The following is a 57,671-nucleotide window of genomic DNA, read 5'->3' as shown; positions in this document are numbered from 1 at the left end:
AACAGTGGAGACTTGTATCAAGATATTGAGCAGGCCACAAAATGTGTCTCTGGGTTACAAATTATGTCAATGGTGAACAGATACAAAAAATCCCGCGCAAGGCGGGATTCTTTAAGTGTCGATCAGTGAACCATAGGCTCAATTAGTCGACGATGCGCAGTAGCTCGTTAATGCCGACTTTGCCGCGAGTCTTGGCATCGACTTTTTTAACTATGATTGCAGCATAGAGGTTGTACTTGCCACATTTAGAGGGCAAGGTACCAGAAACAACAACTGAGCCCGCAGGTACGCGGCCGTAATGTGTCTCACCTGTTTCACGATCGTAGATCCGAGTGCTTTGTCCTAAGTATACGCCCATAGAGATAACGCTACCTTCTTCAACAATAACACCTTCAACCACTTCTGAACGCGCGCCAATAAAGCAGTTATCTTCAATGATTGTTGGGCCCGCTTGTAGTGGCTCTAATACGCCACCAATGCCAACACCGCCAGACAAGTGAACGTTCTTACCAATTTGAGCACAAGAGCCCACAGTCGCCCATGTGTCGACCATAGAGCCTTCGTCAACATACGCGCCAAGGTTGACGTAAGATGGCATTAGAACGGTGTTCTTGCCAATAAATGACCCTTTACGCACTGCAGCAGGTGGCACAACGCGGATCGCTTCTTTACGGAAGCGAGCTTCATCGTAGTCTGCAAACTTCATTGGTACTTTATCGAAGTATTTGGTTTCGCCGCCATCGATAACTTGGTTATCAAAAATGCGGAACGAAAGCAAAACCGCTTTTTTTAGCCACTGGTGTACATGCCACTCACCATTAATTTTTTCGGCAACTCTGGCTTCACCAGTGTCAAGCATAGCAATCACTTTTTCAACATCAGCACGAACGCTTGGTTCAACTGTCGCTGGAGTGATTTCTGCGCGCGCTTCAAAAGCCGCCTCAATACGTTGGCGTAAAGCCTCCATTAATTTCTCCCAATATCTTATTTAATGTAAAAATCTATAAAGCACTCTTGAGTGCTTCACGTAATCTATTCTGTTGAATGTCATCGAGCTGCTGACCGTCAGCGGTCTGCAATAAAAAGAAATCTTCCGCTCGTTCACCAATGGTGGTGATCTTAGCGGCGAGTAAGATGACTTCACAGCGATATAGCACTTCACCGACTCTGGCTAACAGCCCCGGCGAATCAAGTGCTATTAGCTCCATCATACTTTTACCATGACTGCGTGTCGTAGGGAAACTCACTTGAGTAGTAACTTTAAAAGGTTTCATCTTTCTTGAAAGATTTCTAAATTTTGGTAACTTAGGTGTTTCATTACTCAAGGCTTTTATTAACGTCTTTTTGATCCCTTGGATCCGCGATAGCTGGGTCACCGGCTGGCCATCTTGTTCCAAAATAACAAAAGAGTCTAGCGCGTAGTAGTCCTTAGACGTCATGATGTTCGCATCATGAACGGTAATGTTTTTATTGTCTAAAATGGCCATTACACTAGCAAATAGCTTGGGCTTATCTTTGCCATAGACAAATAGCTCTGTACCGCCACGAGTGGCGTGCTTGGAGATTAACACCAAGGGGTCATCTTGCTTATGTTTGATAATCGCTTCTGCGTGCCAAGCTATTTGATTGGGCTGGTTTCGCAAAAAATAGTCAGCCTTAAAGCGTTGCCACAGGCTGTCCAAGTCTTTTTCTTTGATCCCACGGCGCAGTAATTCTTTTTTTGCCTTAGCTTGATGTTCACGTACCCGGGCGCGTATATCGACCGGCTTCTCTTTACCTCTGGCGAGCACTCTTTGAGTTGAGAAGTATAAATCGCGCAGCAGTGAGCCCTTCCAGTTGTTCCATGTTCGCTCGTTGGTGGCGCAGATATCGGCCACCGTTAAGCAATACAGGTAACTTAAGTGCACGGCGTCGCGAACTCGTTCAGCAAAGTCAGCAACAACATCAGGATCTGATATGTCACGGCGCTGAGCGGTAACCGACATCACCAGGTGATTTTCAACTAACCAGCTCACCAAGCGGCCGTCGTGGTCATTCATGCCGTGTAACTTACAAAAATCAAGCGCATCGGTCGCGCCAAGTTTACTGTGATCGCCGCCGCGGCCCTTGGCAATATCATGGAAGATAGCTGCCAATACTAATAAGCCTTTTTTAGGCAGTTGGTTAATGAGTACTGAGCCTAATGGAAACTCTTCTTTTTGCTCAGGTTGTGAAAAACGCTCAATGTTGAGCAGTAACCTATGAGTATGCTCATCAACGGTGTAGGCATGGAACAAGTCGAATTGCATCTGCCCTTCAATGACTCGCCAAGCGGGTAGGTAAGCTGAAAGTACACCGTGCTTATGCATTAGTGACAGTGCGACAATTCCGCGAGGGTGACGCAATATTTGCATGAAGAGCTTACGACACGACTCGTGGTACATCAGCGGTTGTAGCTGAGCACGTCTGGCGCGGCGTAAACTGCGCAGAGTGACGGCATATATCGATTGAATATTGGAGTTTTTAGCCACCCATAAAAACAGCTTTATGATGTTTTCTGGACTATCGAATAGGTCGTAGCTTAAGCTCTCAATAAATTGACCTCTGCGCTGAAACTGTTCATCTATTGGCACCACTTCTAAGGCTTTTATATGGCCAAGAGTTGCCCGTTTGAACAGCTGAAGTAGCATCTGATTGAGCTCCATTACACGTCTAACCGTACGGTAATAGCGCTTCATCATCTGTTCAACCGCAAGCTGAGTGCTATCTTCATAACCCATTAGCTTGGCGACTTGCGGCTGCAAATCAAATAAAAGTCGGTTTTCATCGCGGCCAGAAATTAAGTGCAATGAACAGCGTAGTTGCCACAAAAAGTCCTGTGCTTCCAGCAGTTCATCGAGTTCAATTGGTTCTAAAAAACCATGATAAACAAGCTCTTCAAATTTCTCAGCGTTAAAATGGCGCATGGCAACCCAAGCGACAGTTTGAATATCGCGTAACCCTCCGGGGCAGCTTTTTAAATTGGGTTCTAAGTCAAATGCGCTGGCACGGCTATGGCGGGCTATTTGCTCGTCACGCTTAGACACATAAAATTCGCTACTTGGCCAAAAGTCGTGTTGGCGAATATTGCGATAAAGTAGGGTAAATAATGCCTGCGGACCACACAGTAAACGCGACTCAAGTAAATTGGTTGCTACCGTGATGTCTGCACGGCCTTGCTCAAGGGTTTCTTCAATGCTGCGCACACTATGACCGACCTCTAGGCCTGCATCCCAAATAAACGCGATAAATGCGCTTAATGCTTGTTTTGCATCCTCAGAGAGTTCGCCTTCGGTGAGGAATAATAGGTCGACGTCTGAATGCGGGTGCAGCTCACCACGGCCATAACCACCAACGGCGATTAATGCGATAGCAAACTGTTCGAGATGATGGGCGTGCCACTGCTTTTGCAATAGCTTATCAACGTGTTGACAGCGAGTACTCACTATCGAGCGAATATTAGAATTTGCATTGAAGGTTTCTAATAACTCTTGATTTTGGTCGATTAACGCACTTTTTGCAGTTTGAGCACTATTCATCAAATCTCTTTTTCGAGAACGGATCCGTTGCAAACGATTATCTATGCAATAAAAGCTAATTTAAAGGGCTTTATTATGATTAATCATCAGTTAGCTGCGATAAAGCGATCTTGCTTTATTTTGGTGCAGATATTTGGCTGTTGACGCACCAATTCGTGCAAATTTTAGATATAAAAAAAGCGTGCTTAACACGCTTAATTGGCTGAAGCTGTAAATTAGTGATTAATCACTCGAGGTAACTCATTCTCTTCTTCACGCAAGGTCAATACTTCAACACCTGTTTGTGTAACCAGTAATGTATGTTCCCATTGGGCCGAGTTTTTGCCATCTGAGGTGGTGACTGTCCAGTTGTCTTTCTTATCTAACACACTGGTGTGACGACCCGCGTTGATCATTGGCTCGATAGTGAAACACATGCCAGCCTTAAGTACGGTTTTGTCGTTATTTTTATAATGCATAACTTGTGGCTCTTCATGGAAGCCTGCACCAATACCATGGCCGCAGTAATCGGTCACAATGCTGTACTTCTCAAGACCGGTTTTCTTTGATTTGATGAACTTTTCAATCAAGGTGCCAATTTCACCTAGCTTCATACCCGGGCGAACTTTTTTAATGCTAAGGTATAAGGCTTCTTGCGCGATACGGCATAGGCGAGCGTTCTTTGGGCTGACTTCGCCAATAAGAAACATCTTTGAGGTATCACCGTGGTAACCATCAACAATTACTGTGATATCAATATTGATGATATCGCCATCCATAAGCGGACGGTCACTCGGAATGCCGTGACAGATCACATCGTTAATAGATGTACAAATTGATTTTGGGAAACCATGATAATCAAGAGGTGCAGAGATAGCGCCATTATCTTCAGTGAACTTAGCGCAGATAGCGTTTAATTCATTGGTCGTCGCGCCCGCTTTTACATGCGGTGCAATCATTTCGAGTACCTGTGCCGCCAGTTTACCCGCGGCACGCATCTTTTCAATCTCTTCAGCTGTCTTAATTACTATACTCATTCTAGTATCTCTTCGTCTTTAAATTGTCGTCTTTCAATATGACGATTATGCCTGAAAAACGACGTAAATATTTGTGCTTTTTTTCATATTATGGTATAAAGCGCGCCGTTATGTTTGACTCTTGTCGTTCTCACCTTAAGGTGGTTCGTCCGAGTTAAGATGGCTGCCATTATACATGGCTATTGTTAAATACTAAATCACACACATATCGACACGTTCTTCGGGGTGCCCTAAATAGGGTCGAAGATATGGGATATGTGGAGGTCTAACCCCTAATATTTTAAGGTAAATAAAATGACTACAGTTTCAATGCGCGACATGCTACAAGCCGGTGTTCACTTCGGTCACCAGACTCGTTACTGGAACCCAAAGATGAAGCCATTCATCTTCGGCGCTCGTAACGGTGTACACATCATCAACCTAGAGCACACTGTACCAATGTTCAACGAAGCACTTGCTTTCATCAGCAACGTTGCATCTAAGAAAGGTAAAGTTCTTTTTGTTGGTACTAAGCGTGCTGCAAGCGAAGCTATCAAAGAAGCTGCTGTTTCTTGTGATCAGTACTATGTTGATCACCGTTGGTTAGGTGGCATGTTGACTAACTGGAAAACAGTACGTCAATCAATCAAGCGTCTAAAAGACCTTGAAAGCCAGTCTGTAGACGGTACTTTCGACAAGCTGACTAAGAAAGAAGCGCTAATGCGTACTCGTGAACTTGATAAGCTAGAGAAGTCTCTAGGTGGTATCAAGAACATGGCTGGTCTACCAGACGTGATTTTCGTAATTGGTGCTGATCACGAGCATATCGCTATTAAAGAAGCTAACAACCTAGGTATTCCAGTTGTTGCTGTTGTTGATACAAACTCTTCTCCAGACGGTATCAACTACATCGTTCCTGGTAACGATGATGCTATGCGTTCTATCCGTCTTTACACTGGTGCTGTTGCTGCTGCTGCGAAAGCTGGCCGTGGTCAAGACCTAGCTGTACAAGCTGAGCAAGACGGTTTCGTAGAAGCTGAATAATAAGGTCGGATGATTTTCATCTCCCTTATTAACCTAGATACATGATTGGTAAACAGGGGCGCTATCATCAAACTGACTGGCCCCTGTTTTACTATCTATTGAATTTGAAGAATTATCTGTAGAGGATTTAGCAATGGCAATTACTGCTGCCCAAGTTAAAGAACTTCGTGACCGCACTGGCGCTGGCATGATGGACTGTAAAAAAGCACTGACTGAAACTAACGGTGACATCGAACTAGCGATTGATAACATGCGTAAGAGCGGTGCTGCTAAGGCTGCTAAAAAAGCAGGTAACATCGCTGCTGAAGGTGCTATCCTAATCAAGAATGGCGAAGGTTACGCTGCGCTTCTTGAAGTTAACTGTCAAACTGACTTCGTAGCAAAAGATAGCAACTTCCTTGCATTTGCTAACGAAGTACTAGATGTTGCTGCAGCATCTAAAGTGACTATCGAAGACTTGAAAGCACAGTTCGAAGACATTCGTGTTGCTCTAGTGACTAAAATCGGTGAGAACATCAACGTTCGTCGCGTTGAGTACATCGATGGTGCAAACCTAGCACAATACCGTCACGGCGAGCGTATCGGTGTTGTTGTTACTGGTGAAGCTGATGAAGAGACGCTAAAGCACATTGCAATGCATGTTGCTGCTTCTAAGCCTGAGTATGTAAACCCTTCTGACGTTCCAGCTGAAGTTGTTGAGAAAGAAAAAGCTCTTCAAATCGAAATCGCTATGAACGAAGGCAAGCCTGCTGAAATCGCTGAGAAAATGGTTATCGGTCGTATGAAGAAGTTCACTGGTGAGGTTTCTCTTACTGGTCAAGCTTTCATCATGGAACCAAAGAAAACTGTTGGCGAAATTCTTAAAGAGAAAGGCGCTTCAGTAACTAACTTCATTCGTTTAGAAGTTGGTGAAGGTATCGAAAGAAAAACAGAAGATTTTGCTGCTGAAGTAGCTGCACAAATCGCTGCTACAAATAAGGCTTAATCTCCTTATTTAGCAAACATAAGACCGTAGCAATTGCTGCGGTCTTATCGTATATACTCAACTCATTTTTTGTTTGGTTATGTTAAAACCAACAAACGTGTTAAGTGTACACCCCTATCGCCATAATCAGGACTAATAAATATGAGTACCAATCCTAAACCTGCATTTCGTCGTGTTCTTTTAAAACTAAGTGGTGAAGCCCTAATGGGTGAAGAAGGCTTCGGCATTGATCCTAAAGTGCTTGATCGTATGGGGCAGGAGATCAAAGAGCTTGTAGAGCTAGGTATTCAAGTGGGTGTTGTCATTGGCGGTGGTAACTTGTTCAGAGGTGAAGGTCTGGCTAACGCGGGTATGAACCGTGTAGTGGGCGATCACATGGGCATGTTGGCAACAGTGATGAACGGCTTAGCAATGCGTGATTCGTTGCACCGTGCATATGTTAATGCGCGTTTAATGTCAGCCATTCCGCTAAAAGGCGTGTGTGATGACTACAACTGGGCTGAAGCAATTAGTTTGCTTAAATCAGGCCGTGTTGTTATTTTTGCTGCAGGTACAGGTAATCCATTCTGTACGACTGACTCTGCTGCGTGTTTACGCGGTATCGAGATTGAAGCAGAAGTTGTGATTAAAGGTACAAAAGTTGACGGCGTTTATTCAGATGATCCAGTTAAAAATCCCGATGCCGTCAAGTATGATGTAATGGGGTACAATGAAGTACTCGAAAAAGAATTGAAAATAATGGATTTGGCTGCATTCACTATGGCCAGAGACCATAATATGCCATTGCTTGTATTTAACATGAATAAACCAGGTGCACTGCGCCGCGTTATCATGGGCGAGCAAGAAGGCACAATGATTAAAGCTGATTAAGCTATATTTAGTGACTTAAAAGGACATATAACGTGATAAACGAAATTAAGAGCGATGCGCAAACTCGCATGGACAAGTGTGTTGAGTCGACAAAATCTCAAATGGCTAAAGTTCGTACTGGCCGTGCACACCCAAGCTTATTGGATACTATCCAAGTACCTTACTACGGTTCGCTGACTCCGCTTAAGCAAGTTGCAAGTGTATCTATTGGTGATGCGCGTACATTAACAGTATCAGTTTTTGACCGTACTATGATTGCAGCTGTTGAAAAAGCAATCATGAGTTCTGATCTTGGTTTAAACCCAATGTCAGCAGGTGCAACGATTCGAATTCCTCTACCAGCACTGACTGAAGAGCGTCGTAAAGACCTTATCAAAGTGGTTCGTGCTGAAGCTGAAAATGGCCGTATTGCTATTCGTAATGTGCGCCGTGATGCTAACTCTAATGTGAAAGAATTAGAGAAAGAAAAAGAATGCACTGAAGATGACGTTCGTCGTAGTGAAGATGATGTGCAGAAGCTTACTGATGTACACATTAAGCTAGTCGATGAGATCTTGGCTGCAAAAGAAAAGGAGCTGATGGAGTTCTAAATAGCACTCCTCAGCTGGGCAATGTTCACTATTTAGGTTGGTTTTTAATTAAGCTTTAGGCGAATTTCTTGCATTTTTTAGTGAGAGATAACGAACTTTTCGTGTTACGCATTAAGCTTCACAGCTCACGGCTTGTAATTAAAGTGTAGAGCTTGGACAAAAATTAAACTTGAATGGACGACATGACCTAGAGTTCAGACGCCGTGTAGAGTTATACTACACGGCGTTTGTCTATTTTTAAGGGTTGTAATAGATGTCAATCAATTCCCAGTCTGGCACTGAAGTGACAGAGGCATTACCAAGTGAGATATCCACTTTGGTAAAACAGTCTATCCCTAAACACGTTGCTATCATTATGGATGGTAATGGTCGTTGGGCGCAGGCACAGGGAAAGCCAAGAGTTATCGGTCATAAGGCCGGTGTAAAGGCAGTTAGGCGAGCGGTGAGTACGGCCCGTAATTTAGGCGTTGAGTCATTAACTTTGTTTGCGTTTTCCAGTGAGAACTGGCGTAGACCTGACAAAGAAGTCAGCTTGTTAATGGAACTATTTTTTACTGTGCTGCAGCGTGAACTTAAGCTGTTACACAACAATGGGGTTCGCCTCAATATTATCGGCGATGTCAGTCGATTTTCTCCCCGTTTGCAAAAGCAAATTGCAGCAGCAGAAGAGAAAACGGCAGACAATCATGATTTAGTGCTTAATGTTGCAGCCAACTATGGTGGGCGATGGGACATTATGCAAGCGGCGCAAAAACTGGCAGCTAAGGTCGAATCTGGTGAAATTAGCAGCACTCAGTTTACCGAAGAGGCGATTAGTGAACATTTATGCATGCAAAATCAAGCCGAAGTTGATTTAATGATCCGCACAGGTGGTGACTATCGCATCAGTAACTTTGTCTTGTGGCAAGCCGCTTACGCTGAGTTAGTCTTTACTGACACCTTGTGGCCGGATTTTGATGAGGATGCGTTTAAAGATGCGATTGCTATTTTTGTTAATCGTCAGCGTCGATTCGGTTTGACAGGAACTCAAATCGATACCATCCGCTCTTTGTAATAATTTTTGAGGGAAGTTTTTTTGCTAAAACAACGAATAATAACAGCAATATGGTTAATCCCCTTAGTTTTAGGTGCCATATTCGGTTTACCGACTGAGTATTTTTCTTGGGCACTATTGGGAGTCTTTTTAATTGCCGCCAAGGAATGGGGACGTATAATCGATAGTCGCTGTGAAATGACGCAATGGAGTTTCACCGTAACCATTGGCGTCTTATTAACCGCGCTCAATCTTATGGTGTCAGCTGATGAAATTTGGCATCGCGGCATGCTACATCCAATATTCCTTGCAGTGATCCTGATTGGTGGATTCTGGTGGTTTATGTCGTTCATCATGGTGTTATCTTTCCCGAAAAGCGCGCGCTTCTGGGAAAAGAGCCATATGCTCAAGTCCATGTTCGGCCAGTTGACTCTGATCCCATGTTTCGTTTCTTTACTCACCCTAAAAGCGCTAAGTACTCAAGCATCGCCTTATTATGGCGGTACCTTAGTATTTTTGGTCATGCTGGTTGTATGGGCGACAGATTCCGGCGCTTACTTTGCGGGTAAAAAGTTCGGTAAACGTAAACTTATGCCAAATGTGAGTCCGGCTAAAACCATTGAGGGTTTATTAGGTGGGCTATTAACCACTATGCTCGTGGTCGCAGGTGTGATGTATTTCTCTCCTGAGCAAGAGGTCGGTTTACTTATTGCGGTGACCTTGTTTACAGCACTGGCTTCTGCGGTGGGCGATTTGTCTGAAAGTATGTTTAAGCGTGTCGCAAAAATTAAAGATTCAGGCACTATCCTACCGGGGCACGGTGGAGTATTGGATAGAATCGATAGTCTGACGGCTGCGCTACCTGTATTCACATTAATCTATATAGCTTTTTGGATGTAACTAAATGCAAAATATGGTGATTTTAGGCGCGACCGGCTCTATCGGTGCCAGCACCTTGAGTGTTGTTGCGTGTAATCCAGAGCAGTACAAGGTATTTGCATTGGTGGCAAATACCAATGTCGAAAAGATGTTGCAGATCTGCATTCAGTATCAGCCTAAGATTGCCCATATGGTAGACGCTCAAGCTGCGAAGGCATTAAGAGAGCAGTTACCAAGCACATTAAAGATTGAAGTAACAAGCGGAGAAGACGAACTGTTATCACTCGTTAGTAGTGATGAGGTTGATACGGTTATGGCAGCCATTGTTGGCGCCGCGGGTTTACCATCGACACTCGCTGCCGTTAATGCGGGTAAACGTGTGTTGCTGGCCAATAAAGAGTCACTGGTGATGTCCGGCCAGCTATTTATTGAAGCGATGCAACAATCGGGTGCACAAGTGCTGCCCGTTGATAGCGAGCATAATGCAATTTTTCAGTGTTTGTCAGAGCGTTCGCAACTTGAAATAGGTCGCTGCGATCTACACGCTGCGGGTGTATCGCATATTTTGCTGACAGGTTCTGGCGGGCCGTTTTTGACATCTGATCTGTCGTCACTGGCTAACATGACACCTCAGCAGGCTTGTAAGCACCCTAACTGGTCTATGGGACGTAAGATCTCAGTTGATTCTGCGACCATGATGAATAAAGGGCTTGAGTACATTGAAGCGCGCTGGCTGTTTAATGCAAGCAGCGAGCAATTGAAGGTCGTTATCCATCCTCAGAGCGTTATTCACTCTATGGTGCAGTATCGTGATGGGTCCGTTTTAGCGCAGCTTGGTAATCCAGATATGCGTACCCCGATTGCTCATTGCATGTCTTTTCCAAAGAGAATTAACTCAGGAGTTGAACCTTTAGACTTTTTCAAAGTCGGACAGTTAAGCTTCTTAGAACCTGATTTTAATCGTTTCCCCTGTTTAGCGCTGGCGATTGAAGCATGTAACCAAGGGCAGGAAGCAACAACGGTATTAAATGCAGCCAACGAAATTTCCGTACAAGCATTTTTAGATGGCAAGATCCGCTTTACCGACATAGCAAGAATAAACGAACAAAGCTTAATGAATACGGCAACGCATCCATTAAACAATATTGATGATATTTTGGCGTTAGATTCTCAAAGCCGCCAATATACGTTAAATGCCATCACGAAGCTGAATTAGTTCAGAGGAAAGGAATGATCGATTTTTTATGGAACTTAGGTTCCTTTATTGTTGCTTTAGGGATTTTAATCGCAGCCCATGAATATGGGCACTTTTGGGTCGCTCGTCGTTGTGGCGTTAAGGTTGAACGCTTCTCTATTGGTTTTGGTAGGGCTATTTGGCGCAAGACTGGCAAAGACGGTACCGAATATGTGCTGGCGATGATTCCCTTGGGTGGTTATGTCAAAATGCTCGATGAGCGCGTTGATGATGTACCTGAAGAGTTAAAAGACCAAGCCTTTAACCGTAAATCTGTTTGGCAGCGCATCGCGATTGTCAGTGCCGGCCCCATCGCCAACTTCATATTTGCGATTATTGCATTATACGCGATGTATCTTATTGGCGTTCCAGCCATTAAACCCGTTATCGATTCTACCCTTGCAGGCACGCCAGCGGCTCAAATCGTAGTCAAAGAGCCAATGCAAATTATGGCTGTGGGTAACCAAAAGGTGAGAGACTGGGAGGAAGTTAATCTTGCTCTTGCAGGCCATATTGGTGATAGCCAGGTTGACTTGACCTTAGCACCGTTATCTCGCTTAGAAGGCGGTTCGGGCGACGAGCAAACGTATTCATTAAATACCCAAGAGTGGAAAGTTAATCCAGAAAAAGAACTGCCGATCACCGCTATTGGTCTTGGCATGTATCGTCCTGCGATATTACCAACACTAGCACTGGTCAGCGATGACGGCGCAGCTGGACTTGCCGGTATCAAAGTGGGCGACACCTTAGTTGCGATTGATGGTGAAAAATACCAAGATTGGCCGCGTTTCGTAGAGATTATTCAGGGCTCAGCCAATAAGCCTGTCAGCATTACCATACGCCGCGATGGAGAGCAGTTCACGGTTAAGGTAACGCCTAAATCACGTGAGAATGCCGAAGGTCAACTTGAAGGCGTGATTGGCGTGGCACCAACATCTGAACCATGGCCAGAAAACATGAAGATACAATTGGAATACGGATTTTTAGATTCTTTTCCAGTTGCAGTCGATAAAACATGGCAACTTGTCTCCGTCAGCATTAAGATGATTGGCAAGTTACTTACCGGTGACATTTCAGTTAAGAATTTGAGTGGTCCTATCTCTATTGCACAAGGTGCAGGAAATAGTGCTAACGTCGGACTGGTATATTTTTTAGGTTTTCTTGCATTGATTAGCGTGAACTTAGGCATTATTAATTTATTGCCTTTGCCAGTGTTAGATGGAGGACACCTTTTGTATTACTTCGTTGAGGTAATTACAGGCAGGCCTGTACCGGAGAAGGTACAGGAAATTGGATTCAGAATTGGGGCAGCTATGCTGCTGATGTTGATGAGTGTTGCGCTTTTCAATGACTTTTCCCGACTCTGAGCAAGGACAGACAAATAATTAGAAGTGCTCTATGAGATTGAATAAACTTTTTGCCTCGATGTTATTAGTCGGAGCGTCTTTTTCAGGGAACGGTTGGGCCGAGACATTCCAACCTTTTGAAGTAGCTGATATCCAAGTTGAAGGTTTACAGCGAGTGGCACTCGGTGCGGCTTTGCTTAACCTACCTGTGAAGGTTGGGGATACTGTTGATCAATTAAAATTGCAGCAAGCGATAAAAAGCTTATATGCATCAACTAACTTCGAAAAAATCGAAGTGCTACGTGATGGTAATGTGCTCGTCGTTAAAGTGACTGAGCGGCCAACGATTAGCTCTGTTACCTTCGAAGGTAATAAAGATATTAAAGATGAGCAGCTACAAGAGAGCCTCGATGGCTCTGGTGTTAAAGTCGGCGAGTCTCTCGACCGTACTATGCTCTCTGGTATCGAAAAAGGTCTACAAGATTTCTATTACGGTGTAGGTAAGTACGGCGCTAAAGTTAAAGCCGAAATTATCAACCTACCGCGTAACCGAGTTGAGCTTAAGTTTACCTTTACCGAAGGTTTAGCTGCTGAAATTCGTCAGATTAATGTCGTGGGTAATACAGAATTCAGTGATGCTGAACTTATCGGCATGCTTGAGTTAAAAGATTATGTCGCTTGGTGGGATCTGTTTGGCGAGCGCCGCTATCAGAAACAAAAGCTGCAAGCTGACCTTGAAACGATTAAGACTTACTACCAAAACCGCGGCTATATTCGTTTTGATGTAACCTCTACACAGGTAGCAATGACACCTGACCGTAAAGGTCTTTACATTACGATTAACGTTGACGAAGGTGAGCAGTACAAAGTCAAAGACGTTAATCTAACCGGTGACTTAATGGGTAAAGAAGATGTGCTAGAAGCCATCTTGCCATTAAAGGCTGGTGATATGTATAACGGCGGCGATGTGACGTTTACCGAAGAGATGTACGGTAAATACTTAGGTCGTTTCGGTTACGCCTATCCAGAAGTGAAGACCTATCCAGAAATTGATGATGAAACGAAAGAGGTTAACCTCAACATCAACATCAATCCTGGCAAGCGCGTTTACGTACGTAATATCAGCTTCACGGGTAACACGGTTACTAAAGATGAAGTGATGCGTCGTCAGCTACGTCAGATGGAAGGTGCTTGGTTAAACTCGGCGCAAGTAGAGCTATCCAAGTCTAACCTGAACCGTCTGGGTTACTTTGAAACGGTTGATACTGAAACGGTACAAGTGCCAGGTACCGACGATTTAGTCGATGTTGCATTTAGTGTTAAAGAGCAGCCATCAGGCTCATTTAACGCGGGTGTCGGTTATGGTACTGAATCAGGTCTTAGCTTACAGTTTGGTGTTCAGCAAAGTAACTTCTTAGGTACAGGTAACCAAGCGGGTATTAACTTAAATACCAACAAGTACTCGAAAAACGTCAATATTAACTATACCGATCCATACTTCACCAAAGATGGCGTGAGCCTTGGTGGTAGTATTTATTGGAGTGAGTTTGATGCTGATGAGGCAAACCTAGAAGCCTATAAGAACAGCTCTTATGGTATTTCGTTAAACTCAGGTTTCCCTATTAACGAATATAACCGGATTAACGGTGGTATCGGATACCGTCATAACGAAATCTCTGAGATTTCTGCTTATGAGCAAGCGATCCGTTTCTATGATATTTATCGTGATAGTGATGACCCTAATGCAGGTTTAGCTTTCGATAACTTCGAATTAAGTCTAGGTTGGTCTCGCAGTAACTTAAACCGTGGTACTTTCCCGTCGGATGGTTCATCACAGCGTTTAAACGGTAAGATGACGGTACCAGGCTCAGATCTACAGTATTTTAAAGCTGACTTTGATACTAACTTCTATTTCCCACTCAACCGTAATCAAACATTTGTCGTGTTAACACGTGCACGCTTGGGTTACGGCAACGGTTATGGTCAGTTTAACGACAATGATCAGATCCTGCCTTTCTGGGAAAACTATTACTCAGGCGGTAGTAGCTCGCTGCGTGGCTTTAAGTCTAACTCAGTGGGGCCACGTTCATTCTACTTGTATCGTGGCAGTGAGCCATGTGCGCCCGACCCATCAGGTGAAGGCTGTAGCTTGCCTGGCGATCCTAGCCAAATTCAGGTTAGTTCAGGCCGGTCAATTGGTGGTAATGCCATTGCGACAGCAAGTTTAGAGCTTATTGTGCCAACACCATTCTTGGATGAGGCTTATACAAATTCTGTACGTACTAGTTTCTTTGTGGATGCTGGTAATGTGTGGGACACTGAGTTTGACTACGATTCGTATCGTTATCTTCCAGTTGAAGAGTTTGATAGACTAGAAGATTATAGCGATCCGAGCCGTATTCGTGCCTCTTGGGGTATGAGCGTGCAGTGGTTGTCACCGATGGGACCTATGGTATTTAGCCTTGCATGGCCAATCAAGGAATACGAGGATGATGAAACAGAGATCTTCTCGTTTAATATTGGTAAAACTTTCTAAAATCAATTTTAAAAGAATCGGCAAGTTTTGCTGAGATAAAGGAGTTTGTTTTGAATAAGATGTTGAATCGCGCAATGATGGTCTTGGTTCTTTTAGGCGCGCCGCTAGCGGCTCATGCTGAAAAGATCGCAGTAGTTGATATGCAAGCAGTTTTTGAGCAGTTGCCACAGCGCGAGCAAGTGAACGAAACATTAAAAGCTGAGTTTGGCGATCGGGTTGCAGCTGTACAAAAGATGCAAGAAGAGCTACGTGGTTTGCTAGAAAAGCAGCAACGTGACGCAGCGCTAATGAGCGAGTCGCAGAAGACTGACATGATGCGCAAAATGGAATCTATGAAAGCTGAGCTACAATTGAAAGGCAAAGCGTTAGATGAAGATATGCGTCGTCGTAACGGTGAAGAGCAAAACAAGCTACTTCTTGAAGTTCAAAAGACAATTAACACTATTGCTGAAAAAGAGCAGTATGACATGGTGCTTCAACGTGGCGCAGTTATCTATGTTAAGCCAAGTGCTGACATCAGTAACAAAGTGGTTGAAGCTTTAGGTAAAGGCAAGTAAATAGATGAAAAGCTATACTTTAAGAGTATTGGCTGACCATTTAAATGCAGACGTTCAAGGTGATGACTCAGTTGAAATTTCAGCTGTAGGCACCTTGGACGGTGCAGGTTCAGGTCAAATCTCTTTTCTGGCAAATTCTAAGTATCGTTCGCAGCTGGCTAGTTCAGCTGCGTCTGCGATCTTAATGATGCCAAAAGATGCAGAAGGTTTTGCTGGTAATGCGATTGTATTAAACGATCCTTATGTTGGTTTTGCGCGCATTGCACAGTTTCTCGATACCACCCCAAAAGCGGCCGAGGGTATCCATCCATCGGCACAAATAGCGGCTTCAGCGATGCTGGGCGAAGGCGTGGCAGTTGGCGCAAATGCGGTTATCGGTGAAAATGTTATTCTAGGTAATAACGTTCAAATCGGTGCTGGTAGTGTTGTCGGCCAAGATAGCGTGATTGGTTCAAACACGCGATTGTGGGCCAATGTCACGGTTTATCATAATGTGCATTTAGGTCAAGACTGTATCATCCACTCAGGAGCGATATTAGGTTCTGATGGTTTTGGATATGCCAATGAACGTGGCCAGTGGATTAAAATTCCACAAACAGGCGGCGTGCGAATTGGTGATCGCGTTGAGATTGGTGCCAATACTACGGTTGATCGCGGCGCTATAGATCATACTGAAATTCATGACGGGGTTATTTTAGATAACCAAGTCCAGATAGCGCATAACGATATTATTGGTGCTAATACGGCTATTGCTGGTAGTACGGTTGTTGCAGGCAGCGTAACGATTGGCAAGTATTGTATTATCGGTGGTAATTGTGCGATTTCTGGCCATTTAAGCATTGCCGATGGCGTGCATGTTTCTGGTGGTACTAATGTCACCAGCATCATCCGCGAGAAAGGTGTTTATTCATCAGCCACCGTTGCGATGGATAACAAGCTATGGCGTAAAAATACCGTTCGTTTTAGACAGCTTGATACGTTATTTCAACGGGTAAAAGCCTTGGAAAATAACGTAAAGTAAATGACTGCTTTAAGCAGATAAAGGAAAGTTTCGTGTCAAATCAATTGAATACAATGGATATCAAAGAGATCCTAAAATTTTTACCTCATAGGTATCCATTTTTATTGATCGATAGAGTATTGGACTTCACCCCAGGTGAAACCTTACACGCCATTAAGAACGTTACGATTAATGAACCATTTTTTCAGGGACACTTCCCGGTTCAGCCAGTGATGCCAGGCGTATTGATTTTAGAGGCTATGGCGCAAGCAACAGGTCTTCTTGCTTTTAAAACGATGAGCGAAGAGCCTTCTAATGATGCGTTATATTATTTCGCCGGTATCGATAAAGCACGCTTTAAGCGTGTTGTTGAACCTGGTGACCAACTTCATTTTGAAGTACAGATGATTAAAGAGCGCCGTGGAATTGGCGTGTTTACTGGCGTTGCAAAAGTGGATGGCGAGATTGTTTGTTCAGCAGAAATCATGTGTGCGCGTAGAGAGATTTCTAAGTGATTGATAAATTAGCTTATATTCACCCAGATGCAAAAATAGGCAAAAATGTCACTATAGGTCCATGGACCTATATTGGTGCCGATGTCGAAATCGGTGATGACTGCTGGTTCAGTTCGCATGTTGTTGTGAAAGGTCCAACGGTTATCGGCAAGGGTAATAAGTTTTACCAATTTGCCTCAGTCGGTGAAGATTGCCAAGATAAAAAGTTTGCTGGTGAAGCGACCCGTTTAATCATTGGTGACAATAACGTCATTCGTGAGTCGGTAACGATTCACCGCGGAACGACTCAGGATAACTGGGAAACACGCATTGGCTCAAATAACTTGTTTATGGCTTATGTGCACATTGCTCATGACTGTGTCGTTGGTAGCAACGTCATTATGGCTAATAACGCATCCATTGCAGGTCATGTTCATGTCGGTGATTGGGCCATTTTGGGCGGAATGACGGGTGTTCACCAGTTTGTGCATATTGGCGCTCACGCCTTTACGGCGGGTAGTTCGTTGATTCTTAATGACGTACCACCATTTGTGATGGCATCGGGTCAGCCTGCGATTCCAAGAGGGCTTAACATCGAAGGCTTGAAGCGTAGAGGTTTCTCTAAGGAGTCTCAGCTTTCAGTTCGTAGAGCCTATAAAACATTATACCGTAGTAATTTGACGGTAGCGGAAGCGATTGAGCAGCTTAAAGAGGCTGCGGTAGATGATGAGCAAGTCAAATTGCTAATCGACTTTGTCGCCAACTCTCAACGAGGCATTATCCGCTAAGTCAGTTTCAGAACCCGTGTAAAAGCGGGTTCTTTGTTTCCCTTCCATCATTGATGACAGATATCATTTTATGAGTTCAAACAATCCTCGTATTTTTGCAATGGTTGCCGGAGAGATCTCCGGAGACATTCTCGGTGCAGGCTTAATTAAAGCGCTGCAAGTTAACTATCCGGATGCTAAATTTGTTGGCATAGGTGGGCCGCGGATGGAAGCATTGGGTTTCGATTCTATCTTTTCCTATGAAGAGCTTGCAGTGATGGGAATTGTCGAAGTTCTGTCTCGCTTGCCTAGATTATTAAAGGTACGTAAAACACTGATTGATGAATTAATGCAGATTAAGCCTGATTGCTTTATCGGTATCGATGCACCTGACTTTAATATTGGGTTGGAGCTAAAGCTTAAAGCTCGTGGTATTAAAACGGTGCACTATGTGAGTCCATCGGTATGGGCGTGGCGACCAAAACGCATTTTCAAAATCGCTAGGGCAACCGATATGGTATTGTCATTGCTACCTTTTGAAAAAGCGTTTTATGACGAACATCAAGTACCATGTACGTTTGTTGGTCATACTTTAGCCGATGATATAGGACTTGAAAGTGATAAAGTTGCGGCTCGTGAACGACTTGGTTTAGATAAAGAGGCCGAATACTTAGCGATACTTCCAGGTTCCCGTGGTGGTGAGCTGAAGATGTTAGCCGAACCCTTTGTAAAGGCTGCGAGCTTAATCAAGCAGCGCTATCCGGATATAAAATTTGTTACGCCTTTGGTTAATCAAAAACGTCGCGATCAATTCGAGCTTGCCTTACGCGAGCATGCGCCAGATCTAGAGATCCATCTCATTGAAGGCCATTCTCGTGAGGTGATGGCGGCCGCAGATTGTATTTTATTAGCATCAGGCACTGCCACGCTTGAAGCTATGTTAGTTAAGCGGCCTATGGTGGTGGCTTATCGCGTGAGCCCTATTACTTATCGTATCGCTAAGGGCATGATGCTAACGAAGCGTTATTCATTGCCAAATTTGCTTGCCGATGACGATATTGTTGAAGAACTTATTCAAGCAGATTGTACGCCAGAGAAAATAGCAACAGCGGTGTCAAAGCAGTTGGATGGTGATTTCACCCCGCTGCATGATCGTTTTATGTCAATCCATCAAATGATAAGACGAGATGCTAGTGCCCGCGCGGCCGATGCCGTAATCAAGTTACTAGAGGAGCAAAAATAGTGGCAGTTTTTAAGGATATTACCCCAGAGCAAGTGGCCCAGATTTGTGTTGCTCAATATGCCGGGGTCGATGAGGTTGGCAGAGGCCCTCTTATTGGTAATGTGGTGACCGCCGCGGTGATTTTAGATCCAAGTAATCCTATCGAAGGATTAAACGATTCTAAAAAACTGTCAGAAAAGAAGCGCGAGTTACTGTTTGAACAAATTCAACAAAAAGCCTTAAGTGTCAGTGTTGGCTCTGCAAGCCCAGTAGAAATTGATGAACTCAATATCTTACACGCGACTATGCTTGCTATGCAGCGCGCTGTAGCAGGTTTAAGTATTAAACCGAGCAGTGTATTAGTTGACGGCAACCGCAGCCCCGATTTTGGCGTTGAAAGCCATGCAATCATTAAAGGGGATGGCCTTATCGATGCGATAAGTGCAGCCTCTATCATTGCTAAAGTGATTCGTGATAGAGAGATGGATGTCCTTGCCGCGCAATACCCCGAGTATGGTTTTGATAAGCATAAAGGTTACCCAACAAAAGCGCACTTTGAGGCGCTAGCAAAGCATGGTGTATTACCTGAACATCGTAAAAGCTTCAGGCCGGTTCGAGAGGCCATGGAGTAAGCTCGTTGCTACTGTGTATTTCATTTTTGCTCGAAAAGTAATAGAACTCGTTACAGGGTTAGCAGTTTAACTTGTTTGCAGCTGACCCTTGTTTTACCCTATAAGCTTCATCATTTGTCTTCCGTTACCCAATATAAAGATACTCCAAATTATGTCTGATCCACGTTTTGTTCACTTGCGCGTCCACAGCGATTTTTCTATGTCTGATGGACTTTCTAAAGTTAAGCCCATTATTGCAAAAGTGGTCGAACTTGGAATGCCTGCGGTTGCGTTAACTGATCAGACAAATATGTGCGGTTTGGTAAAGTTTTACGAGGCTTGTCATGGTAACGGCGTTAAGCCGATTATTGGCACCGACTTTTGGGTAAAAGTCCCAGGTTTTGACGAGTTTTGCTCTATTACTGCGTTAGCGATGAACAACACCGGTTATTCAAATCTAACCTTGTTGATTAGTGATGCGTATCTGCGCGGCAATATTAACGATAAAGCGGTGATTGACCAAGAGTGGTTGGTAAAATATAGCGAAGGGCTAATCCTGCTTTCTGGCGCCAAAGATGGCGATGTTGGCCGAGCTTTATTAAAAGAGAACCAAGGCCAAGTAGACTCATTAATTGAGTTCTATCAAACCCATTTCCCCGATAGATATTATTTGGAGCTGCTGCGCACAGGTCGTCCAGACGAAGAGCGCTATTTGCATATGGCTGTGGCGCTAGCAGAGCAAAAAGGTCTGCCGGTAGTTGCGACTAACCAAGTGGTATTTAATAAGCCAGAGCAGTTCGATGCCCACGAGATCCGCGTGGCAATTTATGATGGCTTTACTCTCGCCGATCCACGTAGACCAAAGAAATACAGCGACCAGCAATACTTCAAAAATAGCGACGAAATGTGTGAGCTATTTGCAGATATTCCCGAGGCGATTGAAAATACCGTACAAATCGCTAAGCGCTGTAACGCTACGGTGAGATTGCATGAATACTTTTTGCCTAACTTCCCGACAGGTGATTTGACCATCGAAGACTTCTTAGTCGATGTGTCTGAAAAAGGCCTAGAAGAGCGCTTAGCGTTTTTATTCCCCGATCCTGAGGTTAGGGCTGAAAAACGTCCTGAATACGATGAACGTCTTGATATCGAACTTAAGGTGATCAACCAGATGGGTTTCCCTGGTTACTTCCTTATTGTAATGGAGTTTATTCAATGGGGTAAAGATAACGATATCCCCATTGGTCCTGGTCGTGGTTCTGGTGCGGGCTCGCTCGTTGCGTATGCGCTTAACATTACCGATTTGGATCCACTTGAATACGATTTACTGTTTGAGCGATTCCTTAACCCTGAACGTGTATCTATGCCCGATTTCGACGTCGACTTTTGCATGGATAGACGAGATGAAGTGATCGATCACGTTGCAGAGCTATATGGCCGTGATGCGGTATCACAGATTATTACGTTTGGTACCATGGCGGCGAAAGCGGTTATTCGAGACGTTGGTCGTGTGCTGGGCCATCCTTATGGTTTCGTTGAGCGCCTATCTAAGATGATCCCGGCAGAGCCTGGGATGACGCTAGCAAAAGCTTTTGAGATCGAGCCGGGTCTGCAAGAGTCTTATGATGGCGATGAAGATGTAAAAGATCTTATCGATATGTGCCGCATACTTGAAGGGGTAACACGTAACGCCGGTAAACACGCCGGTGGTGTGGTTATCGCCCCGACAAAAATCACCGATTTTTCGCCTATCTATTGTGATACCGAAGGCTTAAACCCGGTTACTCAGTTCGATAAAAATGATGTGGAAACCGCAGGTCTTGTGAAGTTCGACTTCTTGGGTCTAAGAACGCTGACCATCATCGACTGGGCGCTACAGATGATCAACAAGGTGAAAGATAAGAATGGCGAAGAGCGCATTCGTATCGAGTCTATTTCACTGGTCGACCCTAAGTGCTTTAAATTACTACAACGCTACGAAACAACCGCGGTATTCCAGCTGGAATCTCGTGGTATGAAAGATTTGATTAAACGTCTTCAGCCAGATTGCTTCGAAGATATGATCGCACTAGTAGCACTGTTCAGGCCGGGTCCGTTGCAATCAGGCATGGTAGATAACTTTATTGAGCGTAAACACGGCCGCGAGGAAGTGTCATATCCTGATGCTGAATATCAGCATGACTCGCTTAAAGAACTATTGTCACCGACTTACGGCATTATTCTCTATCAAGAGCAGGTGATGCAGATTGCTCAGGTGCTTGCGGGTTATACCTTGGGCGGCGCCGATATGCTTCGTCGTGCAATGGGTAAGAAAAAGCCTGAAGAGATGGCCAAGCAGCGTGGCACGTTTGAAGCCGGTTCGATTGCAAACGGCGTCGATGGTCCGCTATCGATGAAGATTTTCGATTTGGTGGAAAAATTCGCGGGTTACGGTTTTAACAAATCTCACTCGGCCGCTTACGCATTAGTGTCTTATCAAACACTTTGGTTAAAAACCCATTATCCACAGCAGTTTATGGCGGCAGTAATGTCGGCGGATATGGATAACACCGATAAGATTGTCACCTTGGTTGATGAGTGTGAGCGCATGGGAATGCCGTTGCTACCACCAGATGTGAACAAAGGTTTATTCAGATTTACCGTCGATGATGACTTAAATATTGTTTATGGTATCGGTGCTGTGAAAGGGGTCGGCGAAGGTCCTGTCGATTCAATTCTTAAGGCTCGAGAAAACGGCCCGTTTGTTGATCTATTTGATTTCTGCGCCCGAATCGATTTGAAAAAGCTTAACCGCCGCGTAATTGAAAAGCTGATTTGCGCTGGCGCACTGGATAATCTCGGTCCACATCGCGCAGCGATGATGGCGACATTGCCTGAGGCCATTCGCGCCGCTGACCAACACGCCAAAGCTGAAGCGATTGGGCAACATGATATGTTTGGCTTGCTTAATAGTGAGCCAGAAGACAGTAAGCAGCAGTTTGTTGAATGTACACCTTGGCCTGATAAAGTGTGGCTTGAAGGCGAGCGAGATACCTTAGGTTTATATCTTACTGGTCACCCGATTAATCAGTATTTAAAAGAGCTAAAACACTATACCTCTGGCAGATTAAAAGATGTGCATCCTACAGAGCGCGGTAAAACCATGAAAGCCGCTGGGCTTGTGGTTGCGACGCGTGTGATGATGACTAAGCGCGGCTCCAAGATGGGTCTTGTAACACTCGATGACAAGAGTGCGCGGCTTGAAATCATGTTGTTTACCGAAGCCTTTGAGAAGTTTAATCATCTATTAGAAAAAGACCGCATCTTGATTATCGAAGGAGAAGTCAGTTTTGATGATTTCTCTGGCGGTAACCGTATGACGGCGCGCAACATCATTGATATGGGCGAGGCGCGTAGCCATTTTGCTAACGCGGTTGAAATTGACCTGCAATCAGACAAGGTTGACGATCAGTGGCTCAATCAGTTTCAGGCTGCGGTCGAGCCATGGAAAGCCGGTGCTGTACCTGTGGTAATAAACTATGCTCAGCCGCAGTCACAAGCGCAGTTTACTTTAGGCGATAACTGGCGGGTTAATCCAACCGACGAACTGATGTTAGCGCTGGAGTCGTTAGCGGGCTCAGGCAAGGTTAGGATCGTTTTTTAAGACTGTTTTTAAGACTGTTTTTAAGGTAATGGCTTTCTAATATGAATATTGCTGCCTCTATTTTAGAGTGTATTAAACTGTTACCCCAGCGTTCAGTGCAAGCCGAGGTAACGGGTGAACAAGCTAGGCTGCAAAAGCGCAAGCTGGTGCTGGCATACAGTGGCGGTGTTGACTCTGAAATATTGGCTCACGGCCTCTCACAGTTCGCTAAAGCCAATTTAGATATTGAGTGTCTTTTGGTCCATGTTCATCATGGCTTAAGCAGTAATGCCAACACATGGGCGCAGCACTGTATCTCTCAGGCGCAGCACTATGAACTTGGCTGCGCGATTAAGCGAGTCGAGGTTAAGCTCGCCCCACGATTGAGCGTAGAGGCGCAGGCACGCACTGTTCGCTATCAGGCACTGTTATCGGAGCTTGAGCACGGTGATGTGTTGATGACGGCGCACCATCAAGACGACCAGCTCGAAACCGTTCTGCTGGCATTAAAGCGAGGTCTTGGTCCTAAAGGCTTAGCCGCCATGGGCAAGGTGCAGCGCTTTGAGCAAGAAAACTGGTTAATTAGGCCACTGCTAGATTTTAGTAAAGTAGAGATTGAAGCCTACGCAAAACAGCACAATATTACCCATATCCAAGATGAAAGTAATTTCGATGATAAATACGATAGAAACTTTCTTCGCTTGGAGGTTATTCCAACACTTAAGCAGCGTTGGAGTGCCATTGCGGCAACGGCTAGTCGCAGCGCCGAATTATGTGCTCTGCAGCAATCTGTTATCGATGAAGAGACTGCACTGAGATTACCGCAACTTCAACATCAAAAAGCAGGGGAGTGCACCCTAGATTTAGACAAGCTCGCAACTTACTCTAAGGCCTGGCAGTCACTGTTGCTGCGCGGCCATATGGAGTCGTTAGGCTTGGCGCCACCCTCTAAGGTACAAGGTGAGCAGATCTTAACTCAGTTGTTAGAGGCTAAGATTGATGCGAGTGTCGAGATACGGCTCGCAGATGTGGTTATCAGGCGCTTCAAGCGAGATGGTTACTTTTTATCGCTAAGTTCGACGTTGCATATCACGAAGAAAGCTTACTCCCCGTTAACACTCAGTCATATTGATGTGTTATTGAGTGGTGGAGTTTCATTGCCAACGGGTAGCCTTCTAGCTGCGCAAACCAGTACGACAGGTTTTCGACTTAGATTACCAACTGAATTAGAAAAGGTTTCTATTGTATTTGCACTGCCAGGTAGCACGCGATGTCAGCCCCATAACCGTAATAAAGGACGGGAGCTAAAGAAGTTGTGGCAAGAGCTCGGATTACCCCCTTGGGAGCGTGGGCGAGTGCCTCTGCTGTGTTATGACGGTAAACTAGTGGCCGCTTGTGGTTACTGGGTAGAGAAATCCTATTTAGCCTGCGAGCACGACTTGGGACTCAACCTGAGTTTTATACATGCTTGAGGGGCTGTAGGCCCTGTTTATCCCCCTTCCTGACAGCGATTAAGCGGCACAAATTTGGTAGCATTGCCTACCCGCCGCTTTTGCTTCATATAAGGCATTATCGGCGCGCTGATATAGGCTCCTTTCTGTATCTTCATCTCGCCACTGGGTAACGCCCATACTGGTGCTGACTTGATACTGTTTCAAGTAGTGATGATTGACAAGCGCATTAAGGATGCGGTTGCACAAAATTCGAGCCTCATCAACATCGGCTTGTACCAGCAAAGTAAATTCATCTCCCCCAATTCTAAATGCTTGGTCAGTGTCTCTTATCGTAGCATTGAGCATATCGGCAAATTCAATTAAGGCGCTGTCACCTAACTGATGACCAAAATCGTCATTAAGCTGTTTGAAATTGTCTATATCTAAGACAATGAGAGAAAAGCTGCCTTGGTTACGTTTGGCTCGAGCAATCTCCTTTTTTAGAGATTGTTGATAGTAATGACGGTTGCCTAGCTTGGTGAGTGCATCATACATGGCCTGCTGCGACATCTCTTGATATTGAATAGCGTTAATAAGCGGCTGTAACACTAGGTCTTTAAGCTGATTTAACATCAAGGTTTGTGACGGTACCAAGGTGGCTTTTAGATTATAGTCTATAGTCACTTGCTGGCCGGCAAAGGTCAGCTTTTGCTCGAAGGTATAGCCGTATGCTTGACCCCAATGAAACTGATATTGTTTATAAGTTAGCCGTACACCGAAGAGCGGCAAATGTTGTCCCATAATCTGGCCAAAGCAGGCAAACACTGTCCTAGGATCTAAGTGTTGATGCAGTTGCTGGATAATATTGACAAGATCCATATCCAAAGACGTCGACATTCCTATCTCAGTCTGTTGGCGATACTTGATAGGGAAGGACTCTGTTGCTAAGCCAAGTTCCATTGGTTTTTCTCCCGGTGTTTTTATTACAGCGTCAATATGACTTACCTTATCTAATAAGCAAAAATCGTGCCTTGGTTCTGTTGTGCATCGATTAATCGAGGTTTGGCGCAGGCCTTTTAGGCTCATTGACAGCCTCTTAATTAGCCCTTTTCTACCTCAATGGGTCATATCCGTCGTTATTCGACAGTTGATCCATACTTTATTAGCTAAGAGTTAGGTAACTACGAGCTAGCTAAGACCCCAGTAACTATGAGCTTGATAGCTAAGGATTCGCTAACTTAGACTCCAGTAACAAAGAGTTCGCTTTAGTTCGTTTACTTTCATTTCTATTATCTCTTCACTGAACTGTATTGAACTTGAACAACAGCAGGAACAAGTGAAAATTGATGTGATAGGAATAATCATTTGTCTTTATTTGCCATTAAGTTAATCTCTAGTTAATCGAATGGGGAATATTGGTGTCGATATTTTGACGGATATCGATGGGCTAAGGAGAACACCGCACGCATGGAACACAGCTTTCTGATTCAAATATTGCTGATGCTGGTCATTGCCATTGTTTCAATCGCCATCTTAAGGCGTGCTGGTTTGCCCGCTATTTTGGCTTATTTAGTAACCGGAGTGATAAGCGGTCCTAGTGGTTTTCACTGGTTTACTCAACATCAAATGCAGTCAGTTGCCGAACTGGGTGTGGTATTACTGATGTTTAGTTTGGGGCTTGAATTCTCTCTACCTAGACTGTGGGCAATGCGCCGTACTGTATTTGGTTTAGGTAGTGCGCAAGTTATTGTGACTACCGTTTTAAGTATGGGAATAGCGCTATTATGTAATCTCAGTGTGACCGAGTCTGTGGTTGTTGGCTCTGCTATAGCACTTTCTTCCACGGCTATTGTTCTTAAGCTATTGAATGAACAAGGCTGGCTGAGGCGCAGGCATGGTGAACTTTCTGTCAGTGTGCTGTTATTTCAAGATATTGCGGTTGTTCCCTTACTCATCCTGCTGCCTATTTTAGCTAGTGATGGAGAGCCGTTGTTGTGGACCGAGGTGGTTTTTGCCTTACTAAAGGGGAGCCTTGCATTTATAGCACTGATGGCGTTTGGCAAGTGGGCCTTGCCAAAGCTGTTTGATGAGGTTGCTCGTTCACGCTCAAATGAGCTGTTCGTGCTTTCCACTTTAGTGGTTGCTTTGGTTACTGGTGCCATTACGCAATGGCTAGGCTTATCGATGGCATTAGGCGCATTTATGGCTGGTATGCTACTTGGAGAAAGTCAGTACCGTCGTCAGCTAGAAGCGGATATTCGCCCCTTTAGAGACCTATTGATGGGGCTCTTTTTCATTTCTATCGGTATGTTGCTCGACTTCCAGTTAGTCGCCGATTACTGGTGGCAAATTATTTTTATTCTTATCGCAGTGATCTTAGGCAAGGCCTTAGTGGTGTTCTCTTTGTTAAAGATTGCTAAAGAGTCTTTTCGCTCCTCTGTTGCAACGGCGCTGAGCTTGGCTCAGGTGGGGGAGTTTAGTTTTGTTGTTTTGGCCCTCGCAGTTAACTATCAATTGCTTGATAACAAGACCAGTACAACCTTAGTGATGGTTGCGGTACTTTCTATGGCAATAGCGCCATGGTTAGTCAGGCACAGTGTTGATATCGCTAGAATGTTGCAAGGGTTAAAACCTAAGACTGATAACAATGAGTCGATGAACGTACAGGTCGATGCAAAAGGCGATCTGGTCCTTATCTTAGGCTATGGCCGGGTGGGGCAAACCATCGCCAGGTTTATGAAAACCGAAGCCATTCCTTATTTAGTCTTGGATCTCGATCCTAAAAGAGTCTCAGAGGCGAGAATCGCCGGAGAGCCAGTCTATTTTGGCGACGTGTGTAAAAGAAGTATCCTAAAACAAGCTAAAGTACGTGAAGCCAAGCTTATTGTGATTACGTTTAGTAGTGGCCGCATTCTCGAAGAGGTTTTACCCTTGTGTCGCCAACTGGCTCCAGAGGCTAAGATTTTAGTGCGTACTCGTGATGACACCGGCATGGAAGAGTTAGAGCAAGCCGGAGCAAGCCAAGTTATTCCTGAAACACTTGAGGGCAGCCTCATGATTGTATCTCAAGTCTTATATCAATGTGGTGTGCCGCTGGCGAGGATATTAAAACGATTAGAGTCTGAGCGGCGAAATCATTACCAATATCTACATGGTTTTTTCTCAGGTGCTGAAACCGACTTTACTTTAGAATTATTGCATGCTGTCGCACTGCCCAAAGGGGCTAATGCGGTTGGGCAAACCCTAGCTGATATTCCATGGGAGAAGCTTAAAGTCGAGCTAAGAGCGGTAAGGCGAGCGGGTGCTGAAGTTGACAACCCTGAACTGGATTGGCAGATAAAATCTGGTGATATTCTAATTTTGCTCGGCAAGCCTAGACGCATGGAAAAAGCAGAGATATTTTTATTACAAGGCTAAGCTAGCCGGTAACGTCGGTAAAGCTTCGCTACCGTAAACGGTTATAAAATAGATTTAGTCTACACTCTCGTTGCTGCTTTTTAAGCCCTATTATTAATGCAATGGTATTTAAGGCGTGGCTTTTAAGCATTGGTATTTAAGGAGTAAGGTTTTGCATTACCTCATTTTTATCCTGTTAGCCCCCTTCTTTTTTTTACAAGGTCACAGAGTTAAAAAAAATACTCCAAAATTGCCAGAAGCAGCAGGACCTAGGCAAGGCTCTGTGGGGAATGGCGCGGGATTATCGCTACTGATTTTGGGTGACAGTGCCGCTGCTGGAGTCGGCGTCGCTCGTCAGCAGCAGGCTTTAGCGGGTGTGGTGGTAAGCGCGCTTGCCAAGCGCTATCAGGTTGATTGGCGATTACTGGCAAAGTCAGGCCATAACACTCTGCAAACCATTGACATGTTGCAGTTGGAACTCACGCAGCAGCACACTATGCATTTTGATGCCGTGGTGGTATCGCTTGGTGTTAATGATGTACTGAGCCCGTTAACGGTTAACCAGTGGATAAGCCAGCAACACGCTTTGGTCGAGTTAGTCACCCGCGAGTTGGGGTGTCAACGTTTGATACTGACGCGGGTACCACCTATGGGCGATTTCCCGGTTCTTCCACAGCCATTACGTTGGTTTTTGGGGCGAAGAAGTAAAGAATTTAACCAGCATTTAGAACGTTTTGCCAAACAGGAGTCTAGCTTTACGCTACTTGATTTTGGCCATCAACTCGATACCACCGCAATGGCGATAGATGGATTTCATCCTGGAGAGTTGATTTATCAAGACTGGGGCGAAAGTGTTGCGAACGCTATTTTGTTAACAAAAAAAGCGAGTTGATCTCACTGTAGTCGGTTTAATTGATATTGAAAAATCTTTTGATATCATCAATTTGGCACATTGCATCTTCATATCCTAAGTCGATTAAAGCACTGCAATAGCCTTGTTCAAACAACAAGTAAGACACAATACTCGAGTCTGAATGTTCATTGATGCCCAGTGTTTTCAGCATGGTTTTAATCGCAAACGGCATATCCTGAAAATAGCGCGACGCCATTGTGCTTAAATCTTCGCTTGGTTTTATTACTAATGTTTCAATGGTTTTCAGTGATAGTTGATCACGGCTCTGTTCAGGGATCAAGCTAAGTGTTGAGTTGATACGCTCGAGTCTTTCTAAGTCACTATTTAATGTGTCAGAGAAAATGGTATCGAGTAAATGACCCGCAATAGTCGCGGTTTTTGGATGGTGATCTAACTCTTTTGCCTGTACTTTGTGAGGGCTTTCAAGATTTATTACCATGATTTTGTCAGCCCCTAAATGAATCGGGCTGCTTAATGGCGCTAATTGGTGTACCGAGCCATCACCATAATATTCTTGATTTAACCTTATTGATGGGAACACCATAGGTATGGCTGAACTCGCTAACAGATGATCGGTATTGAGACGCGTTCTGACGCCGTGACGTCTAGCCCTTTGCCAATCATTGACATGGGCATTAGCTTGGAAAAATGTTACCGAACGGGAATTGTTATAGCAGGACGTATCTAGGCTAACAGCTTCGAGTGCACCGCTATTGATATTGCGATCGATCCGTTCAAAACTGATGAGATTATTAAGTAGACCTCGTAATGGTTCACTATTGAATAGGCTTCCGGCTGTCGTTGACACTCCATCACTTTGCAGGCCTTTTAGCGCCATTTTACTTAAGTGTTTTAATACCCCACTAATGGATGCTTGGTAGACTTTTTGGGCATGAACATGGCGCCACACCCATTCAAGCTTGCGTACTCCTAAATGAAAACAAGAAGCATGGGTAGCGATAGAGGTGGCATTAATTGCACCTGCAGAAGTGCCGCAGATGATTCTAAAAGGAATGCCATGATTGCGAGGGTAAAACTGTACTATCGCCTTGAGCACACCAACTTGATAGGCGGCTCTAGCGCCACCCCCACCCAGTACTAAGGCCGTTTTATTTGGCAATTCGACGCTCCTTATCGCTTGAAAGTTAAACAGATTCAAAAGAAACTGCTTAAATTTAGAATATGTGAGATGGCTGAGATGTTCAAGTCGCAAGTTTAAAACTTAAACAAATCTTATTAGAACTAGCGCAAATGGCAGATATAAAAAAAACGCCGATGCAAGCATCGGCGTTGTTATTGATTTAGCGGGCTATAACATTAGCGCTTTTAGCACATTAGCAATTAAGCTTGTTGTGCCTTTAAGAACTCAACGATTTGGTCTAGTGGGATATCTTGCTTCTCACCTGTACGACGGTTTTTGTATTCGAACATGCCGTTATCGATGTTACGATCACCAATAACCACAACATGCGGAATACCAATAAGCTCCATATCGGCAAACATTACGCCTGGACGCTCTTTACGGTCATCAAACATCACTTCGATACCCGCATCGTTTAGATCTTGATATAGCTGCTCAGCAATATCTTTAACGCGATGAGACTTGTGCATGTTCATTGGTAAAATACCAACTGTGAACGGTGCAATCGCGTCAGGCCAGATAATACCGCGGTCATCGTTGTTCTGCTCAATTGCTGCGGCAACCATGCGGCTTACGCCCACACCGTAACAACCCATAAGTAAGGTTTTAGACTTACCATTTTGGTCAAGTACGTTGGCATTCATCGCTTCTGAGTAGTTAGTACCTAACTGGAAGATGTGACCCACTTCGATACCGCGAAGAAGGGCAATAACCCCTTTACCACATGGGCTAGGCTCACCTTCGATGATGTTACGTAGATCGAATGCTGCAGCCTCTGGTAAGTCGCGCTCCCAGTTAATGCCGAAGTAATGCTTACCATCTTGGTTTGCACCCGCACCAAAGTCGCTCATGATGCTGACGCTGTGATCAACAAATACTGGAATGTTCAGGCCAACAGGACCAATAGAGCCAGTACCTGCACCGATAGCGTCAAGGATTGCTGCTTCATCTGCAAACTCAAATGGCGCTAATACCGCATCAATCTTCTCAGCTTTAACTTCGTTTAGTTCGTGATCGCCACGAATAACGATAGCCACTAATGGGGCTTCTTCAGTTGCACCCTTAACGATCAATGTCTTAACCGTTTTTTCAATCGCAATACCGTGTTGCTCAACAAGTTCTGCAATGGTCTTAGCATTTGGTGTGTCAACTAACGTCATTTCGCTGGTGGCTGCTTGACGTGTTTCAGTTGGCATTGGCGCTTCACATTTTTCAATGTTTGCAGCGTAATCACTTTCCGTTGAGTAAGCGATTAGGTCTTCACCACTGTTAGCTAATACATGGAATTCATGTGACATGCTGCCACCGATAGAGCCAGTATCTGCCATTACAGGGCGGAATGATAAACCTAAGCGAGTTAGGATGTTGCTATAAGCTTGGAACATCGCTTCATAGGTCTCATCCATGGTTTCTTGATCGATATGGAAAGAGTAAGCATCTTTCATCAAGAATTCACGCGAGCGCATTACACCAAAACGTGGACGAACTTCGTCACGGAATTTAGTTTGAATTTGGTAAAGGTTTAGTGGTAACTGCTTGTAAGAGTTAACTTCTTTACGCACTATGTCAGTGATGACTTCTTCGTGAGTTGGACCCAGTACGAAGTCACGATTGTGACGGTCTTGAAAGCGAAGTAGTTCAGGACCAAACTTTTCAAAACGACCCGTTTCAACCCAAAGGTCAGCTGGTTGAACCATAGGCATAAGAATTTCAACCGAGCCGGCTTTGTTCATTTCTTCACGAACAATCGCTTCGATTTTACGTAGTACACGCAAACCTGTCGGCAACCAGCTGTATAAGCCAGATGCGTTACGACGGATCATACCCGCACGTAACATTAACTGATGACTAACGACTTCTGCGTTTGCAGGAGTTTCTTTTTGAGTTGATAGCAGGTACTTGCTTACGCGCATTACCGTTGTCCAAATTTGAGTTGAATGGGCGCTATTTTATCACTTGTAGTGCTTCTGTCACCTATGGATTTTGCGATTCGAGTGATTTATTTGCTTTGACCATAGGTTTTTGCGCTAAGCGATGCCGGTTATACTCCTTTGCTTTGACGATGATGAGTGACAAGTTGAGTTAATACTTTAAGTTAGCAGTTGAGTTATAGGAAAAACCCTAACCCTTTTATCAATGAGCAAACTCGTGTTTTATTGTAGGATTATGCCTACATCTTGATGCGTACAAGTTCAGATTGATGTTAGCTTATGACACAGAAAAATTGTTTATAACAAGGTGAGCCAATATGGCGTTACATTATCAAACATCAAGATTGGAGGTTTCGGAATTATTTTCTGAGATAGCGCCAGCTGAATTATCGCCATTGCAGGTTCGAGTCACTGAGCTGTTAACACCTGCCGTCGTTGAAAACTTGCCGCCACATTTTCAGCACATCGATTCACTTTCTGATGCCAAAAAATGGTTTAAACGTATGGTAGTGGAGAGTCGTCTTTTTGTCGTCAAACATACAGAAGCTAATGTTATTATTGGCTTTATGTTTGCGTTTATAGGAAGTAAACGTGATGCCCATATTGGTTACCTGCTAGGTGAGCCGTATTGGGGACAAGGGTTGGCGACCGAATTGCTCCAAGGCTTTATTGATATTTCAATTCAAGGTCAAAGTTGGGATTACTTGATTGCAGGTGTCAGCCAGAGCAATAAGGCTTCTGCAAAGCTATTGCTTAGACTGGGGTTTGTTGAGCAACCTTGTGCAAATGGACAAGTTGTTTTCTTCCAATACCTATTATCTCAACCTCGACTTTGAGAGCGACTGTAAAATAATGGAATTGATATTTTTACCGCTACTGATAGTACTTGTTAAGTACAAGCACTACGCACGTGCAGAGTGGTTGTTTACACTGTTCTTTCTTGTTTATGCACTGGCATTGACCACATTAACGTTACCGCCAAATTCAAGGTTGGGCAGTTTTTATATCGGTATTCCTTCCATATCGTATCTTTTTTATATTTACCCTGACATTCAAACTCAATATCCAACCTCGGTGATCCGAGTATTGAGTACGTTGGGTGTGTGCACGGCATTTATCGCGTTGCTCGTTTTTTTCAACTGATTGCTTTCGTATTATGCTCTTTGGCAATGCCCAGCCTTTAGCCCTGTGGCCTGCTAGCTGTTTACCTTCCCTATTATTTATCTTCTCCTCAATCTCGCGTGAAGTCCTTAGGTAGATTAGTGTTTTGTTATGTGTAACTATCTATATGTTTTTAAATTAATATTTTAACTTAAAAGAATAAAGCTGATGTAGGTCTTTTGGTCGAGAGGTTCATATCAAGGATGTTGTCATATTAGCTAAATTGGCTCATTTAAAGGATTAGAAATGAAGCGATTTTTATGTGTGTTATTTGGCCTGCTGTGGTCAAGTTGGCTTTTTGCAGAGCAACCGTTAGCATCGACGGATGAGGCTAAGCTGTCATCAACAATGACTTTAGAAGCACTCAAAGCCGCGATTGTCGACATTGTTGAAACAGAGAATCTGCCTGCCGTTGCGATTGCGATGGTTAACCAAGAGGGGCCGGTTTGGATTGAGGCAATAGGCTTGGCTAATATCGCCAATAACCAACCTGCCGATAGTCAAACCCTGTTCCGGATTGGCTCGACCTCTAAAATGTTTGTTTCTTTATCTATATTGAAACTTGTGGAGCAGGGCAAGTTATCTCTTGACGATAAACTCGCCGATCTTGCACCAGAAATAGCCTATACCAATCAGTGGGAAGCGTCAGACCCTATTCGTATTGTTCACCTTTTGGAGCACACCACTGGCTGGGATGATATTCATATCGTTGAGTATGCCCATAATGACCCTTCACCAGCAACGCTCAAACAAGGTCTAGATTATCATCCTCATTCTCGTGTTTCACGTTGGAAACCTGGTAGTAGAATGGCTTACTGCAATGCCGGACCTCCTGTTGCTGCGTATATCGTCGAAAAGGTCACTGGGCAAGTATTTGAAGATTACGTTGCCGACAACTTTTTCATTCCTATGGGGATGGAGACCATGAGCTATTTCCAGTCTGATGATGTTAAAGCCAAAGGTGCGACACTTTATTCTAAGGGGAAAGAAGAGGCATATTGGCACATTATTATGCGGCCATCGGGCTCAATAAATGCGTCGGCTAATGATATGGCAAAGTTTCTGTCTTTTCTGGTGAATAGAGGGCGTGCAGTCGAGCTGCCATTGATTTCTGAAGCTTCATTTGCGCGCATGGAGCAAGTTAAGTCAACACCCGCGGCACAAGCTGGTCAAACGGCGGGTTACGGACTTAGCAATTACTCAACCCCTTATAAACAATGGATCTACCAAGGTCATGACGGTGGGGTTAGCGGCGGAATAACCAAGCTTGAATATTTACCCGAGGCGGGCGTGGGTCATGTTGTGATGATTAACTCTGATGACGCGCAGTCGGTAAAGAAAATTACTGAGCTCATCCGTGAATTTGAAACTAAAGAGCTTACAGAAAAAAGTATCACAGCCACACAAGCTGTGACTGACTCAATGAAAGCGTTGCAAGGATATTATTATCCAATTAATTCACGCATGGCGATGACCGAGTTTCTTGAGCGGGTATTGAATATCTACCAATTTACATTTAAAGGTGGAAAACTCATTCGAACAAATTTATTAGGTGGTGTACCTAAGGAATATTTTCCAGTTTCTGAGACATTGTTTCAGTCAGCCGAAACCGGTGAAATGAACCTATCATTTGTTGAAGATCCATTGGTAGGGCCCGTTTTTCATTCTGACTCATCGGTATATCGCTCCGTCAGTGCGGTGATAGTCTTTGGCCAGTTTACAATATTAGCCCTCTGGTTGATTATCAACGTGACAGGCCTGCTGTATTTATTGGTGTGGGGAGTGCGTATCATTATGGGCGCCGACATTAAAGGTAATGCATTAATGATCCGAGTATGGCCTTTACTCGCAACATTGTCGGTCTTATGTTTTGTGTTGATGTTCCAACTTGGTGGTGTCGACCCTTTTAGGTTATTGGGTAACATAACCTATGTGTCCATAGGCTTAATGCTATCAAGTATAGCCTTGTTAATCTTTACGTTTTTAGGTTGTTATGTGGCCATAAAAGCGAAGGCGAGTGAGATGAATAAGGTGAACTACTGGTATTGCACCATTGCCTCTTGTACACACTTGTTGGTGGTCAGTTATTTAGCTTGGTTTGGCATAATAGGATTACAAACCTGGGCTTAGGTTCTGGTTTAGCTTTAACGGTATATCGATAAAAGAAAGCCACTAAAAGTTAGTGGCTTTTTAAGATAACGAGGTTATATGGGGTATATGGGGTATATGGGTTCTATAGAGGATAGAGATCTCTGTTCTCTATCCTCAACCATTGCTATTAGCTTGAGGTTTCGTTGTCATCAAGCATTTTTACGCCTGGTGGCAATGGATTATTTTTACGCATTACGTGGTATATCCAAAATGGCAAAACAAGGGTAATCGCAAAGCTCACAACGAGGATTGTCATATACTCAGTTGCAGCAGCTCCTCCACCAACTTGTGCTGGGGGCACAAATGAAATAGCCAGTGCCAATATCGAAATAACTAATCCACTTAAAGCGACAAATATCTTAACTCCTTTTCCTCCTGGGATTTCAAAAGCGCGAGGCAAATCTGAATAGCTGAGTACGATCTTGATATAGGCGAGGAAAAAAATAATATAGCCGACAACGTATATCACTACCGTTAGCGATATTGCGGTAAAGAAGGAAACGTTAGCGCCACCCCCACCAAATGTCAGTACCGCCGCCCATATTGAAACAATCGCACCTTGTAGAAGTAAAAAGTTTACAGGCACGCCTTCAGCATTTGTGGCAGAGAGTTTAGCGGGGAGTAAGCCTTTTTTACCGGCTTCCAACATCCCCCATGATGGGCCAACGACCCAGGCCGATACTTCAGCGACTACGCCAAGTGCAATTAACACCGCAATCACTCGAATAGCCCAATCCATATCATGAGTGAAATAGTGAAATAACCCTTCGAATCCTTGGATTACTCCAATTGACAGCCCAAGTTCTTTCTCTGGCACTACCGCACCAATCGCAACGCCACCGATGGCATTTAGCACAATGGCTAATATCACCAGCATGATAATAGCGATAGGGTAATCTCTTTTTACGTTTTTCATTTCGTTGGCGTGGGTCGCCGATGCCTCAATACCGGCATAGGCAAGGATAAATGATACAAATACAACCAAGGTATTCAGTTGGGTGAAGTCTGGTAATAAGGCTTCAGTGGTAATCGGCATATCACTGATACCACCAGTCACAAAAAAGGCAATCGAGAGACTAAATAGGATACAGGCTGGAATGAGAATACCAAGCACAAAACCGACTTTGGAGATCATTGCGGTGTACTTGGTTCCGCCTAATTGAGATAAAGTGAGTCCCCAAAAAATAACCATTACTCCGATAAATTTTACCGTACTATTATCATTGAGTGCAGCCCAGTCAAATACATAGGACAGCGCGCCTAAAATGAAATAAATCATGGTGACAAAACCAACGGTGATTTGGAACCATTGGAAAAAGATATTAGCAAAGCCCCATCGTTCTCCTAATGCATGTCCAGACCAAGTGAATACCCCCCCTTTGTCCCAACCTTCAACTGTTGCCATTTCTGCAGCGCATAAAGCGACAGGTAAAAACCAAAAGACACCCGCGACAACCAAATAGAAAACCAATGATATGCCCGATGAAGCAAAGGTCGGGTATTCATATACGGTCATAACCATGGTGGCGGTTAGAGCAAAAAATCCAAATAGGCTCATATGCCTAGCTGTACTTGTTGGCGCATTTTGTTGTTTCATTAAATGGACTCCCAGGTTAGTACACATCTTATATATTTATTAAATTAGTAAAGTGCGGAAAACTTAGATTTGAGATATTGGATATCTTTCAAGGATAAATTTTATGCAATTGCAGTTAACTGGATTTTGAGTACGGGGTGACATAGTTATAACTCTCAATTGGTCAAGGGCTTACATTATTACTATTGAAGATAGAACAATTATTGCAATACCACCGTTTTAAATTGAATTTATTCAAGAAAATGACAAAATTAGTTTAAAAGCGCGCGCGTAACGCGGAGCAACGCAGAGCAACGCAGCCAGCGCGGTGCGCAAGCATTAGGTGTTACTTTGCATATCCCCAGGTTTTTAGCTGGACAATCCTCCATAATTACATAATTGCAAACGGTTTTAGAGGTGACTGTTTTATACCTATGACGACTGGGTTAGCGTCGCCACGCCGTGTATTGCGGCTCGTTTATGCGCGTTTTTTCTCAATGGAGTTCAAGAGTATTTGTGGTTGTAAAAAGTGTAAACCGATACTGAAGGAGTGTTTTTGGCTGCCTACTTCTGCGCTAAATAGGTCCTGTAGGGCACAATCATTATCTCATCTATTCGCCTTGAATTAGAGTGTCAAAAAACGCTCTGAGTCGATCAACTTCATATACTGATTGGCATCACAGAACTGCAGAGGTATAACGAATAGCCTAGCGATTAATATTGAGTGCTACTATTTAACGACCAGAACAGGGCATTTAGCCTGATTTGCAATAGTTTCAGCGACGTTGGCGTTTAATAGGTGAGATAACCCCGTATAGCCGTGGCTGGCGATGACTATCATTCCGACTCTTTGTGCTTCAGCTTCCGCTAAAATTTGCTTAACTACATCCCCCGTGCGGATTTTGCTATTTACCCTCAAGCCTTTTGGGAGCATTTCACGTACTTCAGCCACTATCTGTTTCATCTTATCGTTGGCATAGGGTTCAAGGTCTAGGAGTTGCTCTGCGGGGCTGTTTATCACAATGCCGAAATCGGGTGCGATATAAGGTAGGCCTATTACATTTAATAACTGAATATTTACGCTATATAAGTTTGCCATTTCGACGGCATATCCTAGTGCGTGATTAGCCGTTTCTGAAAAGTCTATCGGGCACAAAATATCTCGAGTACGCATCGCATCCTCCTATTTACATGGTTACTCAATAAATATAGGTGGTTAAATATCACAGCTCAAATGTGCTTTATACACAGGGCCAAAATATGTTTCGTGATGAGGGGAATCATTTTCAAGGGATGATATTAATTCCAACCACATTAAATAAGTGATTGCTCAGCAGGAAGTCAAAGCCCTGTAGGCTAGTTTTTATGTTGGAGGTGCACTGAAACGGCTAGCGCTTATCGCGCCTATCGCCTATCACTCGGGCTGGATTACCCGCCACGATGGCATAGTCGGCCACATCTTTGGTAACGATGGCGCCCATGCCTATTACCGCATGGTTGCCAATAGTGACACCATCAACTATGCCTACTTGCGCGCCAATCCACACGTCTTCACCTATCACCACGCCTTTAGAGTTAGATGGCTGTTGATAGATAGGCATATCGGGCGCCATGCCGTGATTAAAGGCGTAAATGGTGACATTATTGGCAATACGGGTTTGATGACCAATGGTAATGCCATGGCGGCCACCATCGAGTGAACAGCCGTGATTAATGGCGACTTCATTACCTAGCGTGATAGGGCCGTGTAAAAAGCTGTCGGCGGCAATCATGCACTGATCGCCTATGGTGATATTACGGCCTGGCTCTGCAAACAGGTTTGCTTCGGGCGCAATGAAACAGCGCTCGCCAATAGAGACGGTTTCAACTGCACAAAAGTGGGCTTGCACCTCCTCTTGCCAAGGTTTGGCCCACTGGAGGTGCTTCTCTTTTAATGAGAAATAAAGCCATGGCATATAAGACAGACGCTTTTTATGCTGAGTTTGATAATCAGGCTTATGTTGTGCTGCTGGTGGCGGATTCATATGGCTATCTAGTCTTGAGTTGAAGCTTGTTGAGTTTTGCCAACGTGTGAGGCTCTTAACTCGTAAACCTCAATACCGGCGTCCGTTATTTTCCACAAGATATCTAAGTCATATAATGCAACTTGATATAATTTGGGGTCGGCCTTGGCTTTTTTATAAGCTGGGCGAGGGTCTTGCGCTAAAACACCTTCAATAAGCTCACGTAGGCGCGGATACGCAGGGTTTTGTTGATATTGCTCAAGGTGTTCCAATGCCTGCTCGCTAAAGCATACATTAGCTAAAACAGGGGCATCTTGGGCTATGCCGCCTTGGGCATTTTCGATTGAATCTGAAAATGGAATATAGGGCTTAATATCAATAATCGGTGTGCCATCAAGCAAGTCCATGCCTGAGATCTCAAGGCTTACTTTGCCGTTATGGGTATGCACAGCGTGCAGCTTAACCACTGACTGACCAATACCGTTGGGCCTAAAGGTTGATCGGGTCGCAAATACGCCGAGCTTTTCGTTACCACCGAGCCTTGGTGGGCGAACGGTTGTCTTCCAGCCGGCAGCAAGGTTTTCATGAAAACAAAACAGCAGCCACAAATGTGAGTATTGTTCTAATCCTCTAACGGCATCAATTTGATTAAAAGGCGGCGCTAATTCAACAAAACCGCGGGCGGCACTCACTAAACCTGGCTGCCTAGGTATGCCAAATTTTTGTTTATAGGGAGTGCGGCAATAGGCCACGGCTTGGATCTGGCTGGTAAAAGACATTAAGGTTACTTCTAAAATGGGTAAATAAGATTATTGTGGGTCACTTTTGGTGGCGATTGCTTGGCCGACGCAAATTGCACGACTAACACAATTTAGGTTAGCTTCTTCAATTAACAAGCAGTTTTTTATCACTAAGCCATTGGCTTGTTTGTCTGCTGCAGCGCGGCGCGCAAGCGTACGGGCTTCAACGATTGAGGCTGGTGCATCGTTTTCTGATACTTGGCAGGTTTCACCTTCTACTAATCCTTTTATCTCAAAGGGACCTACAGGTTGCAATGTTCCTTCATAAACCGTCACGTCCGACGCTTTAAAGTAGTCATTAATCGCATCGCTGTCCAAATTGCTGTTAAAGGTGTATTCACCGGCGCAACCGCTAAGCAAAAGGATAAAAGCTGATGGTAATAAATATTTCATGGTGGCGGGCCTGTTTTATTATTGAGGTTGAAATGCCGTTGCACTCACTCAAGCTATTAATAAAAAAGTGCTCATAAAGAGCACTTTTTCACGATTAATCTTAAGTCGCGCTATAAGTTTGAAATTCTAGCGCTTTAGATACTTTTGATAAAGCTGTTGATGACGATTATTAAGATCAATTTTACGGCCATCAATATAGACAGACTCAATACCTGCTTGCATAGGGTCCAAAATATCACCCGTTGCTAAGATGATATTGGCTTTAAAGCCTGGAGCGATAGCCCCCATATCATCAATCTCTAGCACTTTTGCGGCATCTAAAGTGATACTTTTAAGGGCGTCTTCTTTGGTTAAACCGTAAGCGACGGTTTGACCAGCAGCGAAAGGTAAATTTCTGCTATTCCAGTCTGATGAAAAACCAAGAGCAAAGGGGATTTGGGCTTGTTTAAGTAGCGCGGGGATCTTAAATGCGAGATCGATAGGCTCATCATTACGTTTAGGTAGTGCTAAGGTTTGATTGTAAATCACCTTCGCATTCACTTCAGCTAGAGCGTCGGCGACTCGCCACGCATCATAGCCGCCCACAATCACGATTTTAAAGCCATACTGCTTAGCCAAGGCAATGGCTTCTTCAATGTGCTTTTGTGATTGTGCATGAATAAACAGTTGCGCCTTGCCTTCGTATAAGGGGGTAAGCGCCTGCCAGCGCAGATCTATTTTATTGATCTTGCCAGCTTTATCTGCGAGTTGATATCGCTTTCCATCTGAAAATGCGCTGTAGACTTTATCGATTCTACGTTTTAAATCTGTTAACTGCTCTTTGCGCTTATCGGCATCTTTTGATAACCATCGCACATGTGGCCAGTAAAGATGAAACTGCTTATTAGACTCAACTAAGGCATCTTCAATTGTCCAGCTGTCCATTGACACTAATGCCGATTGCCCTGCTAAACCATCGCCTTGAGGCACAACTTGGGCGTGGGTGATCCCGTTAACTCGCACCGTGGGGATAATCTCTGAATCCGGATTAAATGCAGTAATCGCTTCTAACTGTGGATTGATATAACCCACTTCATAGGCATCATTACTTGGGCGCATCATTTCGACTTCAATTAGCCCCATGCTGGTATCGAGTGCAATTAAACCTGGGTAGAGGTGTTTTCCGGTTGCATCGATAACTTGAGCGTTAGTAAGTAGCTCGCTGTAATCGTTTTTTGCCTGTGTTGTCAAAGCGGTAGCAGGTGCTTTAGGTGTATCTAGGTCTTGCGCGACGGCAATGACTGTTCCATCAGCAATCAGCACGTCGCTGTCGAGCATGACGCCATTTGTCACAGTATGTACTGTGGCGTTAGTAAACAGTATCGCTTGGTTTTGAGTGCTAGCAGGGACCATGTCGTGGGCATTTGCCATAAAACATAAAGGTAGGCTTAGCAGGGTGACTGCGCGCGTTAACGAGTTATTAAACATGATTACAGTGCTCCTGTTGCGCTTTGCTGCCATGCGTTGAAATGAGTATCGCAGTGCCATTCAGGCTCCGTTAAATCAATCGGGGTCTCACCTTGTTTATGGGCATCATCACTGAGCAGTACTTTTTGGATCAGCGCTGCACGCTCTGTAGCGACTTCGATTTGGGCTATTTTGTCTTGCTCACGGTCAAAGTAGCGGCGTCCGCTAATCCAAGTTGAATCAACTTTTGCATAAACTGACAGCGGTGGATTATCCCAAAGCACAATATCGGCTTGTTTGCCTTCAACCAATGAGCCGACTTTGTCTTCTATGCCGAGTTGAATAGCGGGGTTGATGGTGATCATCTTCCAAGCATTTTCAGCCGACATATCGCAATACATCATTGATTTTGCTGCTTCTTGGTTAAGCCTGCGTTGCATCTCATAGTCATCTGAGTTGATGCTGGTTAGCACGCCTTTGTCTTGCATTAGGCAGGTGTTCTGTGGGATGGCATCATAAACTTCAAATTTGTATGCCCACCAGTCAGAGAAGGTGGAGGCGTGAGCGCCATGCTTTGCCATCTCTTCAGCCACTTTGTAACCCTCAAGAATATGAGTAAAGGTACTGACCTTAAAGTTATAAGTTTCAGCAAGGCGCAGGAACATCAGAATTTCAGATTGCACATAAGAGTGAATATGGATATTACGCGTTTGTTCAAGTACCTCGGCAATCGCTTCTAAGCGATAGTTATATGGCGGTGCAACTGTGCGCCTACGTTCACTAGTGCGCATTTTCTTATAGTCGACTTGTGCTTTTCGGTAGGCAATAGCTTCATTAAAGGCCTCGCTAAACAGCGCTTTAACGCCAATACGGCTCTGAGGGAAACGATGGGTAAACGCATCTCCCCAGTTACTTTGCTTAACGTTTTCACCTAAGGCAAATTTGATACTCGCAGGGGCATCTTTAAATTTAAGCTCCTCAGCACTGTCGCCCCATTTGAGTTGAATGATTTGCGCTTGGCCGCCAATAGGGTTGGCACTGCCATGAAGCAGTTGCGCCGTCGTCACACCGCCAGCAAGGCCGCGATAGATGGCAATGTCATCAGGATTGATCACATCGCCGATACGTACCTCTGAGGTAATCGCATCGGAGCCTTCGTTGGTACCGCCATTTAGCGCAATATGCGAGTGCTCATCGATGATCCCTGCGGTAACATGTTTACCTGTGGCATCAATGCTGGCATACCCTGAAGGAGTGCTAAGGTTTTTACCTATCTCTTGGATTTTTCCGCGGGCGATAATTAAATCGTTATTCGCTAATACGCCGTTGTTAGTCGATGTCCAAATCGTGGCATTCTTAATATGGACTCTATCAAGTGCGGGTTGCTGACTTAAGCCATAAGCGACATTCGGTGAGGTTTGGTTAGAAATAAGCACGACTTTGTCTATATCAACTTTGTCTATATCGCCATTGTTGCTGTTGTTTACTGTGGCTATAGGTTCAAGCTTTATGCCGCCAAATGGCATAGTTTGATTATTACCATCGAGTAGTCTGCCTCTTAAGCCTTGGGCATCTAGCCAAATAGTGAAACGGCTCACCCCCGTTATACCCGCCTCAGAAAGGTCTGCACTAAAGGTAAGGCGACCTAACTGATAATCAAGGTTGGCAAGGCTGATATCATTCTCACCGCTCGACAACGTGCCGCTAAGTGACGGAGATTGACTGATATTAAGATCGAAGGTTAACGCGCCGATTTGAATTTGATATGGGTTATCAAGTAAGGCTAGGTCACGATTGATGAGCTGTTGCTCTTTGCCTTGTAACCATATGCTGACAATGTTGCCATCATCAAAAATATTACCATCGGTGATCACCAGATCTGCCATAAAGCCGGGTTCCAATTTTCCGGCCAAATGGTCAATTCCCGATATTTCTGCTGCATCTGTGGTTAATGCCGCAAGTGCAGCCTCTTCAGATAAACCTCTAGCGACAGCTAACTTAAGTCTTGGCCAAAATTTCTGTGAATCTATTCCATGCTGAGTTAATGCAAAGGGAATGTCAGCATTTGCCACCATAGCCAAATTACTTGGCGCACGTTCCCAATGCCTTAATTGAGCAAGACTAATTTCTCGTTCGCTATCGCCGTCAGTTATTTCTGGGGCTGCAGGATAATTTAAGGGTAAGACGAGACTAAAGGGATAGGACTTTAATTCTGAAAGTTTTGCATATTCGTGTCCATTACCAATTAAGCTTCCGCTAAATTTATGTTCGCTTAATAATTGTGCTGCTCGTAGTTGGTTATTAAGGTTCTTAGTCTCAAATATGTAGTGTTGTTTTTTCGGATCCCCTAAACGTTCTAAGGCAATATTAAACTCTAATTCTTTACTTGATGAAGTCGTTTTATTTCTATTTTGGTTGTACCATTTTGCATCAGAGAAGGTTTGTCTTATTAATGCCATGCTACCCATTAACGATTGTGGGTAATCTTGAACAGATGAACCTTTGTTAAAGGCCATAAACTGACTTGTCTGTGCATTATAAATAACATCGTTAGCTTTTTTATCAGCTAACGATATGGTGACACCTTGTCCTCTAAAGATCCCATCTAAATAACTAGACTGAACACTGGTGAAGCCGTTATCGATCCATTCCTTTGCTTGTTCTTTATTAGGGTGAACATAATTAAACCACTGCATTTGTGAATGTATTGCGCCATTACTCGCATTACCACCAATACGTTTTATTTCATATACAGGGCCTGATTTATCTTGGGCTTCTGTTTCATACTCAATCGCATATTCAGTAAAGGGGTCGATAAAGCCTGAATATATTGTATGTCCCGTTAAATCAATAACAAAAGCATCCTCAGGAATATCGTTATTTTTGATAATTGCCTTAATTTTGTTGTTTTCAATCAATAAGGTGGCATTCGTTAACGATTTACCCGGAGCTAGCATTAGTTCTGCATGAGTTAATGCTGTCAGCCTTGGGGTATTATCGGTAAGTTGTTCATTAGCAATTGCTGTTTGACAGCATAGCAAACTAAGAAGAGCGATTCGATGAGGGACTATATGTTTACGCATTATTCTACTTATTATTGTTAGATAAACAGGAAAATGATGAGCATATCCTAACTTATTAACAATGAATAAGCAGTAATTGTAACTACTGATGTAATATTTTTAACTTAAAAACAAAAAAGCCCCGCAAATAGCAGAGCTCTTAGTTGGTAGACTTGAAGTTAGATCAAGAAGTCTTCCATAGTGCGGCCTTGTTCAAGCTGATTCTTAAATACAGTTGGCATACGACCCTGACCAGTCCATTGAACCATTTCACCTTCAACTTCAATTTGATATTTAGCGGGACGAGGAGCGCGTTTCTTTGGCGCGGCTTTAACGGCTAAACCGCCGATATCATCTACAGATAATCCGATAGCTTCCATTTGCTTACGAATTTCTTCAATTTTGGCATTACGCTCTGCCATCGCTTCTTGCTCTTCGGCTTGTTGAGAAGATTTTTCTTCAATAATCTTTTCTAACTTTACAGACAGCTCTTTTAAATCGTTCAGTGATAGCTCTTTAACTGCTGCTTTAAAACGACGACCATGGGTCAATATTTCAAGAAAATCGCTCATAATTATTTATGTCCAATTAAGATGGGGATGGAGAATGCAATATTTGAGTTAAATAATAGAAACTATTTAGCTAGGGATCAAATATTATTTTTGAATTATTTATATCGAAACATAGTTATTATGAATAATGTAACAACTATTACGAGTTAATAAATGTTTTATGCTTGTTTAATTCAAGCAAATGTTATGCAGTGTTAATTTGAATGAACAGGTGTTTGAAACCTGGTTGACGTTAACGTTAACAGCACGTAAAGTATCTCTAATTTCAGTAACCTTAACTGGGCATTATATTGCTACTAGGTTACTTAATTCCGTACATTATAAGAGACGTAAGAAGGAAGCCCTATGAAAGTATTGGTGCCAGTTAAACGTGTCGTCGATGCCAATGTAAAAGTCAGGGTTAATGCTGACAATACTGGCGTTGATACCGCAAACCTCAAAATGGCGATTAACCCTTTTTGTGAGATCGCCGTTGAAGAAGCTGTTCGTTTAAAGGAAGCTGGAAGCGCCTCTGAAATTGTCGTATTAAGTATTGGGCCTAAAGCTTCGCAAGAGCAGTTAAGAACGGCACTCGCGTTAGGAGCCGATCGCGCAATCCATATTGAAACGGATGAAGATCTTGTTCCGCTATCAATCGCGAAGCTTATTCATGCCGTGCAACAAAAAGAGCAAGCCGAGTTGGTTATTCTTGGTAAGCAGTCCATTGACGGTGATAACAATCAAACTGGGCAGATGCTTGCTGCTATCGCTAAAATGCCACAAGCCACGTTTGCATCTGAAGTTAAGCTAGAGGGCGATAAACTTGTCGTGACTCGTGAAATTGATGGCGGCTTACAGACAGTTAACTTGTCATTGCCAGCAGTGATCACCGCAGATCTTCGTTTGAATGAGCCGCGTTATGCCAAACTACCCAACATCATGAAAGCCAAGCGCAAACCGCTTGAGTCGCTGACGCCAGCAGATTTTGACGTCACGCTTAAGTCTCACCAGACAATTATTAAAATAACGCCACCTGCCCAGCGCAGTGGTGGAGTCATGGTTGCCTCTGTTGAGGAGTTGGTTGAAAAGTTAAAGAATGAAGCGAAGGTGATCTAATGGCAATTTTAGTATTAGCAGAACACGATAACGCCAGCCTAAAACTGGATACCGCGAAAGTCGTTGCCTGTGGCCAGGCAATTGGTGGTGACATCGATGTATTAGTCGTTGGTCATAACTGTGCTGGCGTGGCAAGCGAAGCACAAAAGCTAAGTGGTGTGCGAAATGTCTTACTTGCTGATTCAGTGTCATACACTAATCACCTCGCTGACAATGTGTCAGACCTGATGTTAAGCATCGCATCTGATTATGAACATGTACTCGCAGCGGCTTCAAGTTTTGGTAAAGATGTGTTGCCGCGTGTGGCTGCGCTCTTGGATGTATCTCAGCTGTCGGAAGTGACTGAAGTCGTCAGCAGCGACACATTTGTTCGCCCTATCTACGCAGGTAACGCGCTAGCGACTGTACAGAGCTTAGATGATAAGAAAGTCATGACAGTGCGCTCTAGTGCCTTTGATGCTGTAGCAACAGACGGCAGTGCAGAACTCGTGACATTATCACAAGACATTGCCTCGCAAGTGGAGTTTGTGACTCAGAGCTTAACTGAATCTGAGCGTCCAGATTTGGGCAGTGCATCGGTTGTAGTATCTGGTGGCCGCGCCCTAGGTAATAGTGAAAACTTCGCTATTTTAGAGCAGCTCGCAGATAAACTTGGCGGCGCACTTGGCGCATCTCGTGCTGCAGTTGATGCGGGCTACGTACCAAACGATTTGCAAGTGGGCCAAACGGGTAAGATTGTTGCACCTGACTTGTATATTGCTGTGGGGATTTCTGGTGCGATTCAGCACCTGGCGGGTATGAAAGACTCCAAGGTGATTGTTGCTATCAACAAAGATCCTGAAGCGCCAATTTTCCAAGTGGCCGATTATGGTCTTGAGGCCGATCTGTTTGAAGCGGTGCCGCAATTATTAGCGCAATTGTAAACAAGTAAGGGCTGGCTGATTATAGCGATGCCAAGCTGAATTGTTTTTAATAGGTTTGTAAACTGTTAATTACTTTGAGTCGTATTTGGTATTGTTAGTGATCTGTGTCACGATAAGCGGCTTTAGAGTAGCATCTCTAAAGCCGCTTATGTTTTTATGTCCGTCACGCTTTTTGAGCTAGCCTTAAATTGCGTCCTGAGAAGTAGAGGTGCATTCAATATTAGTATCGATAAGTAGGGTGATACCGCTGATCTATCGAGAAAGGATTTGATGCCGAAGTGACATAGCATATCGGGGCTAGTTGCTGGGGCTGTGACCAAATAGGGACAGCACTGCCATAGTATTTCTTATCTGGAAGATAAGAAGATTTATATTAATGATGACCATTAATATGGCTATGGAGCGCTACTGATAGGACAGGTGTAATCAGATATCTACTGCTATATCCCACCAGTTCAGTCGGCCTCCATTCGTATTTAGCGAAGAAATTAAAAATGACAATTATAAGTTATGCCGATTCGGCTCTGTCGCTGCTACCTCCGGTAGTGGCAATTGTACTGGCGATGTTAACGCGTCGTGTTTTGCTGTCTTTAGGTGTCGGGATTCTGTTGGGAGCTTTGCTGCTTACCGATTTTTCTGCGATGCAAACGGGTCAATACCTCAGCGAAAAAGTGTTAAGTCTGGTATGGGACGATGGCGCTTTGAATAGCTGGAATCTTTATATTTTGGGATTCTTGGTCGTGCTTGGCATGATCACAGCACTTATCACCGTAAGTGGTTCAGCTAGAGCTTTTGCTGATTGGGCTCGTACCCATATCCGCAATAAGCGCGATGCAAAACTACTCACTATGTTCCTAGGTTGCGTGGTGTTCATCGATGACTATTTCAACAGCTTGGTGGTTGGTAGTGTCGCAAGGCCACTCACCGACAGGTATTACATTTCACGTAGTAAGTTAGCCTACCTGCTTGATTCTACTGCCGCGCCTATTTGTGTTATTTCACCTGTATCGAGTTGGGGTGCTTATATCATCGCCTTGATTGGTGGTATCTTGACCGCTCACGGGTTTGCAGACACCGGGCATCTCAGTGTGTTTGTACAGATGATCCCGATGAACTTCTACGCGATTTTCGCATTGTTACTGCTGCTTTGTGTTGCGTTAATGGGACTTGATATTGGCCCAATGCGCCAGCATGAGCTAAAAGCACAAAAAGGCGAACTATACGATGCGTCTAAAGGGTTACCGCCTGGCGCTAACTCAGGACTACCTGAAGCCGATACCGGCAAGATTATGGGCTTATTCCTGCCTATCACGGTACTCGTATTTGCCACTTTCTACTTCATGGTCAGCAGTGGCGGCGATGCGTTAGCAGCTAAAGGTTTAGAGTTTAGCTTGATTGGTGCATTTGAAAATACAGACGTAGGCTCATCGTTATTCTTTGGTGCTTTAATTGGTTTAGCAGTAACGCTTGCTCTAGTGATTTATCAACGCGTAGACAAGTGGATGATTGCTAAAGGTCTGTTTGAAGGCGCTAAGTCAATGCTGCCTGCTATCTACATCCTGTTGTTTGCTTGGACGATTGCCGGCGTAATTGGTCAGCTAGAAACAGGTAAGTACATGGCAAGTTTAGCAACCGGTAATATCCCATTTGCTATGCTACCAGCGGTACTATTCATTCTTGCTGGTTTAACGGCGTTTTCAACCGGCACCAGCTGGGGTACCTTTGGTATTATGTTGCCAATCGCAGCTGATATGGCGATGGGTAGCCACACAGGTATGATGTTGCCTATGCTTGCTGCCGTCCTTGCGGGTGCGGTATTTGGTGACCATTGTTCACCTATCTCTGATACCACTATCTTGTCGTCAACGGGGGCGAACTGTCACCATATTGACCACGTGATCACGCAGCTTCCTTACGCGTTAATCGTGGCGGGGATCAGCTTAGTCGGTTACCTAGTACTTGGCTTTACAGAATCAGTTACAGCGGGCTTAATTGCTTGTAGCGTAGTGTTTGTCATTAGCATTATTGTGTTACGTATCAAGGCGTGCTCGCCTGATTCTCAATGTAAGCAATAAAGGTAATAGCCCTTATTGAGGTACGCGCAAGCTTCACCTCGATAAATTAGAACCATAAAAAAATCCGCTCTAGTTAGAGCGGATTTTTTGTTTTTAGGCTAATCAATTTAGCCCGCAGCGTATGACCTCTGTAGCGCAATAGCGCTTAGTTTAAGCCTCGTCGCTCTAGTAGGGCCTCAGTGGTTGGCTCTTGACCTCTAAAGGCTTTGTAGGCATCCATAGGTGCTACAGTGTTGCCCACTTCACGAATCGTCTTTCTGAACTTCATGCCAATTTCACGACTTAAGCCACCTTGTGTTTGCACGTAGGCAAACGCATCAGCAGCTAAAATTTCACTCCACATGTAAGCGTAATAACTTGCAGAGTATCCACCCGGGAAGGCGTGAGCAAAGTAAGTCGACTTATAGCGTGGCGGCACAGCGGGTAAATCTACGCCGTGCTTCTTAAGCGCTGCCGCTTCAAAGCTGGCCACATCTTGTAGTGGTGCGTTCGCGTTAAGTGAGTGCCACTCTAAATCAACCAGCGCTGCTGACATGTACTCTAAGGTATCGAAGCCTTGATTAAAGCTGCGAGATTTAAGTAGCTTGTTGAGTAACTCCTGTGGGATCGGCTCACCCGTTTCATAATGCTTAGCATAGTTTGCAAGCACTTTTGGATGCGCGGCCCAATCCTCTTCGAATGTCGATGGAAACTCAACAAAGTCTCGTGATACAGCAGTTCCTGAGAGCGTTGGATAAACCACTTTAGAGAACATACCGTGAGTACCATGACCCATTTCATGGAACATAGTCGTTACTTCATCGTAGCTAACAAAGGTAGGTTCACCCTTTGGTGCCTTCTTAATATTCATCACGTTAACGACTACAGGCTTGCTGTTAAGCAGTTCAGACTGAGTCACAAATGAGCTCATCCAAGCGCCGCCTCGTTTACCTTCACGAGAGAAATAGTCGGCGTAGAAAATGGCTAAGCTGCTGCCATCTTCATCGAACATCTCATAGGCTTTAACATCTTCATGGTAAACAGGAAGGTCAGGGCGCGGCGTTAATGTTACGCCATAAAGCGCTTTTAAGGTAAAGAACACGCCATCTTCTAAGACTCGGTCGAACTCAAAGTAAGGGCGGATTGCGCTTTCATCTAAATCGAACTTTTCTTTGCGTACAAGTTCGGCATAGTAAGCCCAGTCCCAAGGTGCCAATTCAAAGTCACCACCAGTCTTGTTGATCATGGCTTGAATATCGGCCGCTTCTTTTTGAGTGTTTTTAACTACGGCTGGCACCATTGAGCCGAACATCTTGTAAACCGCTTCAGGTGTCTTGGCCATCTGTGGTGCTAGGCGGTATTCTGCCCAGTTATCAAATCCAAGCAGCGCTGCACGTTCTGCACGTAGTTGAGCTAAACGGGCAACCAAAGAGGCGGTTTCATTCTCGCCCTCAAGACCGCGGTTAGCAGATGCTTGCCAAACTTGTTGACGTAGCTCTCTATCTTGTAATTGAGTCAGTACTGGCTGGCGCGTGGTATTGGTGATGTTAAGTTGATATTTGCCTGTATGGCCGTTGGCCTCGGCATCGATTGCAGCAGCTTTAATGGCACTGTCTGATAAACCTGCAAGTTGCTCTTTTGAGTCCACTACAACCGCAATCTCTTTGGTTAGGCGCATTAGGCGCTGAGCAAATTCATTGGTTAGCGTTGATTGCTCTTCATTGAGCACGCGGATCTGCTGTTTTTGGCTTTCAGTAAGCTTGGCTCCTGCGCGAACAAAGCGCTTATAGTAAACCTCAACTAAGCGATTTTCTTCGGCTGATAATCCTAAGCTTTCGCGCTGGTTATAAAGTGTTTCGATGCGAGTAAATAGGGCAGGATTTAGATTAATGTTATCTGAGTGAGCGGCCATTTTTGGCGCCATTTCACCTTGCAACTTACGTAGTGTCGGGTTGCTGTCGGTACCGGCTAAGTTGTAGAACACCTTTGATGTGCGGGTCAGTAGCTCACCACTTTTTTCAAGCGTTACGATGGTATTTTCAAATGTTGCAGCTTCGGGGTTGTTAGCAATGGCTAACACTTGTTGGTAATGCTCGCGGATCCCAAGCTCTAGTGCAGGCTGAAAGTGCTCATCATTTATGTTACTAAAGTCCGGTGCTTCATACTGAAGCTGACTTGCTTGTAAGAATGGATTTTGAGTTTGCACCATCACGGCATTGGTATTTTGAGTTGATGTTGTCGAGCAAGCGCTCAAGGCTAAGGTTGCGGTAATAGCCGCTGCAACGAGTGTCTTATGCATAGATTTGTACTTCCTTTATTATAATTGTGCTTCTAATCTAATATTTGCGTATTAAACGTGTCTTAATTTGAGTGATTTTGTGCTTCAGCGCAGGATTTTGTGTGAGTTTTGTTGTGTTTGTCACATATTGGAACGGTGAGTGATTCGTTGCCTGTAGCTACTTATTACATCGTTTAAATGTAATAAGTAGTGAAAACAAGCTGTTTAAAGCGAAATGTAAGTATTAGCCGCTAAAGTTGCTTAAAAGTAGAGCGCTTTATCGGGGAACGTTAGGGCTTATTTTATTCGCGACACGACTCACTGAATCAATATTGTTAAGATGATTTTTTATCGAAAATAGTGATAAACTAGCGGCGAATTCACCTTTAAGGATCTTAGTTTGGCGCAGCTATATTTCTATTACTCAGCGATGAATGCGGGTAAATCAACTTCGTTATTGCAGTCTTCTTATAATTACCGCGAACGCGGCATGCATACCTTAGTGATGACAGCGTCAATAGACGATCGATATGGCGTGGGTAAAGTGGCTTCACGTTTAGGTATTGAAACCGAGGCGCAGGTATTTGGTAGCAATGATAACCTCACTGATATGATCAGTAGCAGTCATGCAGAAAAGACGTTGCACTGTATTTTGATTGATGAATCGCAGTTCTTAAGCAAAGAGCAGGTTAAGCAATTAACCTACGTAGTCGACATTCTCGATATTCCCGTGCTTTGCTATGGTCTTAAAACCGACTTCCAGGGTGAGTTGTTTAGTGGTAGCCACTATCTACTCGCATGGGCAGACAAGCTGGTTGAGCTTAAAACCATTTGTCACTGCGGCCGCAAAGCCAATATGGTTGTGCGCTTGGATGGCAATGGTAAGCCAATGCGTGAAGGTGAGCAGGTAGCGATTGGTGGTAACGAGAGCTACGAGTCTGTATGCCGTAAGCATTTCAGAGAGTTCATTTGGGATTAAGCGCTATTGCTCCTAGAGATAAAGTAGGCCAACACTGTGAAAGTGTTGGCCTTTTTTATGCGTTATTTTTATGAAGTCACTTTTATGAAGTCACTTTTATGTATTTCTATTATGTAGTTATTTTTATCCAGTAATAAAATAATGTAAGTCCTTACCAACCCTTCAAGCCTGCCAGAAAGCGTTTTATATTTTATAACATCAGCATTCAGGGGCTACTTTTTAATTAGTGACTTAAATCGCTGTATTTTTAGTGTTTTTTCTGCATAATTCGTCCCTTGTTTTTTATCGTAAACCTGTGTTTGTACAAGGATTTTAATGCAGCATAACCAAATGGTTGCTAAGCACATTGCCAAGTTACGCAGTGATGTTGATGCCGCTATCTCTCAAGATGATCTGCTCGAGGTTATCACTCAAGTTAAACACCATCCTGGGCCGTTAGATTACCGCGATAAGATCACCCACGCTGTTAAGTGGTTACTAGTTAGCGCTTGTGTCTTGTGTATCGTCTTGATATTTATGCGCCTCTGGTATGAACAAGTTGATCCCGCAGCTAAGTTAGTGATTGATGACTCTTGCTATTGGCTTCCTGTCGCGCTGAGTACATTATTAGCCAGTTTCTGCCACGAGCGCGGCTGGCTGCCTGTCCCTATGGTAGTTAACTTTACACTGCTGGTGGCAGCAATGGGTCTGGTGACAATATATGTACCTGAATGGCCGAAAATCTATTGGGCTGTGATCTATGGTTTTGGCTATGTGATTAGCGTGGGAGAAGTTGATGACCATCAGTTTTCGCTGTGGTTTATACTGGTTATCGCCAGCTCACTCACTTGGGTATGGCTTGATTATCGCGCCAATTGGCGCAAACACCTTTCCGATAAAATATTCCTGTGTGACGCGCTATTTAATAATGGCTTAACACAGAGTAAGCCAGCACCTGAAGACAAACTTGATGCACTTGAAAAGCAGTTTGCAGAGTTTCGTCGCGGCAGTGGCACGCGTGATATAGAGCAGATGTTTGCCGGGCAATATCAAGGTGAGCAGCACAGCTTTAACTATAAGCTTTATCACTTTCAATATACGGTAAAGCGCACTCAAACCAGTTCAGATGGCAATGGTGGCTATAAAACCAAAACCGTGCATGAAGATCGCGATCGTTACGGCATCTTGCTCGATTTTCCGTTCGCTAACGGTTTGTGCCTAGATGCTGAAGACGAGGTAAAGCTTAAAGACTCGGTTTATCAAGAAAAGTATCAAACAGAGTCAAATGCCTTTAATGACATTTATCGAGTACAGGCCTGTGAGAAACTCACCGCGGCACGCTTTTTAACCCCTGCAATGATAGAAACCTTACTCGATCTCAACCGCAACTTTATCTCGCCTATGGTGGAGATCGCCCCTGATGGTCGTTTGTGCATTGCCTCGACCAGTAAGCTGATTATTGAAAAGCGTAAACATTCACTGGCAAAGCCGGATGAATTTTATAAGGAAATTGCCGGCCATACCGAGTTAAAGCGGGTGCAAAAGCTGCTTGAAGCGATCCATGAGCTCATGCGTCTATCTGATAACAATTTTGTCAGTGATAGCAGTGTTGTTCGTGATGCCAATACAAGCGCCAAACTCACAGCTGTTGGACAAACAACACCAGTAAAAGATACGGAGTTCAATGCTCATGCTGGCTTATAACGCCCAAGTGACTCGCAATATTGCTGCTATCCGCACCGATGTTGAAGCCGCAAAAAGCCAAGAGGACTTGATAGCATTAGTGCATAGGGTCGAGCATCACCAAGGGCCATTAGATTACCGAGATAACTGGTATCGTTTTTTCTGTGCAGTTTCATTGTTTTTCGCCTTATTGCCGATAGCTTTTGAGTTGGGGTTAGTGGTTCCTGATTTTGTGATGCACATTCTTAGAAGCGCACTGGGCTACAGTGTGATCTGGTATCCAATGTTGGGCTTAGCAACATTAACCCGCTATTTTGAAGACAAGGGTAAGTGCTTACCTATGCCCGGCCCACAATGGGGACGTATGGCATTGATGGCTGCTGTGGGCGCGGCGCTGAATCTCATCCCACAATGGCCGCATTGGTATTGGGATATGTATTTCGATACCTTAGCCTCGTTTTTAGGGTTCTGGTATCCGAGCTCAGGTTTTGCTGCCCATAATGGCGTGATAGGCGTAATTATGCTGCTGTGGCTTAGAGGCCGCATGAAGTGGCGCAATAAGTTGTCGGATACCATCTTTTTAAAAGATGCGCTGTTTAATAATAATCTTGAGGCAGTGCCATTTGAGGGCAAAAAACTGGCTAAAGAATTAGAAGCCAGTTTTAAAGAGTTTGATCGCGGGAATGATCTGCGAGAAATTCAAAGTCTATACAAGAGCACTTTTCAAGGAGAACTCCACCAGTTTGATTATCAGCTGTATCGCTTTCACTACATTGTAAAACGCACTGAAACCACCACTGACGCTAATGGTAAAAGCACCACTCGAACGGTGAGAGATAGCTATTATCGCCATGGCGTATTATTGGATTTTCCTTTTGCAAGTGGCATGAGTATTAGCAATGACTTTGGTATTAAGCGCCGAGGCGAGCGCTATAAAAGTGCCTCTAATGAGTTTAATCGCCAATATCGAGTCCATGCTAAAGAGCTGATGAGCGCAGCACGATTGCTGTCGCCTGCGGTTGAAGAAAAGCTCACTGTATTTGCTAAACAGTTAAAAAAACCAGTATTAGAATTCGGCCAACAAGGAAGGCTGTGTTTAGCGGTGAGTGATGACCTGTTAGCGATTAAACGAGTAAACGGTTTAGATAATCCCAAAGCCTTCGCAGAAGAGTTAGCAGGCCATACCGAGTTAAAGCAAATGAAGCAAATGCTCGAATTAGTCCATGAAATGATGCGCTTTAGCGACAATAACTTTAAGGCCAGCGCGTAGTTCATTTTGAAATGATAAAAGACTGAACGCTTAAGAGAAGTGAGTCAGAAAACGCATTTGAAATCTCATTTTTTAAAAGCAAGTTTGAAAGCTAATTAAAATAAAGAATCAGCAAGTTAATCAAAATATAGAAAAGGAAAACCTAAATGGATATCTCAGTTATCGGGTTAGTGATTGTAGCAGTGGTCATTGTTGCCATTATCATGGTGTACAACGGCATTATTGGTAAACATAATGCGGTAGACCGCGCATGGGCGTCGGTACTGACTCAAGAGCGCCAGAAGAATAAGATCATTCCTATGGTTGAGCAGTTAGTCGAGCAATACAAACTGCATGAGTCTGAAGTATTAACCAAAGTCACCGAGCTACGCAGCGCGATTGCAGAAATGAGTTCAGGTGTCGACACCGCAAAGCTTGCCGCCGCAGAGCAGCGCACCCAAGACTTAATGCAAGGCCTTAAAGTGACTGTTGAAGCTTACCCAGAGCTTAAAGCCTCAGATGTGTACATGAAGTTGATGGCAGAGATCAGCGAGCAGCAAGAACAAATTGGCGCCGCAATTCGTATATTCAACGCTAACGTTGAAGACTTTAATAATGCTATTGAGATGTTCCCAGGATCACTCATCAACAGCATGTTAGTGCGTAAGCAGAAAATCAGTAGCTTTAGTGACAGCGAAGCACAAGCAGGGTTTGAGTACAAACCTAATTTATAGGCTGTGCATGTTAGCAGTTAGAGCAATAATAAAGAGCATTAGCCCATTTTAGATCCCCTTTAATTTAGGACACCCAGATTAAATAGCAGGATTTGATACCTCTTACTAAGATTAGTTAATGCTGAAGTAGGAGGTTGATATGCCCCGCGCCAGAAGTACGTTAATTAGCCTAGAAGATACGCCTTATTATCATTGCTGTAGCCGTGTCGTTCGGCGTGCTTACCTGTGCGGTGACGATAAATATACGGGCAAGAACTATGACCACCGCCGTGGTTGGGTTGAAGCGCAGATACTGAAATTAACAGAGGTCTTTGCAATTGATGTCGCGGCGTATGCAGTGATGAGTAATCATCTTCATGTGGTACTTTATATTGACCTCGAAACAGTTAACTCTTGGTCAGATAGAGAAGTCGTTGAGCAGTGGCATAAGCTTTTTAATGGTACTGAATTAACGCAAAAATTTGCTAAAGGTGACGTAATTGAAGAGTGCATGGTTGCAGTGTTAAAACACCTCATTGCGACATACCGCTCACGCCTTAGTGATATCAGTTGGTTTATGAGGTGTTTAAATGAACCTATTGCAAGGCAAGCCAATTTTGAAGACAACTGCACAGGACATTTCTGGGAAGGGCGATTTAAAAGCCAAGCATTACTCGACGAAGCTGCAGTGCTCGCCTGTATGGCTTATGTTGAGCTTAATCCTATACGCGCCAAGGTGGCTAAGACACCTGAAAAATCAGACTACACCAGCTTACAACTAAGAGTAAACGCAGCACTCAAAGGTAAGCAGCCTGCCAAGTTATTGCCCTTTATTGGTAATGAGAGAAAGCAGCAACCAAAAGGCATTAACTTCTCCCTTGAAGATTATCTAACGCTTGTTGATGAAACGGGTCGAATCATTCGGGATGACAAACGAGGAACCATTTCTGCTAATGCAGAAAACATACTGAGTAGGCTTAATATTCCAAGTGCTAACTGGATAAAAATCACTTCTGAATTTGGCAAACTGTTTCATGGGCCTGTAGGTACTCTGCAGGAGTTAACTCACTACTGTGAACATCTAGAAAAGCGACGACGACACTTCGCACATTGCTGCGAGTATCTTCAGACAAGCTAAGCCATTCAAGCAACCGGTTCATTTAGTTTATAGAGTTACTCTATGAGCTGATTCTCTTCGTATAAACCCCACCATTTTATAGCTCAACCCTATATCAATTCGTATTTTTTGTCGCCTTTAGCTCCCACACAAAAAGTGTGAGTCGATCATTTACCACCTCTTGAAACCTAAAAGTGAAAAGTACCCTTATTCAAAGTAGAAGTGCACCACTCATTTCAGTATAGGTTTCAAAAGGTGTCTTGTAATTAAGACACTTTCTT

45 protein-coding genes and 1 riboswitch are annotated in these 57,671 nt (G+C 44.1%); of the genes, 30 read left to right on the top strand and 15 right to left on the bottom strand.

All coding sequences use genetic code 11. From position 1 onward, the window contains the following. Positions 1 to 142: 142 nt before the first annotated feature. The 3 genes from dapD to map all read right to left on the bottom strand — a co-directional run bounded on the left by dapD (position 143) and on the right by map (position 4,573). Positions 143 to 967 carry a 2,3,4,5-tetrahydropyridine-2,6-dicarboxylate N-succinyltransferase gene (dapD, locus tag ACVBIL_RS08465; RefSeq protein ID WP_447166539.1) on the bottom strand — a complete coding sequence of 275 codons (825 nt, stop codon included), beginning with the start codon at positions 965 to 967 and terminating at the stop codon, positions 143 to 145. A 34-nt stretch (positions 968 to 1,001) separates the two neighbouring features. Further along, positions 1,002 to 3,557 carry a bifunctional uridylyltransferase/uridylyl-removing protein GlnD gene (glnD, locus tag ACVBIL_RS08460; RefSeq protein ID WP_447166538.1) on the bottom strand — a complete coding sequence of 852 codons (2,556 nt, stop codon included), beginning with the start codon at positions 3,555 to 3,557 and terminating at the stop codon, positions 1,002 to 1,004. A gap of 215 nt (positions 3,558 to 3,772) precedes the next feature. Continuing rightward, positions 3,773 to 4,573, bottom strand: a complete 801-nt coding sequence (map, locus tag ACVBIL_RS08455; protein ID WP_447166537.1) for a type I methionyl aminopeptidase — start codon at positions 4,571 to 4,573, stop codon at positions 3,773 to 3,775. Between the two features lie 294 nt (positions 4,574 to 4,867). Here map and rpsB point away from each other — a divergent pair, with 294 nt between their 5' ends. The 17 genes from rpsB (at position 4,868) to tilS (ending at position 24,814) form a co-directional block, all read left to right on the top strand. Then, on the top strand, positions 4,868 to 5,596 hold the full coding sequence (rpsB, locus tag ACVBIL_RS08450; RefSeq protein ID WP_447160595.1) for a 30S ribosomal protein S2: 729 nt from the start codon (positions 4,868 to 4,870) through the stop codon (positions 5,594 to 5,596). A gap of 133 nt (positions 5,597 to 5,729) precedes the next feature. Continuing rightward, complete coding sequence (gene tsf, locus ACVBIL_RS08445) at positions 5,730 to 6,581, top strand: translation elongation factor Ts (RefSeq protein WP_447166536.1); 852 nt, start codon at positions 5,730 to 5,732, stop codon at positions 6,579 to 6,581. Positions 6,582 to 6,722: 141 nt separating this feature from the next. After that, the gene (pyrH, locus tag ACVBIL_RS08440) at positions 6,723 to 7,451 is read left to right on the top strand and encodes a UMP kinase (RefSeq protein WP_447166535.1); all 729 of its coding nucleotides are present in this window, start codon (positions 6,723 to 6,725) and stop codon (positions 7,449 to 7,451) included. Between the two features lie 32 nt (positions 7,452 to 7,483). Further along, a complete protein-coding gene (gene frr, locus ACVBIL_RS08435; RefSeq protein ID WP_447166534.1) occupies positions 7,484 to 8,041 on the top strand; it encodes a ribosome recycling factor in 558 nt (185 codons plus the stop codon). 253 nt (positions 8,042 to 8,294) lie between these two features. Continuing rightward, positions 8,295 to 9,095: a polyprenyl diphosphate synthase gene (gene uppS, locus ACVBIL_RS08430; RefSeq protein WP_447166533.1), complete on the top strand. Its 801-nt coding sequence runs from the start codon at positions 8,295 to 8,297 to the stop codon at positions 9,093 to 9,095. A gap of 21 nt (positions 9,096 to 9,116) precedes the next feature. After that, a complete protein-coding gene (locus ACVBIL_RS08425) occupies positions 9,117 to 9,974 on the top strand; it encodes a phosphatidate cytidylyltransferase (RefSeq protein ID WP_447166532.1) in 858 nt (285 codons plus the stop codon). A 4-nt stretch (positions 9,975 to 9,978) separates the two neighbouring features. Next, positions 9,979 to 11,169 carry a 1-deoxy-D-xylulose-5-phosphate reductoisomerase gene (gene ispC, locus ACVBIL_RS08420; RefSeq protein ID WP_447166531.1) on the top strand — a complete coding sequence of 397 codons (1,191 nt, stop codon included), beginning with the start codon at positions 9,979 to 9,981 and terminating at the stop codon, positions 11,167 to 11,169. Positions 11,170 to 11,183: 14 nt separating this feature from the next. Further along, on the top strand, positions 11,184 to 12,554 hold the full coding sequence (gene rseP / locus ACVBIL_RS08415; RefSeq protein ID WP_447166530.1) for a sigma E protease regulator RseP: 1,371 nt from the start codon (positions 11,184 to 11,186) through the stop codon (positions 12,552 to 12,554). 31 nt (positions 12,555 to 12,585) lie between these two features. Then, positions 12,586 to 15,069, top strand: a complete 2,484-nt coding sequence (gene bamA / locus ACVBIL_RS08410) for an outer membrane protein assembly factor BamA (protein WP_447166529.1) — start codon at positions 12,586 to 12,588, stop codon at positions 15,067 to 15,069. Between the two features lie 59 nt (positions 15,070 to 15,128). After that, positions 15,129 to 15,626, top strand: a complete 498-nt coding sequence (locus tag ACVBIL_RS08405; protein WP_447166573.1) for an OmpH family outer membrane protein — start codon at positions 15,129 to 15,131, stop codon at positions 15,624 to 15,626. Between the two features lie 4 nt (positions 15,627 to 15,630). Then, a complete protein-coding gene (gene lpxD / locus ACVBIL_RS08400) occupies positions 15,631 to 16,647 on the top strand; it encodes a UDP-3-O-(3-hydroxymyristoyl)glucosamine N-acyltransferase (RefSeq protein ID WP_447166528.1) in 1,017 nt (338 codons plus the stop codon). 32 nt (positions 16,648 to 16,679) lie between these two features. After that, on the top strand, positions 16,680 to 17,141 hold the full coding sequence (gene fabZ, locus ACVBIL_RS08395) for a 3-hydroxyacyl-ACP dehydratase FabZ (RefSeq protein ID WP_012278046.1): 462 nt from the start codon (positions 16,680 to 16,682) through the stop codon (positions 17,139 to 17,141). Continuing rightward, positions 17,138 to 17,908: an acyl-ACP--UDP-N-acetylglucosamine O-acyltransferase gene (gene lpxA, locus ACVBIL_RS08390; protein WP_447166527.1), complete on the top strand. Its 771-nt coding sequence runs from the start codon at positions 17,138 to 17,140 to the stop codon at positions 17,906 to 17,908. The genes fabZ and lpxA overlap by 4 nt, the downstream gene beginning before the upstream one ends. 70 nt (positions 17,909 to 17,978) lie before the next feature. Next, positions 17,979 to 19,130: a lipid-A-disaccharide synthase gene (lpxB, locus tag ACVBIL_RS08385; protein WP_447166526.1), complete on the top strand. Its 1,152-nt coding sequence runs from the start codon at positions 17,979 to 17,981 to the stop codon at positions 19,128 to 19,130. Continuing rightward, positions 19,130 to 19,741, top strand: a complete 612-nt coding sequence (gene rnhB / locus ACVBIL_RS08380; RefSeq protein WP_447166525.1) for a ribonuclease HII — start codon at positions 19,130 to 19,132, stop codon at positions 19,739 to 19,741. Before lpxB ends, rnhB begins: the two co-directional genes overlap by 1 nt. A gap of 151 nt (positions 19,742 to 19,892) precedes the next feature. After that, positions 19,893 to 23,363 carry a DNA polymerase III subunit alpha gene (dnaE, locus tag ACVBIL_RS08375; RefSeq protein ID WP_447166524.1) on the top strand — a complete coding sequence of 1,157 codons (3,471 nt, stop codon included), beginning with the start codon at positions 19,893 to 19,895 and terminating at the stop codon, positions 23,361 to 23,363. A gap of 41 nt (positions 23,364 to 23,404) precedes the next feature. Continuing rightward, positions 23,405 to 24,814 carry a tRNA lysidine(34) synthetase TilS gene (tilS, locus tag ACVBIL_RS08370; RefSeq protein ID WP_447166523.1) on the top strand — a complete coding sequence of 470 codons (1,410 nt, stop codon included), beginning with the start codon at positions 23,405 to 23,407 and terminating at the stop codon, positions 24,812 to 24,814. 39 nt (positions 24,815 to 24,853) lie between these two features. On the opposite strand, the gene dgcS is transcribed toward tilS, so the two are convergent. Further along, positions 24,854 to 25,735, bottom strand: coding sequence for a diguanylate cyclase DgcS (dgcS, locus tag ACVBIL_RS08365; protein ID WP_447166572.1), 882 nt, complete (start codon positions 25,733 to 25,735; stop codon positions 24,854 to 24,856). Positions 25,736 to 26,242: 507 nt separating this feature from the next. Between dgcS and ACVBIL_RS08360 the strand changes: the two genes are divergently transcribed. Together ACVBIL_RS08360 and ACVBIL_RS08355 are read left to right on the top strand one after the other, a co-directional pair. Beyond that, entirely contained in the window at positions 26,243 to 28,192 is a 1,950-nt protein-coding gene (locus ACVBIL_RS08360) for a monovalent cation:proton antiporter-2 (CPA2) family protein (protein ID WP_447166522.1), read from the top strand. A gap of 151 nt (positions 28,193 to 28,343) precedes the next feature. Further along, positions 28,344 to 29,063: an SGNH/GDSL hydrolase family protein gene (locus ACVBIL_RS08355; RefSeq protein ID WP_447166521.1), complete on the top strand. Its 720-nt coding sequence runs from the start codon at positions 28,344 to 28,346 to the stop codon at positions 29,061 to 29,063. Positions 29,064 to 29,079: 16 nt separating this feature from the next. On the opposite strand, the gene ACVBIL_RS08350 is transcribed toward ACVBIL_RS08355, so the two are convergent. Beyond that, positions 29,080 to 30,204 (bottom strand): patatin-like phospholipase family protein, encoded by a 1,125-nt coding sequence (locus ACVBIL_RS08350; protein WP_447166520.1) that lies wholly within the window; start codon positions 30,202 to 30,204, stop codon positions 29,080 to 29,082. Positions 30,205 to 30,425: 221 nt separating this feature from the next. Then, entirely contained in the window at positions 30,426 to 32,138 is a 1,713-nt protein-coding gene (locus tag ACVBIL_RS08345; RefSeq protein ID WP_447166519.1) for a proline--tRNA ligase, read from the bottom strand. Between the two features lie 335 nt (positions 32,139 to 32,473). Here ACVBIL_RS08345 and ACVBIL_RS08340 point away from each other — a divergent pair, with 335 nt between their 5' ends. The 3 genes from ACVBIL_RS08340 to ACVBIL_RS08330 all read left to right on the top strand — a co-directional run bounded on the left by ACVBIL_RS08340 (position 32,474) and on the right by ACVBIL_RS08330 (position 35,447). Beyond that, a complete protein-coding gene (locus tag ACVBIL_RS08340; protein WP_447166518.1) occupies positions 32,474 to 32,992 on the top strand; it encodes a GNAT family N-acetyltransferase in 519 nt (172 codons plus the stop codon). A 16-nt stretch (positions 32,993 to 33,008) separates the two neighbouring features. After that, positions 33,009 to 33,299, top strand: a complete 291-nt coding sequence (locus ACVBIL_RS08335) for a hypothetical protein (protein ID WP_447166517.1) — start codon at positions 33,009 to 33,011, stop codon at positions 33,297 to 33,299. 264 nt (positions 33,300 to 33,563) lie between these two features. Beyond that, positions 33,564 to 35,447 (top strand): serine hydrolase domain-containing protein, encoded by a 1,884-nt coding sequence (locus tag ACVBIL_RS08330; RefSeq protein ID WP_447166516.1) that lies wholly within the window; start codon positions 33,564 to 33,566, stop codon positions 35,445 to 35,447. 148 nt (positions 35,448 to 35,595) lie between these two features. Here ACVBIL_RS08330 and ACVBIL_RS08325 read toward each other — a convergent pair whose 3' ends face one another. The 8 genes from ACVBIL_RS08325 to ACVBIL_RS08290 form a co-directional block, all read right to left on the bottom strand. After that, positions 35,596 to 37,065 (bottom strand): amino acid permease, encoded by a 1,470-nt coding sequence (locus ACVBIL_RS08325; RefSeq protein WP_447166515.1) that lies wholly within the window; start codon positions 37,063 to 37,065, stop codon positions 35,596 to 35,598. A 709-nt stretch (positions 37,066 to 37,774) separates the two neighbouring features. Beyond that, complete coding sequence (locus ACVBIL_RS08320; protein ID WP_447166514.1) at positions 37,775 to 38,218, bottom strand: universal stress protein; 444 nt, start codon at positions 38,216 to 38,218, stop codon at positions 37,775 to 37,777. 214 nt (positions 38,219 to 38,432) lie between these two features. Beyond that, positions 38,433 to 39,068 carry an acyltransferase gene (locus ACVBIL_RS08315; protein WP_447166513.1) on the bottom strand — a complete coding sequence of 212 codons (636 nt, stop codon included), beginning with the start codon at positions 39,066 to 39,068 and terminating at the stop codon, positions 38,433 to 38,435. Between the two features lie 8 nt (positions 39,069 to 39,076). Continuing rightward, a complete protein-coding gene (gene tsaA / locus ACVBIL_RS08310) occupies positions 39,077 to 39,826 on the bottom strand; it encodes a tRNA (N6-threonylcarbamoyladenosine(37)-N6)-methyltransferase TrmO (protein ID WP_447166512.1) in 750 nt (249 codons plus the stop codon). A 30-nt stretch (positions 39,827 to 39,856) separates the two neighbouring features. Further along, positions 39,857 to 40,240, bottom strand: coding sequence for an Rcs stress response system protein RcsF (rcsF, locus tag ACVBIL_RS08305; protein ID WP_447166511.1), 384 nt, complete (start codon positions 40,238 to 40,240; stop codon positions 39,857 to 39,859). A 126-nt stretch (positions 40,241 to 40,366) separates the two neighbouring features. Further along, positions 40,367 to 41,707: an amidohydrolase family protein gene (locus ACVBIL_RS08300; RefSeq protein ID WP_447166510.1), complete on the bottom strand. Its 1,341-nt coding sequence runs from the start codon at positions 41,705 to 41,707 to the stop codon at positions 40,367 to 40,369. 2 nt (positions 41,708 to 41,709) lie between these two features. Then, positions 41,710 to 44,769 (bottom strand): amidohydrolase family protein, encoded by a 3,060-nt coding sequence (locus tag ACVBIL_RS08295; protein ID WP_447166509.1) that lies wholly within the window; start codon positions 44,767 to 44,769, stop codon positions 41,710 to 41,712. A gap of 158 nt (positions 44,770 to 44,927) precedes the next feature. Then, a complete protein-coding gene (locus ACVBIL_RS08290; RefSeq protein ID WP_447166508.1) occupies positions 44,928 to 45,320 on the bottom strand; it encodes an H-NS histone family protein in 393 nt (130 codons plus the stop codon). A gap of 345 nt (positions 45,321 to 45,665) precedes the next feature. On the opposite strand from ACVBIL_RS08290, the gene ACVBIL_RS08285 reads away from it, so the two are divergent. From ACVBIL_RS08285 to ACVBIL_RS08275, 3 genes are all read left to right on the top strand, one after another. Then, on the top strand, positions 45,666 to 46,415 hold the full coding sequence (locus ACVBIL_RS08285) for an electron transfer flavoprotein subunit beta/FixA family protein (RefSeq protein ID WP_447166507.1): 750 nt from the start codon (positions 45,666 to 45,668) through the stop codon (positions 46,413 to 46,415). Beyond that, complete coding sequence (locus ACVBIL_RS08280; protein WP_447166506.1) at positions 46,415 to 47,338, top strand: electron transfer flavoprotein subunit alpha/FixB family protein; 924 nt, start codon at positions 46,415 to 46,417, stop codon at positions 47,336 to 47,338. Before ACVBIL_RS08285 ends, ACVBIL_RS08280 begins: the two co-directional genes overlap by 1 nt. A 195-nt stretch (positions 47,339 to 47,533) precedes the next feature. Next, positions 47,534 to 47,754: riboswitch (Lysine riboswitch) on the top strand. A 78-nt stretch (positions 47,755 to 47,832) separates the two neighbouring features. After that, positions 47,833 to 49,413, top strand: a complete 1,581-nt coding sequence (locus ACVBIL_RS08275) for a Na+/H+ antiporter NhaC family protein (protein ID WP_447166505.1) — start codon at positions 47,833 to 47,835, stop codon at positions 49,411 to 49,413. Between the two features lie 145 nt (positions 49,414 to 49,558). On the opposite strand, the gene ACVBIL_RS08270 is transcribed toward ACVBIL_RS08275, so the two are convergent. Further along, positions 49,559 to 51,691 (bottom strand): M3 family metallopeptidase, encoded by a 2,133-nt coding sequence (locus ACVBIL_RS08270; RefSeq protein ID WP_447166504.1) that lies wholly within the window; start codon positions 51,689 to 51,691, stop codon positions 49,559 to 49,561. 379 nt (positions 51,692 to 52,070) lie between these two features. Here ACVBIL_RS08270 and ACVBIL_RS08265 point away from each other — a divergent pair, with 379 nt between their 5' ends. The 5 genes from ACVBIL_RS08265 (at position 52,071) to ACVBIL_RS08245 (ending at position 57,411) form a co-directional block, all read left to right on the top strand. After that, positions 52,071 to 52,649 (top strand): thymidine kinase, encoded by a 579-nt coding sequence (locus tag ACVBIL_RS08265; protein WP_447166503.1) that lies wholly within the window; start codon positions 52,071 to 52,073, stop codon positions 52,647 to 52,649. Positions 52,650 to 52,964: 315 nt separating this feature from the next. Continuing rightward, a complete protein-coding gene (locus tag ACVBIL_RS08260; RefSeq protein ID WP_447166502.1) occupies positions 52,965 to 54,332 on the top strand; it encodes a DUF3137 domain-containing protein in 1,368 nt (455 codons plus the stop codon). Beyond that, complete coding sequence (locus ACVBIL_RS08255; protein ID WP_447166501.1) at positions 54,319 to 55,581, top strand: DUF3137 domain-containing protein; 1,263 nt, start codon at positions 54,319 to 54,321, stop codon at positions 55,579 to 55,581. Before ACVBIL_RS08260 ends, ACVBIL_RS08255 begins: the two co-directional genes overlap by 14 nt. 146 nt (positions 55,582 to 55,727) lie before the next feature. After that, positions 55,728 to 56,294 (top strand): LemA family protein, encoded by a 567-nt coding sequence (locus ACVBIL_RS08250; RefSeq protein ID WP_447166500.1) that lies wholly within the window; start codon positions 55,728 to 55,730, stop codon positions 56,292 to 56,294. A gap of 139 nt (positions 56,295 to 56,433) precedes the next feature. Further along, positions 56,434 to 57,411, top strand: a complete 978-nt coding sequence (locus ACVBIL_RS08245) for a transposase (protein ID WP_447166499.1) — start codon at positions 56,434 to 56,436, stop codon at positions 57,409 to 57,411. The last annotated feature ends 260 nt before the right edge of the window (positions 57,412 to 57,671 follow it).

The sequence above is a fragment of the Shewanella sp. 125m-7 genome (assembly GCF_052977045.1).
The sequence above is the reverse complement of the archived record's forward strand: the minus strand, read 5'-3'. Positions and strand labels throughout refer to the sequence as shown.

What these genes read in the sequence shown, in the direction of transcription:
- dgcS (WP_447166572.1), bottom strand. Translation starts at nt 25,735, where the DNA reads ATGGAACTTGGCTTAGCAACAGAGTCCTTCCCTATCAAGTATCGCCAA.
- ACVBIL_RS08285 (WP_447166507.1), top strand. Translation starts at nt 45,666, where the DNA reads ATGAAAGTATTGGTGCCAGTTAAACGTGTCGTCGATGCCAATGTAAAA.
- tilS (WP_447166523.1), top strand. Translation starts at nt 23,405, where the DNA reads ATGAATATTGCTGCCTCTATTTTAGAGTGTATTAAACTGTTACCCCAG.
- ACVBIL_RS08255 (WP_447166501.1), top strand. Translation starts at nt 54,319, where the DNA reads ATGCTGGCTTATAACGCCCAAGTGACTCGCAATATTGCTGCTATCCGC.
- ACVBIL_RS08345 (WP_447166519.1), bottom strand. Translation starts at nt 32,138, where the DNA reads ATGCGCGTAAGCAAGTACCTGCTATCAACTCAAAAAGAAACTCCTGCA.
- rseP (WP_447166530.1), top strand. Translation starts at nt 11,184, where the DNA reads ATGATCGATTTTTTATGGAACTTAGGTTCCTTTATTGTTGCTTTAGGG.
- uppS (WP_447166533.1), top strand. Translation starts at nt 8,295, where the DNA reads ATGTCAATCAATTCCCAGTCTGGCACTGAAGTGACAGAGGCATTACCA.
- ACVBIL_RS08270 (WP_447166504.1), bottom strand. Translation starts at nt 51,691, where the DNA reads ATGCATAAGACACTCGTTGCAGCGGCTATTACCGCAACCTTAGCCTTG.
- ACVBIL_RS08360 (WP_447166522.1), top strand. Translation starts at nt 26,243, where the DNA reads ATGGAACACAGCTTTCTGATTCAAATATTGCTGATGCTGGTCATTGCC.
- ACVBIL_RS08290 (WP_447166508.1), bottom strand. Translation starts at nt 45,320, where the DNA reads ATGAGCGATTTTCTTGAAATATTGACCCATGGTCGTCGTTTTAAAGCA.
- rpsB (WP_447160595.1), top strand. Translation starts at nt 4,868, where the DNA reads ATGACTACAGTTTCAATGCGCGACATGCTACAAGCCGGTGTTCACTTC.
- ACVBIL_RS08295 (WP_447166509.1), bottom strand. Translation starts at nt 44,769, where the DNA reads ATGCGTAAACATATAGTCCCTCATCGAATCGCTCTTCTTAGTTTGCTA.
- ACVBIL_RS08275 (WP_447166505.1), top strand. Translation starts at nt 47,833, where the DNA reads ATGACAATTATAAGTTATGCCGATTCGGCTCTGTCGCTGCTACCTCCG.
- pyrH (WP_447166535.1), top strand. Translation starts at nt 6,723, where the DNA reads ATGAGTACCAATCCTAAACCTGCATTTCGTCGTGTTCTTTTAAAACTA.
- ACVBIL_RS08405 (WP_447166573.1), top strand. Translation starts at nt 15,129, where the DNA reads ATGTTGAATCGCGCAATGATGGTCTTGGTTCTTTTAGGCGCGCCGCTA.
- lpxD (WP_447166528.1), top strand. Translation starts at nt 15,631, where the DNA reads ATGAAAAGCTATACTTTAAGAGTATTGGCTGACCATTTAAATGCAGAC.
- glnD (WP_447166538.1), bottom strand. Translation starts at nt 3,557, where the DNA reads ATGAATAGTGCTCAAACTGCAAAAAGTGCGTTAATCGACCAAAATCAA.
- ACVBIL_RS08280 (WP_447166506.1), top strand. Translation starts at nt 46,415, where the DNA reads ATGGCAATTTTAGTATTAGCAGAACACGATAACGCCAGCCTAAAACTG.
- ACVBIL_RS08315 (WP_447166513.1), bottom strand. Translation starts at nt 39,068, where the DNA reads ATGAATCCGCCACCAGCAGCACAACATAAGCCTGATTATCAAACTCAG.
- ispC (WP_447166531.1), top strand. Translation starts at nt 9,979, where the DNA reads ATGCAAAATATGGTGATTTTAGGCGCGACCGGCTCTATCGGTGCCAGC.
- dapD (WP_447166539.1), bottom strand. Translation starts at nt 967, where the DNA reads ATGGAGGCTTTACGCCAACGTATTGAGGCGGCTTTTGAAGCGCGCGCA.
- tsaA (WP_447166512.1), bottom strand. Translation starts at nt 39,826, where the DNA reads ATGTCTTTTACCAGCCAGATCCAAGCCGTGGCCTATTGCCGCACTCCC.
- ACVBIL_RS08250 (WP_447166500.1), top strand. Translation starts at nt 55,728, where the DNA reads ATGGATATCTCAGTTATCGGGTTAGTGATTGTAGCAGTGGTCATTGTT.
- ACVBIL_RS08325 (WP_447166515.1), bottom strand. Translation starts at nt 37,065, where the DNA reads ATGAAACAACAAAATGCGCCAACAAGTACAGCTAGGCATATGAGCCTA.
- ACVBIL_RS08335 (WP_447166517.1), top strand. Translation starts at nt 33,009, where the DNA reads ATGGAATTGATATTTTTACCGCTACTGATAGTACTTGTTAAGTACAAG.
- tsf (WP_447166536.1), top strand. Translation starts at nt 5,730, where the DNA reads ATGGCAATTACTGCTGCCCAAGTTAAAGAACTTCGTGACCGCACTGGC.
- ACVBIL_RS08300 (WP_447166510.1), bottom strand. Translation starts at nt 41,707, where the DNA reads ATGTTTAATAACTCGTTAACGCGCGCAGTCACCCTGCTAAGCCTACCT.
- ACVBIL_RS08320 (WP_447166514.1), bottom strand. Translation starts at nt 38,218, where the DNA reads ATGCGTACTCGAGATATTTTGTGCCCGATAGACTTTTCAGAAACGGCT.
- ACVBIL_RS08245 (WP_447166499.1), top strand. Translation starts at nt 56,434, where the DNA reads ATGCCCCGCGCCAGAAGTACGTTAATTAGCCTAGAAGATACGCCTTAT.
- ACVBIL_RS08260 (WP_447166502.1), top strand. Translation starts at nt 52,965, where the DNA reads ATGCAGCATAACCAAATGGTTGCTAAGCACATTGCCAAGTTACGCAGT.
- rcsF (WP_447166511.1), bottom strand. Translation starts at nt 40,240, where the DNA reads ATGAAATATTTATTACCATCAGCTTTTATCCTTTTGCTTAGCGGTTGC.
- ACVBIL_RS08340 (WP_447166518.1), top strand. Translation starts at nt 32,474, where the DNA reads ATGGCGTTACATTATCAAACATCAAGATTGGAGGTTTCGGAATTATTT.
- map (WP_447166537.1), bottom strand. Translation starts at nt 4,573, where the DNA reads ATGAGTATAGTAATTAAGACAGCTGAAGAGATTGAAAAGATGCGTGCC.
- lpxB (WP_447166526.1), top strand. Translation starts at nt 17,979, where the DNA reads ATGAGTTCAAACAATCCTCGTATTTTTGCAATGGTTGCCGGAGAGATC.
- dnaE (WP_447166524.1), top strand. Translation starts at nt 19,893, where the DNA reads ATGTCTGATCCACGTTTTGTTCACTTGCGCGTCCACAGCGATTTTTCT.
- ACVBIL_RS08330 (WP_447166516.1), top strand. Translation starts at nt 33,564, where the DNA reads ATGAAGCGATTTTTATGTGTGTTATTTGGCCTGCTGTGGTCAAGTTGG.
- bamA (WP_447166529.1), top strand. Translation starts at nt 12,586, where the DNA reads ATGAGATTGAATAAACTTTTTGCCTCGATGTTATTAGTCGGAGCGTCT.